Raw genomic sequence first — 51,388 nt, forward strand, 5'->3', positions numbered from 1 at the left:
GGGATGGAGCAGCCTGGTAGCTCGTCGGGCTCATAACCCGAAGGTCGTCGGTTCAAATCCGGCTCCCGCAACCAACTGAAATTATATAATAGGCACGCGAAAGCGTGTTTTTTTATGCCTGAAATTCAGGTTCAGAGCCCGAAGGTCGTCGGTTCGCCCTCAAAATTCACCCGTTAATTCTACGGGTAGGTTGGTTTGAGCGCAGCGAAACCCAACATAAACAGAGCTATCAGCTTTCAGCCGTCAGACGTCAGTTGATCAGAGCGATAGGCTTGACCTAGAACCTAGCACCTAGCACCTTTACCCCGCTAACTCGCTAACTCGCTAACTCGCTAACTCGCTAACTCGCTAACTCGCTAACTCGCTAACTCGCTAACTCGCATCTAAATCCAACCCCTTGATATCTATCTTGGTTATTCATCCCTAAATTGGGAAATGATTATGAATGTTAGCTGAACTGAACTACGCTTGATTAATAACTAATAATAAATGTGTAGATTTAGGGATGATCCGTTTTTTAATTGCGCTGTTAGCACTTCTGTTTTTACCTTCAGCTTTGTGTGCATTTCAAAACTACGATATTGATGATGGTCTATCGCAAAGTGTTGTCTTTGATATTGTTCAAGACCAGCAAGGTTTTATCTGGATTTCAACACAGGCAGGTTTAAACCGTTTTGATGGTAATGAGTTTACTGTATTCACTGCCTCTGATGAGACGAATAGTCTAGCGAATAACTATATTTACCCATTGGCAATAGACAACGAGTCAACGCTGTTTATAGGCACTCGAAATAGTGGTGTAAACCAACTCGCATTACATAATTATCAATTTTCTGAGCCGCTTTTAAAAGAGCGCCGCATTACCAGTTTATTGGTGGCGCAACAGCAAGTTTATATTGGCACTTACGACGGCAGCCTGTTTCGTTACGATAAGCGAACAGAGCAACTTGAAACCTTAATAACAGGGTTAAAAAAACCTATTTATGCGCTATCAAAAATCGCTGACATACTTTGGATAGGAACGCATGGTGCTGGGTTACTTCATTATGATCTTATTAATAAACAACAAATTAATACTGTTTTTTCTGGCTTTGCTGAGCCAGTAAACATTCATGCTAGTGTCTTTGCTATCAAACAGGCCGCTGATGGCAGTATTTGGTTGGCAAGTCAGGGCGGCGGTTTGTATAAGATTGAGCTAAGCACCAAAACAATAACGCAGTGGTTGACTTCTAATGATGATAATTCTGGGCTTAGTAGTAATGAGATTCGTGATATTGAGTTTGATAGCCAAGGCCGAGTTTGGCTAGCAACGCGAGGTGGCGGAATTAATGTTTACGACCCTATTGATGCAAGCTTCATTGTTTTAGCGCATGACCCGTTTGATAAATATAGTCTTGCTCATGACCGGGTATATAGTATCTACCGAGACAGTAGTGACATCATGTGGTTTGGTACTGCACATGGGATCAGTAAGCTCGACCCAGCATCATTGCAATTTAGTAAGTTAAAAAAGCCAACGTCACTTTCAAGTAACGATGCGTGGGCGTTATTTGAAGACTCAAAGCAACGTATTTGGTATGGCAGCTGGGGTGGCGGTATCGATATTCTTGATCAGCAATTAAATCGTTTAGATCGCATAACCACCGAAAGTTCACCGTATTCAATCAGTAGCAATGCAATTAAAGCCATCGCCGAAGATCGTAATGGCGATATATGGATTGGCAGTTGGCAGCAAGGGATTGATGTTTTGCATAACGATGGCAGCATCAGTCACTTTCGAGCAGGTGAAGGAGAGCATGGCTTAACTGAAAACAGTATATATGCCCTTTTAGTCGATGAGAAAAATAATGTTTGGGTCGGCACTAATGGAGGGGGGTTGTTTTGCTTTGATAGGCAGCGCGGCAAATTTATTAGTTTTGCGCAGCCTGTAGCGAATACACAACTTGTAATTCCAACGGCGCGGGTGACGAGTTTATACAAAAGCTCGCAAGCAGATCTGTGGATAGGCACAGATGGTGATGGGGCTTATCACTATAACGCTGCAACCGATACCCTCACTAATTATCGCAAAGGCGACTTGGCTTTATCTGATAATACAGTGCGAGCGTTTTTAAAAATTGATCAGCAAATGTGGCTCGCAACATCGAACGGCTTAAATATTATTGATTTGAGCAACCAGCAAGTTCTTCAGCTTAATGTCGCTCAAGGCCTTCCTAATCAAGTCGTTTATGCGTTGTTAAAAGACAATGAAGATAGGGTCTGGCTAAGTACTAACAACGGCCTCGCTAAAATAGACCCTGCAACCATGAGCATAAAAAATTATAAAGCTCGACATGGCTTACAAGGTAATGAATTTAATGCCGGTGCTTATTTAAAAACCCGTGATGGCCGTTTGATGTTTGGTGGCACTCAAGGGGTTAGTGTCATTAATCCTGCTGACCTTGAAGTTAATACTATTGGCGGGCAATTAGCACTCACTAGTTTGCAGTTTGATGATGAGGATGTGGTAAATCAGGGAGTCAGCCGTTTAGGCAGTTTATACCAAATAGAAAAAAGCCGTTCAGTGACTATTCCTGCGGGAATTAAACGGGTTCATTTTCAGATTGGTTACCTACACTACTCTGAGCCACAGACTAACCAGTACTCCTATCAGTTAGCAGGCTTTGAACAGCAATGGCGAAAAGCTACAGGGTCGTTTTTATCTGTTGACTACACTAATCTTCCTGCTGGTAAATATCAGTTGAAAGTTAATGCTAGTAGTGAAAATGGGGCAAATGCGCTCACCCCATTACTGTTAAACATAACGGTTCTTGCGCCTTGGTGGCAAACAAGTGAGTTTTATTTGCTAGCAGCTATGCTGATTTTGGCTATGGTGTGGTTATTCACAGTGCTTTGGACTCGCCGTATACGCAAACAAAAATATTATCTGGAGCAACTTGTTAGCGAACGCACTGACGAAATCGCAGAGCAAAAAATGCTAATCGAACAGCAAGCTGACGCTCTGAGTGACTCACTCGAAAATAAAGTGCGTTTTTTCACACATGCATCCCATGAATTACGTACTCCTTTGAGTTTGTTAATTGCGCCGTTGCAAAAGCTCATAGCAGATGAGCGAAATACTGAAAAGCGTGAGCAACTGAATTTGGTATTGCGTAATAGCCGGCGTTTAGAAAACTTGGTCGATAAGCTACTAACCTTGACTCGCTATGATGAGCGTCATGAAGAGATTATTAAAGTTGTATCATTATCGGCAATAGCCAGAGAGGTCGCGGGGCAGTTTGCTGTATTAGGTGAAAAGCCTATCGACTTTAAGGTTGATATTGAAGAGGCTGTATTTATTGAAAGCACCCGAGAAGGGGTGATCACGATTCTTACTAATCTATTAAGCAATGCTTTTAAATATACTCAGCAAGGCCAAGTCAGCTTAATCGTAAGCGCATCAGGTGAGTTTGCCTACATAGAAGTAACAGACACAGGTAAAGGCATCGCAGACGCTGAAAAAGACAAGGTGTTTGATACTTTCTACAGAGTAAGTAGTCATGCAAATGTAGAAGGCAGTGGCGTAGGTTTAGCTATCGTTAAACGTCTGGTCGATAAATACAAAGGCAATATTGTGTTGGCAAGTCGTTTAGGAGAAGGAACTAACTTTAAACTCGCATTTAAAACAGCACAATTTGCAGAGCAAGTTCCTGTTGATAGTACAAGCCTAAAATCAAAAGTGAGTCATGACAAAGCGAGTGTATTAATTATTGAAGATAATGACGAGCTACGTCATTACCTAAAAACAGAGTTACAGCACCGCTATCAAGTATTATTAGCTGAAGATGGTCAGATCGGTTTGCAAATAGCGCTGAGCCAAGTACCAGATTTAATTATTACTGATCTAATGATGCCAAAAGTCGATGGCTTTACTGTTTTAGATTCATTACATAATTCGCCCGTTACTTGTCATATTCCGGTGATTATTTTGACCGCCAAGGGAGACTATGAAACCCGAGTAAGTAGTTTGCAACAGCATGCGCTAGATGTGATCACAAAACCATTTGATAGAGAAGAGCTTTTTTTAAAGGTTGAGAATTGGATACATTGGGTCAATTTATATTCTCAACAGCAAACTATGGATGCGCCTGATCATGTTGAGACAAAGCAACCGGTTGTGGTTGATCCTCGTGACAAACAGCTGCTTGAAAAGCTTGAGTTGTATGTTGCTGAGCATTACCAGCAACAAGGTTTCTCTATGGTGAATTGTGCGAAAGAATTAGCGCTTAGTGAGCGTCAATTACAACGTAAGTTAAAAGTTCTATTAAACATTACTCCTAGTGAGTATTTGCGTAATTATCGACTGAGTAAAGCTGCTGAATTACTAAGACAAGGGCGACAAATAAGCTTAGTAATAGACGATGTGGGCTTTTCGTCACGCTCGTATTTTTCTAAATTTTTCAAAGCAAAATATGGTATGACGGCGAAAGAATACCAATGCCATTATGTATAACTCGTTGTTTGTTATTGAAATGTCGTATTTGAGTACATTTTTGTCGGCATTCAGCATACTTATTTCTTGTAACTAATCTACCCTTGAACCTTAACGTAAAATGAACCGCTTTGATGGGATCTCGGGTGTTCATATTTGACGGGCAAACATGACTGAATTCAGATTATGGTTAAGGACGACACTGAGATCCCGCCTTTATTCATGTTCAAAATAGGTTTTGCTTCCCTTGAGTTATGGCAACTGTGCATGCAGTTGCCTCTTTTTAGGGGAATACAACACACAATGTAAGGATTAGCATGATGAGCCCCCCTAATTTTCATTCCATAAAGTATCTAAAGCAATTATTACTAGCGACAAGTCTTGTCGCTTTAACCGCTTGTGGTGGAGGCGGTGGAGGTGGTGATGACGATGATGATACCCCTCCCGTCGCTACAAACAAAAATCCCACGGTATCTATTAGTAGTGATAGCAGCGTAACAGAAGGTGGTGAATTAGTCCTACAAGCGACAGCAACAGACAGTGATGGCACAATTGCAAGTTACGCATGGCAGCAAACATCAGGTCCAGATCTAACACTTACCGGCAGCGATACAAGTACACTTACGATCACCGCGCCTGAGATCGAAGATGATGCAGATGTCGTTGTTTCACTGACAGTCACCGATGATGATGGTGCAACCGCCACAGCAACAGTAACGATTGAGCTTAAACGTAAAGTGCTCAGCGTAACGATCACCGGTATTGTAACCGATGAGCCGATTATCAACTCAAGTATTGTGGTGCAGATTGGTGATGAACAATTTGAGATTACCGCTGATGCACAAGGCCGCTATAGCGTAAACATTGAGGTTGATGACTCAGATGCTGATGAACTGGTTAAGCTGGTGGCGTTGGGTAATAACTCCATTGATCCGGGCGTTGAATTTGTATCCCAACTGAAGTCTATCGCAACGCTTGTTTCACAAGCAGGAGCCGATGGCACATTAAGCAAAGATGAAAACTTTGGCGTAAACATTACTAATGTCAGTACTGCAGAGTTTGCACTTTTAAGCCGCGACGGTGCAAACATCGATTCTGAACAAGCATTAGATGAAGCTTTACTCGCTGTTGATGCTGACGAAAAACTGCTACTTGCAGCGTTAATTAAGATCATTGTAGATAATGATGACTATGAACTACCAGAGGGTGTCGATTCGACCCTTGATTTAATATCTAGCGCTGAACAAATTGATGATTTTATAAATACAGTTGAAAGCCAAGATCCAGGATTAATCGACTCTACAAAAGAAGAGATTAAAGATGATGATGAACTCGTTGATCAAACAATCAATAATCTGACCGGCAACTATTTATTAATGCAGCCACAATATTATCGAACTTCAGTTGGGCAGTTTGAGTTTAATAATGATGGTACCGGGTATGTCAGTTTACTGGATGTTGATACTGACTTTAGTTGGTCGCAACAAGAGCAAGACATCACAATTACTTTGGCTGAGCCAGCATTAATGAGTTGCTTTGTGGTTACTGATGGAAACGATGAACAGCTAGATGTTTGTGAGTACTTAGTTGAGTTAGACCTAACTATTCTTCTTGAAAACGATGCAAACAGAACGGTTGAGTTTTTCCGTAAAAGCGAAACACGCATAACCAGTTCAGATGTTGTATATAGAACTACAGAATCGAACTATAACGCCACCCTTATTGAACAACAGCAAACACTTGCTGTGACAGCTGATGAACTTATTGGTAATTGGGTTATTGATAACCTAAGCGAGTTTGGTGGATATAGTAGTGCAGTAAGTGTTGAGTTACTTTCTGGTGGAACAGGAACGCTCATTGATAACGATAACGCGCCTGTTAGTGTGACTTGGCAAGTTGATGGGAATCGACTGCTTATAAGCAATAATGCAGAAACTATTAGTTACGACATCGCTATTTGGCTCGTTAAAAATGTACAAGTGGGCTATCAATTTGCGGCATCACTCGAAGCTAAAGCGGACGATAGCTCACGTACAGTCACAGGTTTAATGGTGAGAGATAATCAGCTTTCATTTACTAAGCCAGACCTACTGGGTAAATGGACTGTTTACCAAGGCTATAACTCACCTCAAACAGACCTCCACTATGATGTGTATGATGATGGTTTAATGAACTTTAACCTGAATCAAAACTTTCGTTCTTGGCAAGTAAGCAGTGAGGGAGTGTTCTTAAGATATAACTATTTTACGAGCAATGGTGTTCAGCCAATTTGTCCTGAAGGGGAAGTTTGCCAAGTATACAGTGAGTTCTCGCAGCGATTATTAGCCACTAACAATGGTCAAAACTTTACCTATCGTAAATATCGCTTTTTTAACTATGATGGTTCGGAGCGTGTCGAAGATTATTCATCTCATCTGCGTAACTTCTCTGTGTCAGATGAGTATGGGGTAACCAAATTCGCACCCTATTGGTTAGAAGAAAACGCAAGTTTTGATAATAATGGCTACCCAATTACAACTAACTACATTGAACTTTATTCACCAAGAGAGTTAGGTGTAGAAACCATTAAAATAGCGACTATTTATGATGAGATGACGGCTGAGTATAGCCATCAAATCACCTTCACTTACCTTGGAGTGGTCAATCAATACAACTACAGTTTAGCGTCAGGGAAATTACTATTTGATAGCATGAAGGCTGAAGTGAGTGACTTTGATCGAAACTTCTTAACTATTTGCGTGTATGAGCAAGCAGGTAGTTGTACTGAAGATGCTAAACAAGCGTGGTACTTTGATAAGGCAATGGCTGAAGAGCAAGTTGTTGTAGAGCGTCCAGCAACGGATCATCCATTAGATGGGGCTTGGCAGCTTGCTGATGAGCCTGATGTCGCGGTAATTATTCGTGATGGAAAATGGTTACAAATACAAGGAATGGACGACCCTGATGATGATACCGCATTCCCTGGTTTTGAAATTGGTGACTTTACTTGGGATGAAACAACAGGCGCTTTTGATGTCACTATTACGAAAGATACCAATGGTAGTTTCGGTATAGATGATGCTGGCAGTATTGTTGCCAGTGTTGATGGAGATACGCTGACATTCGATATCGAAGGTGAGGGTATTATTACGCTAAGTAGAATCTACAGTGAATCAAACCCGCTAATAGGGGGTTATACATATGGCTCTTACGATGGAGATTTCTTCATTGCTGTATTTAAAGAGGATGGCACTTTCTTAGAGCTTGCTCATGATACTGAGTTTGATGAGTTAGGTATATCAGGTGGTTACTACACCTATGATGCAGAAACTCAAAAGGTAGTGGTTGATTTCTATGTAAAAACCTATGGTGACCCAATTGAATTAGCTGACCCTTACTTTATTGTGAAGCCACAAGGTAACTTTATACAGTTCAAAGACGGCGATGATTTTGGCCTCTTCGAACGCGTTACACGAGTTATTGATCAAGCAGCTTTCACTGAAGCAGATCTTATTGGCTCACATGTATTTACCTTTATGGCTGATGATGGCAGTGGTTTAGAAACCTCTAATGTCGTTATAAGTAATGATGGTACTGCAACATTTGAGTTAGATGGTGAAGTACGCTCAGCAGAGTGGGCATTAGATCTTGGGTCCTTGATGATGTATAGCGAACCAACAGCTACGCAAAATTATGGCTATGGTGTGACTATGACACCCGTAATAACCATTGAAGGTGGTTTTAGTGTAGCAACGCTAGGTTTCGAAGTACCTGAAACCTACGATGATAATGATGATCCCGAGTTACACACTTTTGTATCGGGCAGTTTAATTAAGCAGTAATTTTCTGAGCCCAGTAGCAGCAATGCTACTGGGCTTTTTTGAGGAGTTAGTTTATGAAAGCGTTATATTTCTCAGTATTACTTCTTACCCTTAGTGGGTGCCAAACGATGGATGCAATGCAAGAAGACATTAGTGATTTAAGTAATAGCTTGTTTTCAAGTGAAGATATGAGCGAAGAGTCACAAGATGCATTCTTAAAAGCACAAGAGGCATTTTATGAAGCCGACAATGTTCGTAAGAAACATGCGCAATTAAATGCTCAAGAACGAAGCTTATGGGTTGAGTTAGAAGATGATTACAACATCTTATTAGCTGCGCCAAGTAAAGCCACTGAGAAGGAATCTTACTTTTCAGACTCCACACTTGCAGACAGCGTTATGATGCAGAGTTTAAAGTTTATTGAGCTGGTCGAAAAAGGCGAGTAATAGAAACTTCGCTTAAAAGATTGAAAAGTTTATGTTACAACGGCACTAACATTACTTTTTAGTTACAAACATGACTGAACTTTACCATTGGTTTGATTTATTCGGCGTAGCCGTGTTTGCAGTTTCTGGAACGCTACTGGCGTACAACAAAAAAATGGATGGCTTTGGGGTTGTTGTGTTAGCCACAGTCACTGCTATTGGCGGTGGGACTGTGCGCGACGTTATTTTAGATGTTCCTGTATTTTGGCTACATGATCAAAGCTACTTTTGGGCTATTTTATTGTCTGTATTTGTCACCACTCGATTAATCAATAAGCAGCGTTCTATTTCACTTAATGCGCTGCAAGTGGCAGATGCTTTCGGTTTGGCATTTTTTGCGGTGATGGGCACACAAAAAGCCATGCTAGCAGGTATGCCAGATACCACCGCGATTATCATGGGTGTAATAACAGCCTGTTTTGGCGGTGTTATCCGCGATGTGCTGGCTGGAAATATGCCGATGCTATTAAAGGGCGAGCTCTATGCCATTGCTTGTATCGCTGGTGGCATTGTTTATACATTAAGTATCTCGTTGGGTTTAGTGACTGAAGTAGCTATGATATTAGCTATGCTTATGACCTTATTACTGCGTTTAGCTGCAATGAAATGGCAACTGACATTACACGTTTTTAAATATCCCGACTAAACTTAATTTAAGGATGAATGATAGGGACATCATGGATCGTGTCTTTAGCTAGAATATTTTCTCGTGCACAAGTGGGTGTGCAAGCTCCTGAAGTGATTGTAGAAGTACACTTAGGAAATGGCTTGCCCGCTTTTCATATCGTTGGCTTACCTGAAGCGTCAGTCAAAGAGTCAAAAGATAGAGTGCGTAGCGCACTCGAAAACTCTCAGTTTGGTTTTCCAGATCAACGAATAACCGTCAACCTTGCGCCTGCTGATTTACCTAAAGAAGGTGGTCGTTTTGATCTGGCTATTGCTGTGGGGATTTTAGTTGCCTCTGGGCAAATAAACTGCCCTGATATTCATCGTTATGAGTTTTACGGAGAGTTGGCTTTAAATGGTGAGGTAAGAGGGGTTAATGCTATCTTGCCTTCGGTGTTAGGAGCGAAAGAGCAGGGTCGCTGTTGTTTCTTACCCGCTGAAAACGACAATCTCGCAAGTCTTGTGTCGGGCGTTTCTCGAAAAGCCGTTTACTCCTTACAAGATGTTTGGAATGACTTATTAAATCAGCAACCTCTGCCACTTAATATTTGTTATCCAGAGCAGCAGTCGCAGCGTGACTTGCTACTCGATTTAAGTGATGTGAAAGGCCAACCTGGCGCCAAAAGGGTACTCGAAATAGCAGCCGCTGGTGGCCATAATTTATTGTTTATTGGCCCTCCAGGTACTGGCAAGTCAATGCTTGCCCAGCGTATGCCTACGATTATGCCAACCATGTCGGATGATGAAGCAATTAGTACTGCCGCGTTATATTCGATAATTGGTCAATCGGTTGATTTATCGAATTGGCGTGAACGCCCCTTCAGAAATCCACATCATACTTGCTCTGCTGTTGCCCTTGTTGGTGGCTCTTCGAATCCTAAACCGGGGGAAATTTCTCTTGCTCATAATGGCGTATTGTTTTTAGACGAGCTGCCCGAATTTGAGAGAAAGGTGCTCGATTCACTGCGTGAACCAATGGAAACGGGCGTGGTGACTATATCGCGAGCGGCACGACAAATGGAATTTCCATCGCAATTCCAGCTGATCGCCGCATTAAATCCAAGCCCTACAGGAAGCCATACAGATAAGCGTGCAACGCCAGATCAAGTATTGCGGTATTTATCTCGAGTATCTGGACCATTTATCGATAGGATTGATTTACAAATTGAGCTGCCGAGACTCACCAGTAGCCAATTACAGAGCACGCAAGTAGAAGAAAGCAGTGAACAAGTAAGAGCCAGAGTTGAAAGAGCTTATGCAATTCAACTTAACCGGCAAGGCAAAGTGAATGCGCGCTTGAATAATAAAGAAATGAGCATTCATTGTGAGTTGGCAGCTGCTGAGCTGCAGTTTTTAGCAAAAGCCAGCGAAAAGCTGGCTTTGTCACCACGCTCGTATCATCGTGTTATTAAAGTTGCACGCACAATTAGCGACTTGAAAGCACAGCCAGCAATTACCTTAAATGAATTAAAAGAGGCGTTGAATTATCGCGCCTTTGAACGGTTAATTAGCCAATTAACGCAGTATTAGTAAGCTTGCTAAATAGACAGCATGTAGCCTTTGCCGCGAACGGTAACGATACGTTTTTGGTCTTTTTCATCGCTTAATTTTTTACGTAAGCGGCCAATAAGCACATCAACGGTTCGATCGCTTGGGCTCCAATCTGGTTGACCTATTTCTTCGGAAATTTTTTCACGCGATGTCGCTTTACCCGCATTTGCAATAAGGCAAATAAGTACCTTGTGCTCTGCTTCGGTAAGACGAGACTCTTCACCATTAGGGGTCACTAATGTGCGGTTATCTGGGTGCAGTTTAAAATCGGCATATTCAATAAACTCTTCACTCTCATCATCTTGCTGAGAGCCTTTTATGCGCTTAAAAAGAGCGCGCATTCGAAGTTCAAGTTCAAGTAAGTCAACCGGCTTGCAAATATAGTCATCGGCACCTTGTGCAAGACCAGCAATACGGTCAGCTTGCGAGTCACGACTAGACAGCACAATAACGCCAATATCAGTCAGTGCATTAAGTTCTTTGGCAAGCAAAAGCCCATCGCGTTTTGGTAACACAATGTCGATAACGGCTAGAGAAACTGCTTCTTTAGTTGAAGCACGCGATTGCACAATGCTTAATGCATCGGCCCCCGTTGAATCTACCTCAATATTAAACTCAGTTTCTTTAAAATGATTTAGAATGCGTTTAACGAGTAGTTCGTCGTCTTCAACCAATAAAACTTGAATAGTCATTCGCTTTAATTTCACACTTGATTTGTTGTTATGTTAGCACTGTATGGCAAAGGCTGAGAAGTGTATTGGCGAGGTTTGTAACTATTTCTTACAATTTAATGGCTTAGCTATAGTTGAAAAGGGTGAAAGCTGAGCACTCGCACAGTACTCAGCCAAGTGATTAAACTACTTTTCAGGATAAAGGTATTGCCACCATTGTGGCTGATCTTTTAAGTTTTTATCGAAATAAGCCAACATGGTATTCCACCAGTCGAAGCGTTTATCACGAGCAAAAATTTGGTGATCTGCACCTTTGTACTCAATCAGGTCAACATCTTTACCTAATAACTTTAATGCGGTGTACATATTGTGGCTTTCACCAACCGGTACGTTGGTATCCGAATCACCATGAAGGAGTAATAACGGCGTTGTTACTTTGTCAGCATGAAACACCGGGCTGTGTTGGCTATAAAGTGTAGGATTGTTCCACGGGTAGCTATTTTTAGATGCCTCAGCTGAGTATAAGTAACCCCACCAACCTTGGCCCCAGTACGAGGTGATATTTGAAATCCCTGCATGGGCAATCGATGCACTGAACATATCTGTTTTAGTTGCGAGTAGCATGGTCATAAAGCCACCGTAAGAGGCCCCTAAATTACCTACACGCTTACTATCTACAAAGTTATATTTATCTAAAAAAGCTTTTGTGCCGTCGATGATGTCGTTGGCGGTGTATTCACCCCATGCGTTGACGTGTTTAGCCGAGAACTCTTGGCCAAAGCCGGTTGCGCCAGTAGGTTGTACAACGTAAACAACATAGCCATGCTCAGCCCATAGGTTAAATGGGTAGCGACCGGTAAAACCACGAGTTACTGGCGAAGTGCCACCATAATAATAAACCAATGCAGGGTATTGTTTATTGCTATCTAAATCATGCGGTAAATAAACGCGACCCTTAATTTCAATGCCATCTTTATTAGTAAAGTTAAACTCTTCCAATGAGGCTACATGCGTATTTTCATAGCCAATTGGCTTAGAGTCCCACATTACTTTAGCGCGGCTCTTACCTAAGCTTAGTTGTTTTAACTGCTGAGGTGTTGACGCTGTGGTGCCGGTAACCAAAATGCGCGGGGTGCGTTCGTGTGAATAGCTAACTTGCTCAACAACATCAAAGCCCGTATTCACTTTATTAAAACGCTTTTTGCTTAAGTCGAATTGATAAAGTTGTACAGTATCTTGCTCGGTAACTTTAATCAGTGCATCACCGTTTTTAAGTACGTTTAACTGGCCGATAGCCGGGTTAAACTCTTTACTTAAAGGGGTTGCTTTTTTACCGTCACGGCTGAGTAAATAAAGTTGACCATCATAGTTATTAGCAAGCATCCCTTCAGGAAGGTTACGACCTAAGCCGTTATTAAAATCTGGTCCGGCAGTGACATAAATTCCGTCGTCAGTATATTTAGCCTGATTAAATGTTTTGTATTGACCAAGTACCGTAAGAGCCGATGTAGTTAGGTTTAGCTCAACAAGTTCTGTTGCTGGCTGTGGTGATAGCTGCATTGCTTGTGCTGAGCGGCTCATTAAGACGTGACCGCTTTTAGCATCAAAATCTTCAAGTGAATGGCTAAGTGGGCCTTGGCTTAAGATTTTGCTAAGACCTGTTGATATATCGAGTAAATATACTTGCGATGTAGTACGAGCATAAGACCAGCGGTCTTGCAGGCCTTGGTAATGTTTAGTGAGCTTGCCATTGTCTGTTGGGGACTTTGACCAACTAAAAATTAAGCTGTTGTTATCAAAAAACTGAAAGCTATTCGCACCAGAGAGGTTTTTAGCAATGACGCTAAGTTGCATGGTTTTTAGGTTTAAACGCTTAAGCTCGCCATTTAATAGATACACTAAACTTTTGCTATCTGGGCTCCAAGTAATGTTACTTGGTTGGGCTGACTCAAAGCGATAAAGTGTATTGTTTTTTTCGTCTTTAAGTTCAGTAACATATTGCGCTTGATTAGCGGTTGCATCTTCGTAATGACGTTGGCTAGTAATGAAGTAATCACCATTTGGTGCCATTGAAATATAACTGACTGTTGGCGCATCAAATAATTGCTTAGCAGACAAACCGTGTTGTTGTTTAGCGCTAAATTGCACAGTATCTAGTTCTGACTTAGCCGTAAAATCAAGCTCAACCTCATTCCAGTTGGCTACTTGCTCAGTGATGATAACAAACTGATGATCGCCTTGGCTTAAAGCTAGCTCATAGCTTTTATTTTTTTCTGTTTGCTTTTCACCATCAATAAATAGCTGTGCGTTTTCAATGCCTTTAAGTGTTAATGAGCCTTGGCTAAAACGTTCGGTTGAGGCGGTAAATTTGAGTGCTTGCAAACCACCAAGTGTTAGCGCACTCACTTTGTCGAATGATTGCCAGTCAAGCTCATTACCAAAAACGCGTATGCTATCGCTGCTTTTTTGCAAGCTAGGTAATAGGTTAGCAATAATGGCATCGCGATGATCCGTTTGATATGGCTTAAGTTGCATATCTTCGCCAAGAGGGCCAATAAATTGCACCGCTGATTTATCAATGGCAGCGGCCATCGCTGTATTACTTAACGCACATAACGCTAATGCACTGAATGTTGTTTTTAGCTTGGCTGATTGGCTTAGCCAAGTAGTTGAAAGTGTCATAGTTTCGCCTGTTGAAGGTAATTTAAACCAATATAGCACGCTGCAAATTACCCAAAAAGTGCTCTGCGTTAGATTGCAGTCGGGTTTGAGCTTGTGGTTTTCAATTGCTATGGTGAGCAGGTTAACTTTTTAAGAGGGCTTACAGTGACATTGTTACTTGTTTATATGTTTGTTGCCATTGCGGTTTCGTTTTTGTGCTCAGTGATGGAAGCGGTACTGTTAAGTATTACGCCAAGTTATGTTGCCATGCTCAGAAAGCAACAACCACAATTGGCAAAACGTGTTGGTAAGCTTAAAGACAATATAGACCAACCGTTGGCGGCAATACTCACGTTAAATACCATAGCGCACACAGCAGGTGCCGCTGGCGTTGGCGCACAAGCTGCAGTAGTGTTTTCAGATGCTGCGGTTGGCGTTGCCTCTGCAATTATGACGCTATTGGTACTAGTGCTTTCTGAAATTATACCTAAAACATTAGGGGCTAATTATTGGCGAGGATTAACACCCATTGTTAGTGTGAGCCTAATTTGGTTGGTGTTTATTCTAAAACCTTTTGTATGGTTTGCAGATATTCTAACGCGCTTTTTGGGGCGTAATTACGATGAAGCCTACTATATTCGCCAAGAAATTGAAGCCATGGCTGATATTGGTACTGAGTCTGGAGCGCTTGGGCAAGATGAATCTGAAATCATACGCAGCTTGCTGCACTTTCGTCATGCCAAGCTCGATACTTTAATGACACCACGTACGGTGCTTTTTAAAGTACATAAAGACTTAACAGTAAACCAATACTTGGCGGAGCATGGTTCTTCATCGTTCTCTCGAGTATTGGTTTATGACAAAAATGGTGATGATATTATTGGTTTTGCACACAAAAATGACATTATGCTGGCATATCATCGTTTAGGTGAAGACTATAAAATTAGCAAGCTTGTTAAGCCTATTTACACCGTACCAGAAACCTTGCATGTGCCGACTTTACTCGAAACCTTACTGTCTGAGCGCACGCATATTTGTTTAGTAGTTGATGAATATGGTGATGTACAAGGTATTGTCACTCTTGAAGATTTAATTGAAGCATTAATGGGGCTTGAAATTGTTGATGAACATGATCAATCAGCCAATATGCAAAAAGTCGCCAAACAGCGTTGGCGACAACGTTTAGAATCGAGCAATACCATCGTCAGTGACGATAAGCGTAAACCTTAGCGGCGATGTCCTGCTGCGGTTTTTACCATTTGCCGCCATGAAAGTGACCAATTTAAAAAGTCTTCTTTAGCTTTCGGGCGGCACAGCAAAAAGCCCTGCATTAAAATAAACTCTTTGTAGCGGTCGAGGTATTCAAGCTCTTCAACTCGCTCAATCCCTTCGGCCACAATAGCGAGATCTTCTTGTATCGCTATATTCACCAAGCTACTAACAATCACCTGGGAAAACTGATCGGTTTCAATATTACTGATCAGGGTGCGATCGATCTTAATTTCGGTAAACGGCAGCGTTTTTAGCTGCTGAACATTGGTAAAGCCAGTCCCAAAGTCATCAAGTGAAATACCAAAACCGCGCATTCGTAAACGGTTGAGTGTTTCGAGTTGTGCAGTGCTGCGAAGAGCATACTGTTCGGTAATTTCTAAAATCACTTCACTGGGTGTTAGATTGTTAAGGTGCAGTATTAAAGCCAGTTTATCTGGGCAGCTTAAGTCCTCGAGTTGCGAAGGGGATAAGTTAAACGCCAGTTTTAAGTTGGGATCAAACTGCTCTTTGATTTCTGCAAAATCGTTAGTGGCTTTTTCAAATAATTGAAAAGTAATAAGGTTTATTAAATCTAGGTCTTCAGCGATACAAATGAAGCGCTCCGGTAAGATAATTTCCTCTTCTTGGCTTGTGTTGATACGGGCAAGCACCTCAATACTTTCAACCCGATTATCGTGGCGATTTATCTTAGGTTGATAAAACGGAATAATTTCATTATGACTGATGGCATGTAGTAACAGCGACTCAGAAATAGGGGTTTTTGTACGCTCAACATGAATAGCAAAGTGCTCAAGCTTTTGCAGTAGTAAATACACTTGATTAAGTTGCACGGGTTTAGTGACGTTACCAATTAAGTGAGCGTTATGCTTACGAGCAAGGTCTGCGGCAAGGTCTATAACTTTAGGATCCATCTCAGAAATAATGGCAATTGCACCTTGGTACTTCATGGCACCTAAGTGGCGAATAAGCTCCATACCATCCATATCTGGCATATTAAGGTCGGTAAAAATTGCATCAAAGAATCGAGGTGCTTTTTTAATTTTTTCTAAAGCTTCTTCTGCACTTAGGCAGGTTGTGATGTGCGGAACCTCAAGCTCATTCAAAATGGCATGCATAACAATCAGGATGGCTTTTGAGTCATCCACTACGAGAATGTGTCTATTTGACTTCACCATATTCACTCCATGAACAAGAACGCTATAGTTAAAAGTAGTAGATAAACGGTATTTCGTCATGTTTTTTGCTTGTTTTGTGGTGCGAAAAATATACCTCCTTGTACCTAAAGGAAATTCGTAATTTTGTAAGGCCTCAGTATAATAGCCGCACTTTTTATTCGTATTTATAAGAACTATGGTCAGACTTCAGCTGAGCCTCGCAGACGAAACCTTTATTTTGCATTTAAACGGCTCACAGTTAATTCAGCTTTTTCATCAACAACAAGCAATTGCCTTCGATAATCCAGAGTCAGAACTTTATGAGTTTGATTTTCAGGGGCAGCGTATTGGGCTTGATACTAGTAAAGTGCACGAAAAAAGCTTAGCAATCTTTGTTAACCAGCAGCAGGTGAGCCAACTTGCTTTACCTGAGTTGCAAGAAGCTGAACCAAAACGCGGCATTATTGGTTTGCTGGCACTGGGCTTTAAATTATTCAAAAGCGCAAAAGTCGTCAAAGCTGCACTCGCTGGTGCGTCAGTTGCCGGTTATGCGTGGCTATTTTCCATTGAATTTGCCTTGATGCTAATTGCTTGCTTGGTGGTGCATGAATATGGTCATGTGCGCGCGATGAAATATTTTGGCATTAAAACTAAAGGTATTTACCTTATTCCCTTTGTGGGTGGTTTGGCTGTTTCTGATGATAAAATTACCACGCGATGGCAAGATGTGGTGATCTCACTCATGGGGCCCGCTTTTGGCTTAATTACCTCAGTGCTGGGAGTAGTGCTTTACTACGCCACTGAAATGGAAATATTCGCCGGTGTGGCGGTACTCAGTGCACTGTTAAACCTATTTAACTTGTTACCTATTCTGCCCCTAGATGGCGGCCATGTACTTAAAAGCATCAGTTTTTCGATGCGTTCATGGATAGGCCTTAGTGTGTGTTTATTAGGCGTGTTATTTGGCTTGTGGTTAAGCTATACCTTCGGCTTGATGCTACTGGTGTTTTTCTTATTTGTAGGGGCGCTTGAGATTATTTTTGAGTGGCGCGGACGCCACTACTCACACCTCATCCCTCTTGATACTTATGGACAAGGTTTTTCAGCGGTAATGTACGCACTGGTTGTTGCAGGTCACGTTGCAGTGATGATGCATTTTGCTGATTCAGAAAGCCCAATCCTAAGTTTGCCAATGAAGATATTAGCAAGTTAGTTAATATTTAAGCACTAAGTTATATTCAGCTTGGTGCTTAAATTTAATTAATATATTTTAATTAATTTTCCACTTTATTTTAGTAATTAAATCTTTAATTTGTGCTGCGTTTCATATTTAGGAAAATTCTGATTTACAAAAATTAGAATGTACCGCTAATTTTAAATTCAAGAGATATAGCAAAAGGATTTTGTTATGAGCTTGTTTAGAAAGGAAGCGATTGCACAGCAAAGTGAACGTTTAACTGGCGTAATCACTTTAGCGCAACCATTATCGATTAAATTAACTGTTGTAACCCTAAGCTCTGTTGCAGCTGCGGTCATAGTATTTCTTTTTACAGCAGAATATTCCCGCAAAGAAACCGTACGTGGTTTTCTCATGCCTAGTAAAGGCGTCATTCAAAGTTTTGCTAATCAAGGCGGAACAATTGAAAAACTTCATGTAAAAGAAGGTGACTCTGTCATTAAAGGACAAGCACTTGCTTCAATTGTTGTTCAGCAAAATGATAGTCAAGGTTTAGATCTCAGTTCACAGTTAGTTGAACAATTAACAGAGCAAATTAAACTTTTGAATCATGAGGTTATGCAAACGAAAGTGTTGCAAAAACAAGAAATACTAAACCTTGAAGCACAGCAAACGCTTTTAAATGAAGAAAAGCTTGCACTACAAAGTCAATTAACACTCGCAGATGAAAAGCTTGACCTATTGCAAAGTCAACAAGCTAATTTCAACCAGCTTAATAAGAGTGGCTTTTTATCAAATATAGAGCGTGAGCAGCAACAACAAGCTTTACTCGATGTTAAGCAAGAAAAGAAAAACTTAGCTCGAATACTGATGCAGCAAAATAATCAACTGAGTCAATTAAGCTTTAATCTTGCTAACGTTCCACAACAATATGCACTTCGCATCAGTAACTTAAAACGAGAAATTTCAGATACACAAAACCAACTATCGCAGTTAAAAAGCAACTATAGCTACACAATTACGGCTAGCAATAATGGTGTTGTTACAGGCATCCAAGTAGTCGAAGGAGAGGTGTTAAGCCAAGCAAAGCTTTTACTGCATATTATACCTGAGGGTTCTGAGTTAGTTGCTGAATTACTATTACCAACGCGCTCCGCAGGGTTTGTAGAAATAGGCAACGAAACTAGGTTACGTTTTGATGCCTTTCCATATCAACGATTTGGTTTTATCAATAGCACTATTAGCCGTATTGATAAGGCACTTATTACACCAAACGAAGTGCGGTTACCTATTGCATTGCAAGAGCCAGTATATCGACTTAGGGCTACCTTAAGTCAGCAGCAAATGTCTGCGTATGGAAAGGCCTTTGAGTTAAAAAGCGGCATGTTGTTTGAGGCAGACATAATGTTAGAACAGCGCACATTAATTGAGTGGTTACTAGAGCCACTGTACAGCCTCAAAGGGCGTGTGAGTTAAGTCAATTAAATTTGAAAGTTTTGGTGGTTTGCTAAATGCAAATTACTAAAAAAGCGGCCAGCTTTAGTTAACTTTAGCGAGCAGCTAAAGCTAGCCTATTAACAACTTATTTTGCCTATATTTTTATATTGCAAAATAAATAATCAACATTTGCTGAGTATAGATATAAATAATCAGCTATACAAATTTGGAGCATCGATATGCGCGAATTAAATGTAAATGAAATTAAAGAAGTAAATGGTGCATTCTCTCTTGATGGCTGTTCTTTGCCAAGCTTTGGTGATATTGCTATTGGCTATGGTGTTGGCGGTGGAACAGGCATGACAATAGGAGCTGCGACAGGATATTCTTCAGCTGCAGCTGCTGGTGGTTTTATTGGTACTGCTTTAGCTGGTTCATTAATGGGAGGTTATTTCATAGGTGTAGGTATTAATCACTTATTTGGGCAATGTGAGGCGTAAGATAATTATTCTCACGCCATTCGCTTTAAATGGCGTGAGATTTTGAAAGGATTATAAAATAGTTTGATATTTTGTGAGGTTATATATGAGTTTGTTTTCTATTTTATTTAGTACTTTTTCAGCTTTTTATTTTTTTTATAAAAACCCTTATTTTTTGAATTGTTCAATTGTGTCGTCTATTGATAAATATAAAAAAGATGTTGGTATAGATGCTAAGTTTATAGATTTTATTTTGATTTTTTCTAGTATCATATTGTGCGCTATAGCTTCATATCTATCCTCAATTCCAAATTGAGTATATGTTTTGAACAAGAGCCTTCATTTTAATTTATTTAATTCAGTTCCTCAGATACACCAATCCGAAATAGCCGAATGTGGCCTTGCTTCAATGGCTATGGTGGCATGCTATCACGGCCACCAGCTTGATATGCCAGCCATGCGAAAGCGCTTTTCGGCGAATTTAAAGGGTATGAATTTACAGCAGCTAATTGAGCTGGGGGATAGCTTAGGATTAGCGAGTCGTGCGTTACAGTGTCCATTTGAAGAGGTACATAAACTTCAGACTCCTTGTATATTGCATTGGGATATGAATCACTTTGTAGTTTTGACTAAAGTTTCTGGGAAGGGGAAATCAGCTAAATTAGCGATTAATGATCCAGCCCTTGGGAAGCGGAATCTAAATAGCGAGGAATTTAGTAAGCACTTTACCGGTATTTGTTTGGAGCTCACGCCAACCAGTAAGTTTGAAGCTAAACAAGAACAGGCACGAATGAGGTTTAGTCAGCTTTGGAGTGCTGTTACTGGTCTAAAAACTGGCTTAATTAAATTAATTGTGCTGTCGCTGGTTTTACAGCTATTTGCTCTGATGACACCCTATTATATGCAGTGGGTCGTGGATGAAGTATTGGTGAGCTTTGATGAGTCTTTGCTCACAGTGCTTACGCTAGGCTTTGCATTCATTGCGATCATTTCAGTTATTACTAATGCAGTGCGGAGTTGGTTGATTTTAAGGCTTTCGAGTCTGCTAAACATGCAAATGGGGGTTAATCTATTACGTCATTTACTGCGCCTTCCTATGAACTACTTTGAATCCCGCCACATTGGCGATATTGTTTCCCGTTTTGGCTCACTAGCACAAATACGTGAGCGTATTACCACAGGGTTTGTAGAAACATTTGTTGATGGCGTTATGGCTATCACCGTATTGATTATGATGTTGATTTATTCACTTAAGTTGACAGCTGTTGTTGTAGGCGCAATTACCCTTTATACGCTTGTACGCTTAGTGTTGTATCGACCACTGCATCAAGCCACAGAAGAAATGATTCAAAACTCCGCTAAAGAGCAATCAAACTTTTTAGAAAACATTCGTGGTATGCAAACAATTAAATTGTTTGGTAATGAAGCGCAGCGCCAAGGTATTTGGCAAAACCGTTATGCTGAGGTAATAAATAGTGAAATACGTTTAGGGCGATTAAATATTAGTTTTGAGTCTTTTAATAAACTACTGTTTGGTCTTGAGAATGTAGTGGTTATTTACCTTGCTGCACTTTTGGTTATGAGTAATAGCTTATCTGTCGGTATGGTGTTGGCATTTATAGCCTATAAAAATCAGCTAACAAGTCGCTTTGCAAATTTCATCGAGCAAATTATTCAATTTAAAATGATGCGCTTACACCTTGACCGTATCGCTGATATTGCGCTTACTAAGCAAGAAGCGAATCGCGATGGTGACTTGACCTACAGAGGGAGTAGCGACAATAAAGTGAAAGGTCAGCTTAGCCTTGAAAATATCAGTTTTAGTTATAGCGATGATCAAGCACCTATTTTAAAAGATATAAATTTAACGCTAAATTCAGGCGAGTCTATTGCTATTACTGGCCCGTCTGGCGCGGGTAAAACGACGTTAATGAAAATCATGTTGGGTTTATTACAACCCACATCAGGCAAAGTGTTACTTGATGGCATGGATATTACCCAACTAGGCCTTAAAAATTACCGCAAACAAATAGCCGCAGTAATGCAAGATGACACGCTATTAGCTGGCTCAATCGCCGATAATATTAGCTTCTTTGACCCACAACCTAATTACTTAAAAATAGAACAGTGCGCTCGTCATGCAGCAATTCATAGTGATATTACTAAAATGACTATGGGTTATAACTCATTAGTGGGCGATATGGGTTCTAATTTATCCGGCGGACAACTTCAACGGTTATTACTTGCCAGAGCGCTGTACCAATCTCCCAGCGTCTTATTTTTGGATGAAGCAACTAGTCATTTAGATCAAGAGAACGAAGCAAAAATCAGTGAGCAAATTAAGCACCTAGAGATGACGCGAATAATGATTGCTCACAGGCAAGAGACTATCAATATGGCGGATAAAGTGTTTGAGTTACAAGGTGGAGCTTTAACAAGTACAGTAGCTCAAAATGAAACTGCGTAATCGAATGTGATTTTAGTAGCTTGTATTTTACAAGCTACTAAAGCAAAGGCTAGGCACGTTAAATTTTGTCGGAAACGGCCTAACCTATTAACAATCCGGCAAAAAATGCGAATACATGGAGAGTATATTATGCGTGAATTAACCACAATTGAAATTGAACTGGTTATTGGTGGAGTGTTATCGAATACAACAGTTAATGAAGGAGACTTTGAAAGGAAAGATAGGCCTGGGTTTGGCATGCCACACTTGCCTGTACCAACAGAAACTGATGATTGAGTTATTTTTTAGATAAGGAGTAATGTTCTCCTTATCTAAATATCATTTAAAGAATAGTAACCTGGTTAGTAACTATCACATGCTTAAGTGAGTAGCTTTTATTACGCGCTTATTTTTATGCTGAAATGACTAGATGAGTTTGCTCTACTATTAGCTATTGAAAGTTCTGTTTATGAAAAAATTTTTATTAATGTTCTTTATCACTTACATCATAACCAGAGTTGCTTTTTTTAGTTTTGATTTTTCTATTTCAAAAAGTAGCAGCTTGGTAGATTATTTTATCGATATATCTGCGTTTATTTTAGTGTACCTTGTTGTTTCTAAGATCGTTTGCTTTGTATTAAAAAGAGATAAAAGAAGCGATAGCAGTGATTCTAATTGTAAGTGATAGACTGTTGTTTTGGTAGAATGAAGCCCTCTTTTGGCGGTGATTGCAGACCGAATGAGAATTTTGGCTAGCTTTGACAAAAAACCGTTTTGAAGAGGGACTCTCGCTATGAGCTTTTGCCCCTCTCTAATAGGTGATGTTTATAAAGCTTTTTTAAGGGTAAAAACTCAGCATTAACGATATAAACACGCCGGTGATAATCAGCTGCACAAGACAAAAGCCCATGATGTCTTTTGCTTTTAAGCCGGCAATAGCAAGTACGGGGAGTGCCCAGAACGGCTGAATAAGGTTAGTCCAAGCATCGCCCCATGCGACAGCCATAGCAACCCGTGGCATATCCGCGCCAAGTGTTTGTGCGGCTGGAATGACAATCGGCGCTTGCACTGCCCATTGGCCGCCGCCTGACGGCACAAATATATTCACAAACCCTGCGCTTAAAAAGCTCCAAAAAGGCAGCGTTTCGGCTGTTGCAATGGCAATAAACCCTTCAGAGATTTGTTGAGCAAGTCCCGTTTTTACCATAATCGCCATGATCCCCGCATAAAATGGAAATTGAATCACAATGCCAGCGCCACTAGGGATTGCTTGCTGTAAGTTGCTAAGTAAATTATGCGGTGTTTGATGCAGTAAAATTGCGCTAAATAAGAAAATTGCGATCACGCTATTTAAGTTTAAGCCGCCTCCGTTAAGCACAAAGTAATAGAATAAATAGGCAAGACCAAAGGCACCTACCCCCATACCAAGCAAACGACTATGCTCTATTACTTCGGCGGGGCGGGTAGGTGTATCTGCTTGCTTTGATTCATCTTCAAGCTTTACAGGGTCAACATAAACACTGTCTTTTTCGCTCGGCAACATGTAGCGATTTACCAGCGGCATGATAATAAATAAGCCCACAACAATAGCGATATTAAATGCCGAAAAAATCGTGTTTTCGGTGCCTATTACCCCAATACTTTGCTCTGCAAAGTGGCCATCGGTTGCGATTGTTAGCGGCACTGAACCGGCTAAGCCGCCATGCCAAACAATAAAACCTGAATAGGCACTGGCCACTAACAAGCGGTAATCAACGCGGGTTTGTTTCGCAATTGCTTTGGCGAACAAAGCGCCAATCACTAAACCAAAGCCCCAATTTAGCCAGCTTGCCAATAAAGACACGAGCGTAACGAGTATGATCGCTTTAGCAGGGCTGTTGGCAAGAGTCGCGAGTTTGTTGAGTATACTGCGCATCACTGGGGTGCTCGCTAGCATGTAGCCCGTTAGCAGCACTAGCAGCATTTGCATGGCAAATTGTAATAGGTTCCAAAATCCATCACCCCAAGCCGCGAGCACTTGCGTGGGCGTTGACGGCGTAAAGAGGCTCGCAACGATAAAGCTCAGCAAGGTGAGTAATATAACAAATACAAACGGGTCGGGTAGATAACGCTCTACTAGTTTAGTGAATGGTTTGGCAACGCGATTTAGCATAGTTTTTATTGTTGTCGTCGAATCGATAATGCCAATAAATCATGATTAACGATGATTGGCAAATTGCGACGTCCTTGCTTTAGCTTATGCCTTTAAAAACTGATGCTAAATGCGCTTACTGTGAATCTTGCTCTAGCACGGCTTTTAAGCGGGCTTGAACTTCTTCTACTAACAGTATTGGCTGGAATTTTGATAAGAAGGCATTACAACCAACCTTCTCAACTAAAGCTTGGTTAAAGCTACCACTCAAAGATGTATTAAGCACAATATGTAGGTTCTTCATGCGGCTGTCGTTACGAATTTCGTGTGTTAAACGGTAGCCATCCATTGCTGGCATTTCAGCATCGGTGATCACCATGAGTAGCTCTTTCTCAACATCTTTGCCTTGATCAGCCCAGCCTTTTAGCATTTCGAGTGCTTCAAGTCCGTTACGAGCAGGTATGATTTCGATGCCAAGTTGCGACAAGGTATCGCTTACTTGCTTACGAGCCGTTGGGGAGTCATCGGCGTGAAGAATTTTGCGGCCTGCAAACTCGTTCACGATGCTTTTATCAAGAATGTCTTCAGATATTTGGACTTCGTACTCAACGATTTCGGCGAGCACCTTTTCTACGTCGATAATTTCAACCAGCTGCTCTTGGCCATCGCGTTTTACTTTCGTTAAGGCTGTTAGATAGTGATTTTTACCAATTGCCGTTGGCGGCGGCATGATATCTGACCATGTCATATTAATGATTTGATCAACTTTCCCAATTAAAAAGCCTTGCACGGTACGATTGTACTCGGTGATAACGAGGTTTGTATCTTCGATGTGTTTAGCTTCAGGCATGTTTATCGCTCTGCGCAAATCAATCACCGGAATTGATTCACCACGAATATTTACAACCCCAGAAACTTTAGGGTGGGCGTGGGGAATTTTGCTAATTTGCGGTAACTTCACCACTTCTTTAACTTTAAACACATTGAGAGCGAATAAGTGGCGACTGTGTAGGTAAAATAGTAAAAGCTCTAAGCGGTTTTCACCGACCAGTTGCGTACGCTTATCGACGGAAGCAAGAACACCTGACATATTTCACCCTAAACACCTAATACAGAGATAGTATAGTCTACTATCATTTTTCATCGACATGCATTAGTAATTTTCCATCAGTTGCCAAAATGCAAGCATTACAGTACCGTATCGATAATTTCCTCCACTATAAATCGCAAGGATCATGCATCATATATTTAATCGTTTAGTGGTACTTATTCGCAGTCACATTGATCAAGTAAGTTGGCAGGCTGTGGTATTTACTACGCTTTTGCATATGCTACTTATTTGGTGGCTGCTTATGCTTGCAGGAGAGCAAGCGCTCACACCACTTAGTACTTATTTTTATTATTATGTAGTAACTACATCTACAGTTGGCTATGGCGATTTTAGTGCAAGCACCGAGCTTGGCCGTTGGATTGTCGCATTATTGCAAATACCTTTTGGTTTAGCATTATTTGGCGTTCTGTTAGGAAAGACAGGGCAAACAGTAACTTATTTAATTAGGCGCGCTATGACGGGTGATAAAAGCTTCGCACATATAAACAATCACATTATTATCTTTGGTTGGCACGATACACGTACTAAAAAGATGGTTGACTATATATTGGCCGATCATAAACGCTTAGATCGTCGTATTTTATTGGCGGTTACTGAACAAATGGAACATCCGTTTTTAGCAAATCCTATGGTTGATTTTGCTCGTCTAAGTAGCTTTACTGACTTAGATGAGTTGAAAAGAATTGCCATTGATCGCGCCGACAAAATTATTATTGATGGCCAAGACGATGACCAAACGTTTACAACAGCCCTGCGCATTAGCAAGTTGGTCAATGAACAGTGCCACATTAGTGCACACTTTACTGATGAAACTAAAATCGAAATGCTACATGAGCATTGCCACAATGTAGAATGTAGCAGTGCTAAGTCAGCCGAGATCTTAGTGCGTTCAATGCAAGACCCAGGTTCAAGCCGCGTGCAGGAAGAGCTGTTATCGACACTACATGGGGATACTCAATTTAGTTTACCTATTCCAAAAGGCGTGCAAGCAATGGAATTTGGCAAGCTGTTTCATCACTTTAAATATAGTCATGATGCTATACTGCTGGGTGTCGCACATAATTTGAGTGCAAAAAATATGGACTTAAACCCGCCACTTGATTATGTAGTAAGTGAGGGAGATATTTTGCATTATATTGCTGCGGAGCGTGTTTTGAGTGACGAAGTTGATTGGTCTGCGTTGGTATAGTACCAATCCGCAATAATACTTTTAATTAAGCGAATTGGTATTTATGAACGAAGTTGTGTTTTTAATTATTGTACTCAGTGCCTACATTTTACCTGTGGTCATTGTGCTCAATAGTAAACGCACTCAAGGCCACGAAAAGAATGCTTGGTTAATAGGTATCATCTTCTTTTCGTGGTTAGCTTTGGTAATGTACTTAACAATCATCCCTAAACACGGGCGGGTCAAAAAGCACCGTAAAGTAAAACCTAAGGGTTAACTCTCCTCAAATTGACAGCTGCTGTGTCACTTCAACTGTTTTAGTTTATGATCTATCACAGGATCATCGGGTGAGAGTTGCTGCGCTACTTCTAAGACCTTAATAGCATCGTTTGGGTGCTCATCTTGATGCTTGATTGCAACATCAATCAGCGGTTGCACATCAATCGCATCTTTTTGCTCTTGCATATGCTCAGCTTTTTCTTCAGCTAAAATTGTATGGGCGGTGCTTAGTAAGGCTAAACGATGTGGCGAACTCTTGTTTGCCTTATTTAGACGACGATAATAATCTTCTTTAAAGCGCAGCGTTTTGGTTTGCTGGCGGAATTGGGCTATATCAACTTGCTGGTGGCTAATAAAATCAACAGCAACATCTTTATAAAAGCCAAACTTATTTAAATATGTTGCATGAACACTATGGCCCATACCAAACACGCGTAAGTGGGTTAGTTGTGGGTAACGTTTAGCATGAGCTCGGTCGATGCGATTCGTTGGGTCGTAAATAATATAACCCTTTGCATGGCCTAAATCTAAATCGTGGTAGTCACCGTTCCAATCAAATTTTTGCGCGATGTCGGTACTTGAACGGTCATCCCATGGCGCTTTTTCTTTATTTTTTGTGCTAACAGGGTGAAAGAGCAAGACTTTATCAAGCTTTAATAGATTGGCAAAGGCACCAACGGCAAAGCCTCCTCGACTCAAACCATAACCTAATCGCTCTTTGAACCCGCCAATCAGTGGTGCTAGCTGCTCAATGAAAAACAACAGATTACGGTGCCTAAACCAGTTGCTAATGCCTAAATGTTGAAAAGCGATAATATTCACATCCTGCTTTTTCGCGAGCTTATAAGCCCAAGGCGAAAAATCATCAGTAATATCATGTTCTTGATAATTTGTTCCAGCAGGAGAGAAGGTAATTAGCAGGGGCTTATTGGCATCAATGATATGATATTTCACATAAACGTCGCCGAGCAAATCACCGTCAGTCATAGGAACACGGCTTTGTTGCTCATCGCGTGGGAGATTGGTCCATTCCTCTAACCAATACAATAATTTCATACATCCCCCCTTAGTACCTCTAAAATAAAGGGGCGAAATTATAGCAAAAATAGCAGCTCATTAAAAATGGCCGCTACTTTATATGCTTAGCCCTCGCTCATTGCGATGATCTGTTGCCAGTCATGTTCAGTTACAGGCATTACTGATAATCGGCCGCCTTTTTTAAGGGCAATTTCGGTGATTGCATCATTGGCTTTAATCGCTTGCAGGCTAACAAGCTTTTTAAGGTGTGCTTGATATTGCACATCGACCACAAACCAGCGCGGGTTATCAGCAGTTGCTTTGGCATCGTAGTAATCGCTATTTAAATCAAACTGTGTTGGGTCGGCATAAGCTTCGCGAGTCACCGTAGCGATACCTGCAACACCCACTTGCTTACAACTTGAATGATAAATCATTACCAAGTCACCATGCTTGATACCATCGCGAAGAAAGTTGCGGGCTTGATAATTACGCACGCCATCCCACATAGAGGTTTGCTCAGGTGCGTTTTTTAGATCATCAATTGAAAATGCATCGGGTTCGGTTTTAAAAAGCCAATAAGCCATAATGAGGTGCTCTTACAAAGATTTACTTCCAATTAGTCTATAGTATCATTAAACGCTTGTCGGGATTGAGGATAAATAAATGAGCCAAGTATTAGATGACCTACTGTCATTAATGTCGTTAGAAGAGATTGAGCAAGGCTTGTATCGCGGGCAAAGCCAAGATTTAGGATTTAGAGCTGTATTCGGTGGCCAAGTAATGGGCCAAGCTCTATCTGCCGCAAAAGAAACATTACCACAAGGGCGTATTGTTCACTCTTTACACTCTTACTTTTTGCGCCCAGGTGATGCTGCAAAGCCGATTGTCTATGATGTAGAGAATATACGTGATGGTAAAAGTTTTAGTACTCGCCGTGTAAAAGCAATTCAATATGGTAAGCCGATTTTTTACATGACCGCTTCTTTCCAAGGTGAAGAAGAGGGCTTATCACATCAAGCGCAGATGCCTGATGTACCACAGCCTGAAGAATTAAAGTCATCGCTTGAATTTTACCAAGCAAATGCAGAGCTTATTCCTGAACCAATTCGAAATAAGTTCATCCGAGAAGTACCAATTGAAATGCGCCCTGTGACTTTTCATAATCCATTCAAACCACAAGTGATGGAGCCCGTTAAGCATATTTGGTTTAAAGCTAATGGCGAGATGCCTGACGATCAGCGTATTCATAATTACTTACTTGCGTACGCATCTGACTTTGAATTTTTACCAACTGCATTACAGCCGCACGGCGTATCGTTTATGCAGCCGAATATGCAGGTTGCAACGATTGACCATGCAATGTGGTTTCACCGCCCGTTTAGACTAGACGATTGGATTTTATATTCGATTGATAGCCCAAGTGCGAGCTCTGGTCGTGGTTTGGTGCGAGGTCAGTTCTTTGACCGTCAAGGCAATTTGGTTGCCTCAACGATCCAAGAAGGGGTTATGCGTCAGCGTTAATCTTTTACGTGCTGAGCTTGGCTTTGCACTATATCGTCAATTGACTGCCAGACCCGTGCTGGCAGCAATGCTTTAAGATATAAATACACTTCGCACAGCTCATTGCTACCCGTTAAGCCTTGCTCTGTTTCGGTAATTAGCTTTTGCTCTCGCAAGCTTGAAATAAAACCAATAAGTACTTTTTTGTCGAAGAACTCTGGGGTTTTAATGCCGTGCAAGGTGCCTAAGCGCTCTGCTAACACTTGGCTTTCATGTTCAAGTTCTTCACGCTCAATACCACTGCTAGTTTGAATAAAGCCAACCACGATAGCGTAGCGTTGCAGTGTTAAGCTTAGGGCGCGACCGAGCATTTCGAGTTTCGCTAAGCAATCGTTGCTGTTAGTGATCTTGATATTATCGCCATCAATTTCAATCAGGTCTTGATCAACGAAACTAGCGAGAACACGCGTAATGTAGTTTTCATCTAACTCATGCAAGAACCACTCTTTGGCAAACAGTGGGTAAAAACGTGCAATCAAGGCTTGGCAATCAGCCATGGTAGTTTGATGTGCTTTGAATAAATGCAGCGCCAATAAGCTAGGTACAGCAAATAAGTGCAACACGTTATTACGGTAGTAGTTGAATAGTGTTTTTTCTTTATCGTTAATCGCGATAATTTCGCCAAACTCATCACTGATCACATCAAACTTATTAAGTTTAAGTGCATGCTCTAGCAGCTGCTCGGCGCTTTCGTCTGGTGTGGTCACCTTTTCGCTGTAGCTTGCGCTTCGCTGTAAATGTAAATAAAACTCAAGCTGAGCAATCAGCTTAGGTTTACTTAACGCGTGTTTATCATTTACCAGTAATATCATCGCAAGTAGATTCACTGCATTGAGTGCAGCGGCGCTATTAATATTAACCATTACCTTATCAGCGAGGTTAGCGACTTGTGGCCCAAGCCATTGTGGTTTCTGAACATCAGTTGGGTGAATCGACTCTCGCCAATCAGGTTGTTGATCATTGAGATATTGGTTTATCGATATAGGGTCGCCAAAGTTTAAATAACCACGACCATAGTTTTTAAGGTTTTTAATTGCCTTAAAGATACCTAATACCGACTCACCTTTTTTATCGTTACCGGCAAGCTCTTTTAAGTAAGTATTAATTTCCATTACGTGCTCATAACCAATGTATACAGGCACAATCGAAATAGGGCGGTCTATGCCACGTAACATGGCTTGTAATGTCATGGCGAGCATACCTGTTTTTGGCGGTAACAAGCGACCAGTACGGCTACGACCACCTTCAGTGTAAAACTTTACTGAATAGCCTTTGATAAATAACTGGCTCAGGTACTCTTTAAATACTGACGAATACAATTTATTGCCCGCGAATGAGCGGCGAATAAAGAAAGCACCACTGCGACGGAAAATCCCCCCTGCCGGGAAGAAGTTTAAGTTGATACCGGCAGCGATATGTGGCGGAACTAAGCCTAAATGGTAAATAGAATAGGTCAGCAATAAGTAATCCATATGCGATCGGTGACATGGCATATAAATAATCTCGTGGCCTTTATCTGTAAGCTCATGCACCTGCTCAGAAAACTTAATATCAATCCCGTTATAAAGCTTATTCCACAGCCAAGTTAAAATACGGTCTGCAACACGAATGGTGGCATCGCTATAATTGGCGGCAATCTCATCAAGTAGCTTCAGCGCATTTTGGCGAGCTTGCTCTTGGCTGATGTTTTTTTCTTTCGCTTCTATTTGAATTGCTTTTTTTATTGTTGGTGAGGCAAGTAGCGAATTAAATAGCTGCTCACGTGATGGCATTTTCGGGCCTGTCGCTGCCAATTTTTGACGACGAAAGTGCACGCGGGCTACACGTAATAGTTTATGCGGTAGCTCATCAACCTCAGCTTTTTCATTGACCAATAAAGATAAATCGAGTGGCTGACTAAAGCGAATAAAGTTATCGCGCCCAGAAAATAGCAACACAAAGAACTTACGAAACCAGCTGGGTGTTAATGAATGAGACACCAAAGTACCTAAACCAGGCTTTTCTTTGCCTGGGTTTCGGCCCCATAAAATAGTCACCGGGATCACTTGGACGTTTTTCTCACCTGATTGCATCAGGTGGTCAATAATTTGTTTGCCTTGCTGCAGGGCATTGCTTGGTTTGCTTTTGTTACCAAATAGCGGTGGTGGGTTTTGAATACCGATAAAGCGATCAAGCTCTGCATTACCTAATAACTGCTCTTCGGTCGGGTTAGGTAAGCCGTATTTTTTACATACCCTTGCCAGTGCCGCTAAATCAGAGCGTGCATTTAGCCTAACAATATAAAAAGTAGGGTTGGCTGGGTTTAGATTGTATTGTTCAATCGGATTTTCTGGCAGCACCTTACTTTTTACAAACAAGCGGTTCATACCGGCAGAAATGAAATTTAAACAACGATTAATGATACGCATCAACTCACCAAAGTTATTAGTAGATATTAAATAGACCGAGTCTGGTCAAAAATAAGCGGCATAGAATAACAATTATTAACTGGACTGACCATTTAAAAGCGATTTTCTAGCCTCTTTACTCGCACAAGTATAATTTAAAGACGCTAATGTTATTGATAAAGTTCGAAAATTAAACAAAATTTAATTTAGACCTTTGAGATTTTCAAAATAGTTGTTGCATTTATCACCAATCTATCTATAATACGCAGGCTTTCAAAATTCCCTCGGGAACTTGGAAGGAAAGATTAAGCTTGGATTTCAAGCTAATAAACAGGAATTCCGATTTGGAATTCATCGTAGATATAAGAAAGCAGCCGACATCTTAGTTATTAAGATTGTTTCGGTCGTTTTTTTATGCTCTTTTTAAATGCTCTTTACATTGAGGTTTAAGAATGTCAAATCAACGCATTCGTATTCGCCTAAAAGCTTTTGACCACCGTTTGATTGACCAATCAACGGCGGAAATCGTGGAAACTGCGAAACGCACTGGCGCACAAGTACGTGGTCCAATCCCACTACCTACACGCTTTGAACGTTTTACTGTACTAACTTCACCGCACGTTAACAAAGACGCGCGTGATCAGTACGAAATCCGCACCCATAAACGTCTGATCGACATCGTAGAACCAACTGACAAGACTGTTGACGCTCTAATGCGTTTAGATCTTGCTGCTGGTGTTGATGTTCAAATCAGCCTGGGTTAATCGGAAGATTAGAGAGGTTTTAGGAAAATGGCATTAGGTCTAGTCGGTCGTAAAGTGGGTATGACACGTATCTTCACTGAAGATGGTGTATCTATCCCTGTGACAGTTATCGAAGCGACACCTAACCGCATTGCTCAGATCAAATCTGAAGCAACTGACGGTTATAACGCGCTTCAAGTAACCGCAGGCACTAAAAAAGCAAGCCGTGTAAACAAAGCTGCAGCGGGTCACTTCGCTAAAGCTGGTGTTGAAGCGGGTCGCGGTCTGTGGGAATTCCGCCTAAATGGTGGTGAAGGCGATTTTGAAGTAGGCGCTGAGCTTACTGTTGAATTATTCAACGAAATCAACAAAGTTGACGTAACCGGTACTTCTAAAGGTAAAGGTTTCCAAGGTGGTGTTAAGCGCTGGAACTTCAGCATGCAAGACGCTACTCACGGTAACTCTCTATCTCACCGTGCTCCTGGTTCAATCGGTCAAAACCAATCACCTGGTAAGGTGTTTAAAGGTAAGAAAATGGCCGGTCACATGGGTGCTGAGCGTGTAACGACTCAAAACTTAGAACTAGTTCGCGTTGACGCTGAGCGTAACCTGCTTTTAGTTAAAGGTGCAGTACCTGGCGCTATCGGCGGTGACGTTATCGTTAAACCAGCTGTTAAAGCATAAGTCCTGGAGATTTAGTGATGGAATTAGCAATTAAAGACGCTTCTGGCGCTCTTGAAGTTTCTGAAGCTACTTTTGGACGTGAGTTTAACGAAGCATTAGTACACCAAGTAGTTGTTGCTTACGCAGCAGGTGCTCGTCAAGGTACTCGTGCTCAGAAGACACGTTCTGAAGTAAGCGGTGGTGGTAAAAAACCATGGTCTCAAAAAGGTACTGGCCGTGCACGTGCTGGTACAATTCGTAGCCCAATTTGGCGTTCAGGTGGCGTTAGCTTCGCAGCTAAACCACAAGATCACAGCCAAAAAGTAAACCGTAAAATGTACCGCGGTGCGATCAAAAGCATCTTATCTGAATTAGTTCGTCAAGAGCGTTTAATCGTTGTTGAGCAGTTTGGTCTTGAAGCACCAAAAACTAAAGAACTAGTTGCTAAGCTTAAAGAACTTGAGCTTAAAGATGTTCTAATCGTGACTGAAGAAGTAGATGAGAATCTTTTCTTATCGGCACGTAACCTATACAAGGTTGACACGCGTGATGTAGCTGGTATCGATCCTGTAAGCCTAATCGCTTTCGATAAGGTACTTATTACAGCTGCTGCTGTTAAGCAACTTGAGGAGGCGCTAGCATGATCCGTGAAGAACGTCTTTTAAAAGTGATCCTTGCTCCACACATCTCTGAGAAAAGCACTATCGCTGCTGAAGAGAACAACACGATTGTTTTCAAAGTAGCTTCTGATGCAACTAAAGCTGAAATCAAAGCTGCAGCAGAAAAGCTTTTTGAAGTAGAAGTAACTGGTGTTCGCACACTAAACGTTAAGGGTAAAACAAAACGTACTGGCATGCGTTTCGGTCGTCGTTCAGACTGGAAGAAAGCTTACGTTACTCTTAAAGAAGGTAGCGAGCTAGACTTTGTCGGCGGCGCCGAGTAATAAGGGGAGTTAGAATTATGGCACTTCAAAAGTGTAAACCAACTTCTGCGGGTCGTCGTCACCTGGTTAAAGTGGTTAACCCAGATCTACATAAGGGTAAACCTTACGCACCACTACTAGAGAAAAACTCTAAGTCTGGTGGTCGTAATAACAAAGGTCGTATCACGGTTCGTCACATCGGTGGTGGTCATAAGCATCATTACCGTGTAATCGACTTTAAACGCACTAAAGATGGCATTCCAGCTGTTGTTGAGCGTCTAGAGTATGATCCAAACCGTAGCGCAAACATCGCTCTTGTATTATATGCAGACGGTGAGCGTCGTTACATTATTGCACCTAAAGGCTTAAAAGCTGGTGATTCAATCCAATCTGGTATTGATGCACCAATCAAAGCTGGTAACACGTTACCAATGCGTAACATGCCTGTAGGTTCGACTGTTCACAACGTAGAATTAAAACCAGGTAAAGGCGCGCAAATCGCACGTTCTGCTGGTGCATACGTTCAAATCCTTGCTCGTGAAGGTCAATACGTAACTCTACGTCTTCGTTCTGGCGAAGTTCGTAAAGTTCCAGCTGACTGTCGCGCAACACTTGGTGAAGTAGGCAATGCTGAGCATATGCTTCGTTCACTAGGTAAAGCTGGTGCAAATCGCTGGCGTGGTATCCGTCCGACAGTTCGTGGTGTTGCCATGAACCCGGTAGATCACCCGCACGGTGGTGGTGAAGGTCGTACATCTGGTGGTCGTCATCCTGTGTCTCCATGGGGTAAGCCGACTAAAGGTGCTAAGACACGTAAGAACAAGCGTACTGATAAATTTATCGTACGTCGTCGTACTAAATAATAGTTGAGGAATAGCCATGCCACGTTCTCTCAAGAAAGGTCCTTTTATTGACCTACACTTGCTGAAGAAGGTAGAGAAAGCGTTGGAAAGCGGTGACAAGAAGCCAATTAAAACTTGGAGCCGTCGTTCAATGATCATACCTAACATGATCGGATTGACCATCGCTGTCCATAATGGTCGTCAGCACGTTCCTGTGTTCATCACAGACGAAATGATCGGTCACAAACTAGGTGAATTTGCACCAACTCGCACTTACCGCGGTCACGCTGCGGATAAGAAAGCGAAGAAACGTTAAGAGGGGAATGATAAATGCAAGCATTAGCTAAACATAAATTCGCCTCTGGTTCGGCGCAAAAAGCACGTCTAGTTGCAGATCAGATCCGCGGACTTCCGGTTGATCGCGCTCTAGAAATCCTGGCGTACAGCCCTAAAAAAGCGGCTGTATTAGTTAAAAAAGTACTTGAGTCTGCTATTGCTAACGCAGAGCATAACGAAGGTGCTGACATTGATGAGCTTCGTGTAACTACGATCTTTGTGGACGATGGTCCAACAATGAAGCGTATTATGCCACGTGCTAAAGGACGCGCAGACCGCATCCTTAAGCGTACAAGCCACATCACTGTTGTGGTTTCAGATAGCTAGGAGTATAAGTAATGGGACAAAAAGTTCATCCTACTGGTATTCGCCTAGGTATCTCTAAACCTTGGGTTTCTACCTGGTACGCGAATTCAAAAGATTTCTCTGATCAGCTTTTTGGCGATCACAAAGTACGTACTTTCCTTACTAAGGAATTAAAAGCGGCTTCTGTGTCTAAAATCGTTATCGAGCGTCCAGCTAAATCTATCCGTGTAACAATTCACACAGCTCGTCCTGGTGTTGTTATCGGTAAAAAAGGCGAAGACGTTGAAAAACTACGTCAAGCAGTAACTAAGATTGCAGGTGTTCCGGCTCAGATTAATATCGCTGAAGTTCGTAAGCCTGAACTTGATGCACAACTAGTAGCTGACGGTATTGCGTCACAGCTAGAGCGTCGTGTTATGTTCCGTCGCGCTATGAAGCGTTCGGTACAAAATGCAATGCGCATTGGTGCAAAGGGTATCAAAGTTGAAGTTAGCGGTCGTCTTGGCGGTGCTGAGATCGCACGTTCAGAATGGTATCGTGAAGGTCGTGTACCTCTACATACTCTTCGTGCTGATATCGACTACGCAACTTCTGAAGCCTTAACCACTTATGGTATCATTGGTGTTAAAGTTTGGATCTTCAAAGGCGAAGTTATTGGTGGTTTACCACTAGTACAAGAGCAAGAGAAGCCAGCTAAACGCGCGCCAAAGAAAGCCAAAAAAAGTGCTAAGTAGAGGTAGCGAGTAATGTTACAGCCAAAACGTACAAAATTCCGTAAAATGCACAAAGGCCGCAACCGCGGTTTAGCGCAAAACGGTAACAAAGTAAGCTTCGGTACTTTCGGTTTGAAAGCTACTGGCCGTGGCCGTATGACTGCTCGTCAAATCGAAGCAGCTCGTCGTGCTATGACACGTCACGTAAAGCGTCAAGGTAAAATCTGGATTCGTGTATTCCCAGATAAGCCAATTACGAACAAACCATTAGAAGTTCGTATGGGTAAAGGTAAAGGTTCTGTTGAATATTGGGTTGCTGAAATTCAACCTGGTAAAGTACTTTACGAAATGGAAGGTGTTTCTGAAGAGCTTGCTCGTGAAGCATTTAACCTTGCAGCGCGTAAATTACCATTCACAACAACTTTCGTAACTCGGACGGTGATGTAATGAAAGCTAGCGAACTAAAAGACAAAAGCGTAGAAGAGCTAAATGCTGAACTTCTAGGACTTCTTCGTGAGCAGTTCAACCTGCGCATGCAAGCAAGCACTGGTCAGTTAGCTCAGACACACACGCTAAGAACAGTACGTCGCGATATCGCGCGTGTAAAAACAGTTATTAACCAGAAGGCAGGTCAATAATGAGCGATAAAATCCGTACTCTTCAAGGCCGTGTAATCAGCGACAAGATGGATAAATCTTTCACTGTTGCTATCGCACGTTACGTGAAGCATCCAGTATATGGAAAATTCATCAAACGTACGACTAAACTACACGTACATGACGAAAACAACACAGCTCAAACTGGTGACGTAGTTACTATTTCTGAGTGTGCTCCTATTTCTAAGACTAAGTCTTGGACTTTAGTAGACGTTGTTGAGCGTCCAAAGAAAGCTTAATTTTTAATTAAGTTTCCTTACTAAAAAGCCCCGGCATCTGCTGGGGCTTTTTGTTTTTAAAAATAGCTGGAAGCTTTCAGCTGTCAGACGTCAGATTAGATCGAGAAGGGGCTTTCATTTCAGTGTAAGAAAACAAAAATCATAGTTGCTATAGGTTAAACGGGATTTAGTTTGTCCTAGCACCTAGCACCTAGCACCTAGCACCTAGCACCTAGCACCTAGCACCTAGCACCTAGCACCTTCAATCATTTCCCCAACGCTTTATCTAGCTCTTCTCTTAACCGAGGGCCTTTTAGGTTTTCAGCCATGATTTCGGCAACTTTTGCATTACTGCTATTTTCAAGAGTGGTAATTCGTTCTGCTAAATCACTGGCATAACTATTGTTGCCGTCTCTTGTGGCACGGAAAAATTGGCTGATGAGGGCTGTGGCAGAAATATTGCGAACATAATCATTATCGTCAGTTTGTAACAGTTTTTGAAAATGCTCAGCGAGCTTAGGCGAGACGTTATTTTGGCGAGATAAATTCTCTAATGTACTGATACGAATCTTAGGGTCATTCGTGTATTCGCTAATGCTTATCATGGCATCGATTACTGCATTTGCTTGGCTGTCGTCCAAGTCGCGTCTGAGCATACCTAGGGTCATTTTTAGTTGCCCGTAGGCTGCTAAGCGCTCATTTTCGGACTTACTCAAATTGAGTAAGGTGGCAAGAGCTTCATTTATTGAGCTGTCGGCATATTGTGGGTCTGCTTTGATGCGTTCGCGGTAGTCATCAGGTAAATTACTTAGCCAGCCAAGCGCTGGATTTCTTTTCTCAATTTCGACTCGTCGCTCTTTTTCTTGCTGTTCCATTGCTTGTTTAACTAATGAGGCAAGTCGCTCAGGATCAATTGTTGGCGCTTGATTTTCAAGCTCGTGAATGCGTGTTTCGAGATCTAAAATATAGCCATGTAAGGCAACTAGATTTTCTCTGTCTTGCTCTGGAATGGTTAACTTTTTTAAGTTAGGTTTTGCTTGCTGAATAACTACAGGCTTGTCAGTCGAGTTTACTTTTGTATAGCTATAAATTGATAAGCCAAGTGCAATGCTTGCAAATGCCAGCGCAGTATTCCCTTGCCAAGTTGACATATCACATCATCCAAGTTGCTTTGTAATATCAGCAGATTAAAACAAGCTATTTGTATTATCAAATACTTATGATGATAAAAATAAAAAGCGCAGCTAGTTAGCTGCGCTTTTAAATAGAGTTTGTGTCGATTAATGGGCTTTTGCGTATGCTTCAGCTTGTTGCCATACACGTAGCATATTGCCACTTAAAATCTTTTTGATGTCTTTATCACTATAACCACGGTCCATTAGACCTTGCACAAGGTTAGGATAGCTAGAAACATCTTTTAAGCCAGTAGGTAGAGAGTCGCCTACACCATCGTAATCTGAGCCAATACCCACATAATCGATACCAATTAGCTCAACTACATGGTCAATGTGATCAAGTACTTGTTCTAAGCTTGCAAATGGAAACGGGTTTTTAGCGCGATAAGCAGCATCAAAATCTTTGCTTAGCTTAGTACCGTCTTTTTTCTTTTCAGCCTTTGCTGATTTAAGTTGATCGTACCAAGAGCCTGCTTTTGCAGTAACAAAGCTTGAACCGAAGTTAATTTGAATAACACCACCATTCTTTTTAAGAGCTAACAGCATGTCGTCATTCATATTACGCTCAAAGCCAGGGGTGTATTTACGCAGTGACGAGTGTGAAGCAATCACGGGTACCTTTGAAATTTCCATCACTTGGTAAAACGCATCATCAGAAATATGCGAAACGTCAACCAGCATACCAATGTTGTTCATTTCTTTTACTAGCTCTTTACCGAACGGGCTAAGGCCTTTCCACTTACGACGGATGTCATAAGATGAATCAGAAATGTGGTTGCTCTGTGAGTGAGCTAGCGTGATGTAACGTACGCCACGCTCATAAAAATGCTTAAGGTTTTTAATGTCGCCTTCGATAGGTGAGCCGTTTTCCATGCCCATAGCAATCGACATTTTGCCTTGTTTAAATTGCTCTTTAATATCGGCAGTTGAGTCTGCAATAGCGAATTTACTTGGTGCGCGTTGCACAATCGCTTCCATAGAGTCGATTAGCTGATTTGCTAATTGATAGCTTTTACCTTTGCCTTCAAATTCTAGGTTTGCAGGAATGTAAATTGACATGAAAGGAGCGTTCAAACCACCTTGCACAGCACGCGGATAATCAAAATCACCGTCGCTTGTAGCTTTGGTTACGTCAGCCCACTTGTTATGAATACGGTAAGGCACATCGATATGGGTATCGATTAAAATAGTGTCTTTTGCTAGTTTAATGGCTTTATCTGATGCAGTAACCTGATCTGCATTTGCTTGACCAATTAAGGCCAAAGAAACTGCGGCAACCAGTGAGCTTAGTTTTTTCATTTTTTAATGGCTCTTTAAGTTAAAAAGCCATTGTGAAGGGTTACAGTGTAACTTACAAGTTTAGTCGTTAAACGACGCTTGGTACTCCGGGTCAGCTTGTAGAGCAATGAATTCAGCTTTAGATATAATCGTAACTGACTCATGTAACTCAGAAAAAAACACCATGGCTTCACCATTTTTAAGCTGTTGATGAACCTGCGCTACTTTGCTTTCAATGCTAAATTCTTGTTCGCCGTAATCAGTGCCTTCACGTAAAACATAACTTTCGATTAAATTATACAGAGTCTCTTTATCGAGGCGTTCGTGGGGAATGATCATAACTGCTCTTTTTTAACTAATTGTTGAAAATACTCAGGAACAATTCGTTCAAGCCAATATTCGGGCTTAAAAGGGTTTTTACCGCTAATAAATCCGACATGGCCCCCTTGTTCTGAGATGCGCAGCGTAACATGTTCACTCACATCTAAGCTATCTGGCACGGCTTTTATTGATAACATCGGGTCATCTTTTGCGTGCACAATCAGCGTAGGTGTTGCAATGCTTTTTAAAAATGGTTTTGCACTCGCTTGCTGATAGTAATCTTCAGCACCGGCAAAGCCATGCAATGGTGCCGTGAGCATATTATCGAATTGCCATAAGTCATCAATCGCCATGAGCTTTTCTGGCGTTAGGCTAATTTGCTGTTCGATTTGTGGTAGCTTTCTTTGCATCGACTTTTTCATACGGTCGAGCAAATACTTTTGATAAATCTTGCCTAAGCTTTTGCGAATTACTTCGCAAGATGAAGATAAGTCAAATGGCGCAGACACAACGGCTGCGCCAGTTAAGTTTGATTTAGTACCTTGCTCACCTAAATACTTTGCCAGTACATTTCCACCTAACGAAAAGCCCACGGCAAATAACGGGCGTTTTGGAAACTTGCTCTTCAGGTGGCTGATGAAAAAGCGCAGGTCTTCTGTTTCGCCGCTGTGATAAGCACGTGCCAAACGGTTAACTTCGCGAGAGCAGTTTCGAAAATGCATTAATACCACAGCAAAGCCTTGCTGCTTAAGTTTTTTCATCATGCCTTTAGCATAAAAGCTGTTTATATTGCCTTCTAAACCATGCAATACAATAGCGAGGGGTGCTTGCTCGTTATGAGGTGTTGCCCAAGCCAGTTCTAAAAAGTCGCCATCTGGAGTATCGATTGTCGATAAGTCGTAGCGGGTATTATGAAAAGGGCGAAAAAAGCGCGGCATTATGGTTTGTAAATGGCGATTGCGCATCCACCACGCAGGCTTAAACTCAGGTAACATAGCTGACACTTTCGAAACAAAATAAGCGCCTATTGTAGCAAGTTTTTGCTTTTTGAGAACCGCTACAAGATTTTAGCTAGCTGCAAATAAAAAGCCCCTAAACAATAAATTGGATAGGGGCTTTGTGCGTCGTGCTTAATTCTTACTTAGGAACTTCTGCGTCGTGTATTTTCTTAATAAAGAAACCAACATAGAAAAGGCATAAAACGATAACAACTGCCAAAATGCCGAATGACATAAATAAAACTGGGTCGCTAAAAAAATCTCTGAAGAATACGTTCATGGTTGTGCCTCCTAATGTCTATGAGTTAATCATAGGCTGGCTTGAGGGCGGCTGATATGATCCAGATCAAGCTATTTTCCTGATGCTAAATAAGGCGATTTAATAGTTGATTTGGATCAAGTTTATTAGGGGAGTTCGGAGCTTTCAGACATGCGAGAGAGGGGAATTTCTACGCATATGACAAATGTCGCTTGCTTGAGGCTAATAGGGATTAGTCTCGCTAGGAGCTAGGAGCTAGGAGTTAGGAGCTAGGAGCTAGGAGCTAGGAGCTCCTATGCTAACTCACTTCTAACATGCTTTAAGTAGGCTTGTAGGCTTTCTTGCCATAGGACTAATGCGTCGGTTAGTGATTCCTTTAAAGGCTTGTTGTCGAGCAGTTTACGCTCGATTTTCTTAAGTTCTAAACCATAGCGGTTAAAGCCTAGTTGTAAAGCCGTGCTGGCTTGGCGGTGCAGTAGCTTGATGCACTGCTCTTTATCATCCTCGACGAGCTGTTGGCAGCGGATCAGTTTGTTTCTGGCTGACAATACAAACTCGTTGTAAATCGATGACACTTCATCTTCACTGAATGAGCTGACAAGAGTCGCTGCGGCTGTTTCATCATAGAGTGTATCGCGCAGCTCAACAGCAATGCTTGCTGCTTGATTACTTTGTGAATCACTAAGTGCTTGGCGTAGTTTTTGTTGCTTAATTGGTTTGCCAACAATGTCTTTGATGCCAAGTGCTAAGTATTCTTTTATTTCATCAGGGCTAAGGCTCGCGGTGAACGCTAACACCGGGGTTCGCTGGTTTAAATGGTCGATATTTTTTAGCTTTTTCAGCACTTCTTGGCCTGTTAAATCAGGCAAATTCATATCGAGTAATACCACATCAAAGTGATGTTTTTGCATTAGTTCAATGGCACTAGTACCATCTTTTGCAAGCTTAATCTTGTGCTCGTCATCGGCCATAAATTCAATGGCAATTTTTTGGTTTAAGTCGAGGTCTTCAACTAATAACACGTCTAGGCCAGTAACATAATCTTTTGATTGGTGGCGCTGCTCAACAAGACTAAGCTCGCCAATGGCAAGTGGAATATCAAAGCTGAAAGTACTGCCTTTATTAAGTTCACTCTCAATATTGAGCTTGCTGCCTAACTTTTCCAGTAAGCGGCTGGTGATTGCTAAGCCAAGGCCTGTACCACCTTTTTCTTTACCTGCGCTGCTTTGAACATAAGGTTCTGTTAGGTATGCAATTTCTTCATCTTCAATACCAGGTCCTGAGTCAATAACACTAATGCGAACAAGGTGATCTAATTGCCCTTCATTGAGCAGTTTTACTTGGATTTTGACTGCACCTTGGTCGGTAAATTTAATCGCATTACCTACTAAGTTAATAATAACTTGTCTGAGTTTTTGTTGGTCGCAGTAATAACATGCTTGATCGGGCAAGTTGTATATAAGTTCAAACTTTAAATGTTTTTGCTCTGCTAAAGGGCTGAGTAAAAGGCACAGGTTATTGAGCCAGGTTTTAAACTCGACATCTTCTTCGTAGAGCGCTTCATCACGCTGATCAAGGCTAGCGTAATCGAGTACTTTATCGACCAGTAAGTTTAGCGACTCAGCTGAGTTAATTATTGCTTCACAATAAGGTTTGTCACGTGGGTCACTCGACTGGTTCATGATTAGCTGTGCACTACCCAAAATGCCATTTAACGGCGTACGTATTTCATGGCTGATAGTTGATAGGAATAAACCACGAATTTCTAAGTCTTTATGAGCTTTTTCAGCTAACTGATTGAGGTTTTGTTCGCGGCGTTCATTACATAATAGTGCCATACCAGTTGCATAAAACATCGGCGCAATAACACCATTAATAAATAAAGTGATACTAAACCAATCCGCTGACAATAAGCTTGCCGTTGTGACATCTCCCATCATTAAGGTTCGGCCTGTAAATATAGCCAGAATAATGCTGAGAATTAAAATGTAGACAATACTGCCATTAGGGTAACTTTTACGGCCATTTCGAATAAATAATGCCAGTAAAAACAAGGCTTCAACTATATGCTGAAGATCAGAAACCAAAATTCGACTACGTAACTCTGCGCTATCAGTGGCAAGGTAAATCATGGTAATCGCGAGCGCCACCGTTATCGCAACAAAGGTTTTAAAGCCAACGCATTTGGCATTTAAAAATTGGCAAATCGCAAGTACATGAATAATGGAAGCACTAAAGAGTAGGGTGTTTGCGATAGCAACACTGGCAATATTATTGATATGACCATGCAATGCAAAACTCATTACCGATGCAAACATCACTAGAGGGTAGAAAATATAGAGTAAGGTGCCCGGAGTATTATTATTGGTTCGCCATGTAAGGTAATTAAGAAGAGTCATCACTGCCATCATGGCAGCACTGGCGTAATATAAAGTGGCTGAGTCGAGCATTGTATTTCCGGTGTTTTGCAATCAGTTTGAGCATAAAGTCAATTACAGTGTTTAGCAACCAGAAACAAAAACAGACGCGGCTGCGTCTGTTTTAACTTGTAGGATGTTTAGTTTAGCGAATTTCGTCTGGAATATTCTGCTGTGCCCAAGACAATAGCTCGATACGGTTACGACATTTAGTTTTTCTAAATGCACTATATAAGTGAGTTTTAACTGTATGTGGGCTGATGCTTAAGTCTTCAGCAATTTCTTTATTTTTCGAACCTTTACTCATTAGTGAGATAATTGCTTTTTCACGTTTAGTAAGTTTAACCGGTTCGATGTCACCATCTGTCAATTTGTGGAGTGCGTCTTTATTGAACTGCAACATACGATTTAGTGCATTACACATGATGTCGCGGCGATACCATAGTTGATCTTCAAGTAATAAACGAATGCCTTTCATTAACACATCAGCATTATCTGTTGTGTAAAACACACCACGAATACCACTTAATAGAGCACGGTTTGCAAGTTCAGGGTTTTCATCTAGGTTAAACAGCACGATATCGCATTTTAATCGTAAATTAACTAGCTGCTCTTTTAACTTGCCCCACGGATCTGTGCTTGACGTTTCAATAAATAACAAGCGTGTTCCTTCTGGTACTTCAGAGATATCAGTACCAGATGTCACTGCTAGTCCTTGTGTTTTTAACAATGGCTCTAATACGTTAATGCCAATAGTGTTAATTGGCTCTGGATCTAATAATAAAAAGGCTGAACTACTCATATATATACACTCTTGAATAAAGTTGACAGTTAAATCCTATCACGCAATCCACCCCTTTCGTATTAGAAATTTCTGAGAGTTGTGCAGGAAAAGTACAGTTTGTGTCTGTTTTGTGTCAAAAATTACAGTTAGTTAACTAATCGCAATATGTTAACTAACTGATATATATTTATTATAGCCAAAAATAATATGTTTGTGCTACTTTTTACATTTGTTTACATGTTAAAGTATTAGATTGCTGTTTTTTTCTTGTCCTGATATGGAGGCCAGCCCATTTCTTTACCTGCTAACATGTGTAGGTGTATATGGTACACAGTTTGTCCGCCGTGGTCATTACAGTTCATTACGACGCGAAATCCGTCTTCACTAAAGCCAAATTGTTTAGCGAGTTTTGCAGCAACTACATATAAGTGACCGACTAAAGCGGCGTTTTCTTCCGTAACATCATTAATCGTCGCTATTGGCGTTTTTGGGATGATCAGCACATGAAAAGGGGCTTGTGGGTTAATATCTTTAAAAGCTAAAGATAGATCGTCCTCATAAACAATATCAGCTGGGATCTCTCGGTTAATAATCTTTGTAAAAATAGTCTCTTGGCTCATACTTAGCTCTCTTATAAATGTGGTTAAATGACCGCCCACTAATGACAAACTTTATTTGCAGTGTCAAACTGAAACTGCCGCAAGTTGAACAACCAAGGAGTGAACATGCGTAAATTAGTATTACTGAGTAGTGCGTTAATGCTATTTAATAGTTTCAGCAGTGTAGCTGAGACTATTCACTTTCCCGAAGAGTTTGTACCCTTACAAGTTGGAGAGCGCCTAATTGAACAGTCGTTTTTCAGTCGTGTTGACGATGTTGAGCTTGCCCCTGGTACTTACCAAGTGAAGATGAAATATACCGATCTTTACGAGCAAGGTTATGATGACCATCAAGTTGTTGAGTCAGAGCCATTTTGGGTTGAGCTTACGGTAGAGAGTGGCAAAGACTATGACCTAGTGTTTAATCGTGCCAGTAATGCTGTTGCGGCAGAAGTGTTTGCTGAATCACCGCAAGTAAGCTTAAAAGCCAAGGGCAGTGAACTTGCTGTGCCGCTATCGATAGTGAGCTATCGTGCAGCTAGCGCGCCTGCACAAGCTGTAGCCAGTACCCCAGTTGCAGCTACAAGTACAAGCAACAAGCCTGCGACAGCAGTCCCTGTCACATTGCCTGCAAAAGTACCCGGCGGACAAGCGGGTTTGAAAAATATGCCAAGTGCGGCTGCGATGCTTGAGTTTTGGTGGCAACAAGCAAGCCCTGAAGAGCGCCGTGCGTTCTTACAAAAAGTAAGTAACTAATAAAATAATTAAAAAAGGCGCTGATTGCAGCGCCTTTTTTGTGTTTGATGACTTACTTTGCAAATAAGTCGTCAACAGTACCTTGTGCAAGTGGGTGGTAACCCGGACGTGCTTTTAAGTACACATCATGCGCCCAGTCTTTTTTACCGTTTTTAATAAGTGCTTTATAGAGTGGCACAATTAATTTACGACGACCGATGCCTGATAGGTGTTCATCAAGCGCTGGGTAAATTGGTTGATAACCATTACCTACCGCTAGCATAAACCATGCGAAAGCACGCTCTGCATTAGTTGACTGTGTTAGGTTGAATTGATTATCAAGTTCAGCCATTTTTTCGATGCTTAAATCGCGAGGTAGGTTATTCAAAAAGTGTAGCCACTCGTGAACTGACCAATCCGCTGTTGGTAACTGGGCTGCACTGATCTCACCGTTTAACCATGTTTTGGTCACAGCATCAACTTTATCGAAGGCATCAGACGTTGGGTTAGGAGCATCGCTTGGTAAACCAGGCTCAAAGATCCACTCATTAACTTTATCCATGCTCACAACGCCTGGATATTTTTCGATCAAGTTAGCTTTTAAGTAAGTAACAAATTGCGCTGTTGTAAGAGACTTAAACGCAAATTGGTCAAAGTAACCCTTTACGAATGGGTCAAACTTATCACGGCCAAATTTGTTTTCTAGATAGATTAAGAAAAGCTGACCTTTAGTGTAAGGCACTGAGCTAAATGCATCATCAGGATCGCGGCCATTAAGTTTTAAGTTAAGACGCGTATCTGGTGCTGGTAGAGTTTTAAGTAATGCACGTAAGCCTGCTGCATCAAGCGCTTGTTCCATAACTGCACGGTCACGGCCAAACACTTCTTCCATAATGCGGTTTTCAACGTAAGACGTGAAACCTTCGTTTAGCCATAAGTCTTCCCAAGTCGCATTAGTTACTAAGTTACCAGACCAAGAGTGAGCAAGCTCGTGAGCAATTAGGTTTACTAAGCTTTTATCGCCAGCAACAACCGTTGGTGTGATGAATGATAAACGAGGGTTTTCCATGCCACCAAATGGGAAGCTTGGCGGTAGCATTAATAAGTCATAACGACCCCATGCGTATTCGCCGTACATCGCGTTAGTTTTATCGATCATCGCTTGCGTGTCGTTAAACTCAGCAACTGATGCATCTAAAATTGTTGGCTCAGCAAAGATACCCGTTTGCTTAGACATGGCTTTAAATTCTAAATTACCTGCACCAATTGCGATTAAGTATGGCGAAATTGGTTGTGGCATATTAAAGAGATAATCGCCGTCCTTATAAAGTGCATCTTTGTTATCAGCACTCATTACCGCACGAATGTCTTTAGGAGTGTGAATACGTGCCGAGTAGGTTACGCGCATTGCTGGCGTATCTTGTACTGGGATCCAACTACGAGCATGAATTGCTTGTGATTGGCTGTACATAAATGGGTGTGATTTACTGGCTGTTTGCTCTGGCGTTAACCACTGTAAACCTGAAGCTTCTGGGCGGCTGTTGTAGTAAATACGTGCTTTAACCGCTTGGCTTTTAAATTTAATTGTTAATTTTGAGCCCTTCACGTCATCACGTGCAGCAAGGGTGAAGTCAGCTTTGTGCCAGCTGCCTTTTTGATCTTGATACATTACTTTGTCGATATCTAAATCGCGTGTATCAAGTACCAGTGTTTTGCTTGTTGCATTGTGCCAATCTAGCGTGTGCTCAACAAAACCTTCTAGTTGTTTGTCATCAAAATCAACATCTAAATCTAGTAGTAGGTGAGTGGTTGTTACGTCATCTAAGTTTGCGTAAGTGTGCTGGCTGATTGCATCTGCAGTTGCTTGAGAGCAAGCACCGGCCATAGCAAGACTTAAAAGTAATGGTTTAAACTTCATAATAACCCTGGAACGGAAATGAAAAAGAGCCCGTTTTATAACATGATTAGTGCAGTGGGTTGAGTGATTTTTACAATCTAATGCGTATTTTGCGACGATAGGTTACACTAATGCGATTAGTTACCGGTAACCTTTGAGGCGTTTTGTGGCTCAGTCCCTGCAATCTTTTCATACCTTCTCTTTGCCAAGCCAATGTCAGCATTTTTATCAAATTGATGAAGTGAATCAGCTTTTAAGCACAGACTTTTCTGGGCCATTTTGTATTTTAGGTGAAGGCAGTAATACGGTGTTTTTATCTGACTACCAAGGTTCTGTGATCCACATGAATACGAAGGGCATAGATATAGAGCAGCAAAGCGATGGCTTTTTATTGCACATTGCAGCCGGAGAAAACTGGCACCAATTAGTTGCTATGACTATTGCTAATGACATGCCTGGGCTTGAAAACCTTGCTTTAATACCTGGGACTGTTGGTGCTGCACCAGTGCAAAATATAGGTGCTTACGGTGTAGAGCTTGAAAAGTTTGTGAGTTATGTCGAATACTTTGATATTGCCACCAAAACCATAAAGCGCTTAACTAAAGGCGAATGCCAATTTGGCTATCGTGACTCTATCTTCAAGCATGCACTGAAGAACAAAGCTGTAATCACCCAAGTAGGGTTGCTGTTACCTAAAAAATGGCAGCCAGTTCTGAGTTATGGACCATTGCAACAGCTTTCAGAACCCTCTCCACAGCAGGTATTTGAGCAAATCATCACAACCAGAAATAGCAAACTACCAAACCCCAGAGAACTGGCAAATGCAGGCAGTTTTTTCAAAAACCCGGTGATCAGTAATGAGCAACTTGCGTTACTTTTAAAACAGTACCCAGAACTACCTCACTACTATGTGGATGCTGAGCATCATAAAGTTGCGGCGGGGTGGTTGATTGAGCAAGCAGGGTTAAAAGGCTTTAAGATCGCCGGTATTGAAGTGCATCAGCAGCAAGCTTTAGTGCTAGTAAATCATGGTAACAGTACAGGTGATGACTTAATTGCCATGGTAAAGCATGTACAACAACAGGTTTGGCATAAATATCAGATTGCTTTACAGCATGAAGTACGTTTGATCAATGCTGATGATGAATGCCACATTGAATTGGGAGCTTCATCATGAAAGCGCCAGATGGAAATAAGCTCGCTATTTTACAAGCTCTAAATACCGGTGGTTTTATTTCTGGTCAGCAATTGGGTGAGCAGCTCGGTATTAGCCGCGCAGCAGTGGGTAAACATATTCACTCTTTGCAGGAAATGGGGCTCGATATATTTAAGGTTACGGGTAAAGGGTATTGCCTTAATAATAGTGCAGGCTTACTGAACAAAGATAAAATCGGTCAGCATTATAATGAATTAGGTGGCAGCACCGCGAATGTTGAAGTGCAGCCTATTATTGACTCAACCAACAGTGAGTTAATGCGCCGTTTGCAAACAGAAGTATCTCTGCCATCTGGAAGCGTATTAGTTGCAGAAATGCAGCAAGCGGGAAGAGGGCGCCGTGGGCGCGTTTGGCAATCTCCATTTGGCGCAAACTTATACTTTAGTTACTTTTGGCGTTTGGATGATGGTTTGCAAGCTGCTATGGGGGTATCTATTGCTGTTGGGCTTGCTGTTTACGATACGCTTAAAGCCTTATATCAATTAGATGTAGAGCTTAAGTGGCCAAATGATATCTACTTAAACCGTGAAAAATTAGCGGGCGTATTAGTTGAACTTGACGGCCAACCACAAGGTCCTTGTCAGCTTGTAATAGGTATAGGTATCAATTTACATATGCCAGAAAGTGTTAGCCAGCACATAGATCAAGCATGGACTGACTTAAGTCAGCATGTGCAGGGGTTAGATAAAAACAAGCTGGTGGCCTATTTATGCTTTTATTTAGAAAAACGCTTAGCCCAGTATCAGCAATCGGGTTTAAACGATATGTATCTACAATGGAATCAATTAAATGCATTTGCAGGCGAGTGTGTTGAGCTAAATACGGGTCATCGTAGCTGGCGTGGTATTTGCGAAGGAATTGATAATCAAGGTGGCGTACGTATTCGTCAAGACGGCGAAGTGAAAAGTTATTATGGCGGTGAAATTTCATTACGTAAGGCTGAGCTATGAAACTATTAGTGGATGTTGGCAATACCGCAATTAAAGCCGTTTTGTTTGATGGTAAGGATTACCAAAGCTGTGAACTCAGCAATTTACCTTGGTCACAAATAACAGAGCTGGTCTATGCCTGCGTAGGTAGCACAGCGCTACTTAAACCGTTATTAGCACAGGCGCAGCAACATGCTGTTCCTTACTTTGAAGCAGACGTCACAGCAAAACTTGCTACGTTAACCTGTGCTTATCAGCAGTTTCAAAACCTAGGAATTGATCGCTGGCTCGCGGTGATCGCTGCGTATGTAGAATATCCCGAGCAAAACTGCATTATTATCGATGCCGGTACAGCAACGACAATTGATGTGCTTAATAAAGAAGGCGCGCATCTAGGAGGCTGGATCTTACCTGGCCTTGATTTAATGACCTCATCACTTACCCAAAATACGCAACGCGTGTTTGATGATGAGCAAACCCCATTTACGACTGAGTTAGGGCGTAATACGCCAAATGGCCTAAAAAATGGCGCTATGGTTGCTACTCTTGGTGCAATCGAGCAAGCAAAACAACATCTTAACCAGCAGGGTTGTCAGTTATTATTTGCTGGTGGTTATGGCAAATTGTTAGCAGATACATATATAGATGCTAAGTTTGACAGCTTGCTCGTGTTTAAAGGACTGAATTATTGGCGTGAATTAGCTATAAAGCAGTAAAAATACGGGTTTTTGCCTGAATAGTGAGCGTTTAACACATAAATTCACATTTTTTTTAATTTTATGGTTGCATCACAATAAACCTTACCTTAGAATCTCGCCCCGTACTAAAGCAGTGCCGACTTAGCTCAGTTGGTAGAGCAACTGACTTGTAATCAGTAGGTCATCCGTTCAACTCGGATAGTCGGCACCACTTTCCTTTTACCGGAAGTGACTTAGTAAAGAATTTTCGTGGAGGGGTTCCCGAGCGGCCAAAGGGATCAGACTGTAAATCTGACGGCTCAGCCTTCGCTGGTTCGAATCCAGCTCCCTCCACCACTTTATTCTTGACGGTTAGAGGTAGTTTAAGAACAGGTTCCTATGCGGGCATCGTATAATGGCTATTACCTCAGCCTTCCAAGCTGATGATGCGGGTTCGATTCCCGCTGCCCGCTCCAGACTTCTGGTGTTGCTGATATAGCTCAGTTGGTAGAGCGCACCCTTGGTAAGGGTGAGGTCGGCAGTTCAAATCTGCCTATCAGCACCAGTATCGAGAACTCATCTTAATTTCTTCCTTTATCTGTCAGAAAAAACTATTTGAAATTTGAAAAAATTAAATTAATCTACCCTCGGTGGATTATTTTCATATGTAATCTAGATACACAAAACTGATAGGTTCCGTCATGGCAAAAGAAAAGTTTGAACGCGTAAAACCGCACGTAAACGTTGGTACAATCGGCCACGTTGACCACGGTAAAAC

46 protein-coding genes, 4 tRNA genes and 1 pseudogene are annotated in these 51,388 nt (G+C 41.5%); 34 read left to right on the top strand and 17 right to left on the bottom strand.

Translation table 11 applies throughout. The annotated features are described in order from the left end of the window. Nucleotides 1-505 precede the first annotated feature (505 nt). The 5 genes from EXT43_RS19975 (at nt 506) to EXT43_RS19995 (ending at nt 10,952) form a co-directional block, all read left to right on the top strand. The gene (locus EXT43_RS19975) at nt 506-4,492 is read left to right on the top strand and encodes a two-component regulator propeller domain-containing protein (protein ID WP_130167770.1); all 3,987 of its coding nucleotides are present in this window, start codon (nt 506-508) and stop codon (nt 4,490-4,492) included. A 296-nt stretch (nt 4,493-4,788) separates the two neighbouring features. Then, nucleotides 4,789-8,292, top strand: a complete 3,504-nt coding sequence (locus EXT43_RS19980; protein WP_130167771.1) for a hypothetical protein — start codon at nt 4,789-4,791, stop codon at nt 8,290-8,292. A 53-nt stretch (nt 8,293-8,345) separates the two neighbouring features. Beyond that, the gene (locus tag EXT43_RS19985) at nt 8,346-8,717 is read left to right on the top strand and encodes a hypothetical protein (protein ID WP_062564682.1); all 372 of its coding nucleotides are present in this window, start codon (nt 8,346-8,348) and stop codon (nt 8,715-8,717) included. Nucleotides 8,718-8,787: 70 nt separating this feature from the next. Then, a complete protein-coding gene (locus EXT43_RS19990) occupies nt 8,788-9,402 on the top strand; it encodes a trimeric intracellular cation channel family protein (protein ID WP_130167772.1) in 615 nt (204 codons plus the stop codon). A 38-nt stretch (nt 9,403-9,440) separates the two neighbouring features. Then, nucleotides 9,441-10,952 carry a YifB family Mg chelatase-like AAA ATPase gene (locus tag EXT43_RS19995; RefSeq protein ID WP_130167788.1) on the top strand — a complete coding sequence of 504 codons (1,512 nt, stop codon included), beginning with the start codon at nt 9,441-9,443 and terminating at the stop codon, nt 10,950-10,952. An 8-nt stretch (nt 10,953-10,960) separates the two neighbouring features. On the opposite strand, the gene EXT43_RS20000 is transcribed toward EXT43_RS19995, so the two are convergent. Together EXT43_RS20000 and EXT43_RS20005 are read right to left on the bottom strand one after the other, a co-directional pair. Continuing rightward, nucleotides 10,961-11,665 (bottom strand): response regulator transcription factor, encoded by a 705-nt coding sequence (locus tag EXT43_RS20000; RefSeq protein WP_062564684.1) that lies wholly within the window; start codon nt 11,663-11,665, stop codon nt 10,961-10,963. Between the two features lie 165 nt (nt 11,666-11,830). Next, nucleotides 11,831-14,326 carry a S9 family peptidase gene (locus EXT43_RS20005; protein WP_130167773.1) on the bottom strand — a complete coding sequence of 832 codons (2,496 nt, stop codon included), beginning with the start codon at nt 14,324-14,326 and terminating at the stop codon, nt 11,831-11,833. 144 nt (nt 14,327-14,470) lie between these two features. On the opposite strand from EXT43_RS20005, the gene EXT43_RS20010 reads away from it, so the two are divergent. Beyond that, complete coding sequence (locus EXT43_RS20010; RefSeq protein WP_130167774.1) at nt 14,471-15,535, top strand: hemolysin family protein; 1,065 nt, start codon at nt 14,471-14,473, stop codon at nt 15,533-15,535. Here EXT43_RS20010 and EXT43_RS20015 read toward each other — a convergent pair. Further along, nucleotides 15,532-16,752: an EAL domain-containing response regulator gene (locus tag EXT43_RS20015; protein ID WP_062564686.1), complete on the bottom strand. Its 1,221-nt coding sequence runs from the start codon at nt 16,750-16,752 to the stop codon at nt 15,532-15,534. The genes EXT43_RS20010 and EXT43_RS20015 overlap by 4 nt on opposite strands. Nucleotides 16,753-16,927: 175 nt before the next feature. Between EXT43_RS20015 and EXT43_RS20020 the strand changes: the two genes are divergently transcribed. The 5 genes from EXT43_RS20020 to EXT43_RS20745 all read left to right on the top strand — a co-directional run bounded on the left by EXT43_RS20020 (nt 16,928) and on the right by EXT43_RS20745 (nt 22,567). Beyond that, nucleotides 16,928-17,944, top strand: a complete 1,017-nt coding sequence (locus EXT43_RS20020) for a site-2 protease family protein (RefSeq protein WP_058583707.1) — start codon at nt 16,928-16,930, stop codon at nt 17,942-17,944. Nucleotides 17,945-18,139: 195 nt separating this feature from the next. Next, the gene (locus EXT43_RS20025) at nt 18,140-19,384 is read left to right on the top strand and encodes an HlyD family efflux transporter periplasmic adaptor subunit (RefSeq protein WP_130167775.1); all 1,245 of its coding nucleotides are present in this window, start codon (nt 18,140-18,142) and stop codon (nt 19,382-19,384) included. 200 nt (nt 19,385-19,584) lie between these two features. Next, on the top strand, nt 19,585-19,845 hold the full coding sequence (locus EXT43_RS20030) for a hypothetical protein (RefSeq protein WP_130167776.1): 261 nt from the start codon (nt 19,585-19,587) through the stop codon (nt 19,843-19,845). A gap of 304 nt (nt 19,846-20,149) precedes the next feature. Beyond that, nucleotides 20,150-22,291 carry a peptidase domain-containing ABC transporter gene (locus EXT43_RS20035; RefSeq protein ID WP_130167777.1) on the top strand — a complete coding sequence of 714 codons (2,142 nt, stop codon included), beginning with the start codon at nt 20,150-20,152 and terminating at the stop codon, nt 22,289-22,291. Nucleotides 22,292-22,420: 129 nt separating this feature from the next. Further along, nucleotides 22,421-22,567, top strand: coding sequence for a hypothetical protein (locus tag EXT43_RS20745; RefSeq protein ID WP_161805755.1), 147 nt, complete (start codon nt 22,421-22,423; stop codon nt 22,565-22,567). A 541-nt stretch (nt 22,568-23,108) separates the two neighbouring features. Here EXT43_RS20745 and EXT43_RS20040 read toward each other — a convergent pair. Beyond that, a complete protein-coding gene (locus tag EXT43_RS20040) occupies nt 23,109-24,422 on the bottom strand; it encodes a short-chain fatty acid transporter (protein ID WP_130167778.1) in 1,314 nt (437 codons plus the stop codon). A 115-nt stretch (nt 24,423-24,537) separates the two neighbouring features. After that, nucleotides 24,538-25,491 (bottom strand): chemotaxis protein CheV, encoded by a 954-nt coding sequence (locus tag EXT43_RS20045; RefSeq protein ID WP_062564690.1) that lies wholly within the window; start codon nt 25,489-25,491, stop codon nt 24,538-24,540. A gap of 145 nt (nt 25,492-25,636) precedes the next feature. On the opposite strand from EXT43_RS20045, the gene EXT43_RS20050 reads away from it, so the two are divergent. Next, entirely contained in the window at nt 25,637-26,701 is a 1,065-nt protein-coding gene (locus EXT43_RS20050) for a potassium channel family protein (protein WP_054563927.1), read from the top strand. Nucleotides 26,702-26,744: 43 nt separating this feature from the next. Continuing rightward, nucleotides 26,745-26,957, top strand: a complete 213-nt coding sequence (locus EXT43_RS20055) for a hypothetical protein (protein WP_054563926.1) — start codon at nt 26,745-26,747, stop codon at nt 26,955-26,957. A gap of 26 nt (nt 26,958-26,983) precedes the next feature. Here the strand turns inward: EXT43_RS20055 and EXT43_RS20060 are convergent, their stop codons facing one another. Further along, nucleotides 26,984-28,015, bottom strand: coding sequence for a cytosolic protein (locus tag EXT43_RS20060; RefSeq protein ID WP_130167779.1), 1,032 nt, complete (start codon nt 28,013-28,015; stop codon nt 26,984-26,986). Between the two features lie 86 nt (nt 28,016-28,101). Further along, nucleotides 28,102-28,563: an EVE domain-containing protein gene (locus EXT43_RS20065; RefSeq protein WP_130167780.1), complete on the bottom strand. Its 462-nt coding sequence runs from the start codon at nt 28,561-28,563 to the stop codon at nt 28,102-28,104. 79 nt (nt 28,564-28,642) lie between these two features. Here EXT43_RS20065 and tesB point away from each other — a divergent pair, with 79 nt between their 5' ends. Then, nucleotides 28,643-29,500, top strand: a complete 858-nt coding sequence (gene tesB, locus EXT43_RS20070; protein WP_054552365.1) for an acyl-CoA thioesterase II — start codon at nt 28,643-28,645, stop codon at nt 29,498-29,500. On the opposite strand, the gene plsB is transcribed toward tesB, so the two are convergent. Next, the gene (gene plsB / locus EXT43_RS20075; RefSeq protein ID WP_062564692.1) at nt 29,497-31,947 is read right to left on the bottom strand and encodes a glycerol-3-phosphate 1-O-acyltransferase PlsB; all 2,451 of its coding nucleotides are present in this window, start codon (nt 31,945-31,947) and stop codon (nt 29,497-29,499) included. The two genes, tesB and plsB, sit on opposite strands and share 4 nt — an antisense overlap. Nucleotides 31,948-32,378: 431 nt before the next feature. Between plsB and rpsJ the strand changes: the two genes are divergently transcribed. From rpsJ to rpsQ, 11 genes are read left to right on the top strand one after another with little or no spacing between them, the layout of a single operon-like run. Then, nucleotides 32,379-32,690 carry a 30S ribosomal protein S10 gene (gene rpsJ, locus EXT43_RS20080; protein WP_002957900.1) on the top strand — a complete coding sequence of 104 codons (312 nt, stop codon included), beginning with the start codon at nt 32,379-32,381 and terminating at the stop codon, nt 32,688-32,690. A 27-nt stretch (nt 32,691-32,717) separates the two neighbouring features. Then, nucleotides 32,718-33,353: a 50S ribosomal protein L3 gene (gene rplC, locus EXT43_RS20085; protein WP_036974218.1), complete on the top strand. Its 636-nt coding sequence runs from the start codon at nt 32,718-32,720 to the stop codon at nt 33,351-33,353. A gap of 17 nt (nt 33,354-33,370) precedes the next feature. Further along, the gene (gene rplD, locus EXT43_RS20090) at nt 33,371-33,976 is read left to right on the top strand and encodes a 50S ribosomal protein L4 (RefSeq protein ID WP_062568199.1); all 606 of its coding nucleotides are present in this window, start codon (nt 33,371-33,373) and stop codon (nt 33,974-33,976) included. Beyond that, the gene (rplW, locus tag EXT43_RS20095; protein ID WP_054552368.1) at nt 33,973-34,275 is read left to right on the top strand and encodes a 50S ribosomal protein L23; all 303 of its coding nucleotides are present in this window, start codon (nt 33,973-33,975) and stop codon (nt 34,273-34,275) included. Before rplD ends, rplW begins: the two co-directional genes overlap by 4 nt. Before the next feature lie 17 nt (nt 34,276-34,292). After that, a complete protein-coding gene (gene rplB, locus EXT43_RS20100; RefSeq protein WP_054552369.1) occupies nt 34,293-35,117 on the top strand; it encodes a 50S ribosomal protein L2 in 825 nt (274 codons plus the stop codon). A gap of 16 nt (nt 35,118-35,133) precedes the next feature. Further along, nucleotides 35,134-35,412, top strand: a complete 279-nt coding sequence (rpsS, locus tag EXT43_RS20105; RefSeq protein ID WP_010376377.1) for a 30S ribosomal protein S19 — start codon at nt 35,134-35,136, stop codon at nt 35,410-35,412. A gap of 14 nt (nt 35,413-35,426) precedes the next feature. Next, complete coding sequence (gene rplV, locus EXT43_RS20110; RefSeq protein WP_004588690.1) at nt 35,427-35,759, top strand: 50S ribosomal protein L22; 333 nt, start codon at nt 35,427-35,429, stop codon at nt 35,757-35,759. Between the two features lie 11 nt (nt 35,760-35,770). After that, nucleotides 35,771-36,472, top strand: coding sequence for a 30S ribosomal protein S3 (gene rpsC / locus EXT43_RS20115; protein ID WP_054552370.1), 702 nt, complete (start codon nt 35,771-35,773; stop codon nt 36,470-36,472). A 12-nt stretch (nt 36,473-36,484) separates the two neighbouring features. Next, entirely contained in the window at nt 36,485-36,898 is a 414-nt protein-coding gene (gene rplP, locus EXT43_RS20120; protein WP_036974208.1) for a 50S ribosomal protein L16, read from the top strand. After that, on the top strand, nt 36,898-37,089 hold the full coding sequence (gene rpmC / locus EXT43_RS20125) for a 50S ribosomal protein L29 (protein ID WP_054552371.1): 192 nt from the start codon (nt 36,898-36,900) through the stop codon (nt 37,087-37,089). The genes rplP and rpmC overlap by 1 nt, the downstream gene beginning before the upstream one ends. Next, nucleotides 37,089-37,346, top strand: coding sequence for a 30S ribosomal protein S17 (rpsQ, locus tag EXT43_RS20130; protein WP_054552372.1), 258 nt, complete (start codon nt 37,089-37,091; stop codon nt 37,344-37,346). The genes rpmC and rpsQ overlap by 1 nt, the downstream gene beginning before the upstream one ends. A 245-nt stretch (nt 37,347-37,591) precedes the next feature. Here rpsQ and EXT43_RS20135 read toward each other — a convergent pair whose 3' ends face one another. The 8 genes from EXT43_RS20135 to EXT43_RS20170 form a co-directional block, all read right to left on the bottom strand. Further along, complete coding sequence (locus EXT43_RS20135) at nt 37,592-38,476, bottom strand: hypothetical protein (protein ID WP_130167781.1); 885 nt, start codon at nt 38,474-38,476, stop codon at nt 37,592-37,594. A gap of 129 nt (nt 38,477-38,605) precedes the next feature. Further along, nucleotides 38,606-39,799: a dipeptidase gene (locus EXT43_RS20140; protein ID WP_054563921.1), complete on the bottom strand. Its 1,194-nt coding sequence runs from the start codon at nt 39,797-39,799 to the stop codon at nt 38,606-38,608. A gap of 60 nt (nt 39,800-39,859) precedes the next feature. After that, nucleotides 39,860-40,117: a YheU family protein gene (locus tag EXT43_RS20145; protein WP_054554495.1), complete on the bottom strand. Its 258-nt coding sequence runs from the start codon at nt 40,115-40,117 to the stop codon at nt 39,860-39,862. Further along, on the bottom strand, nt 40,114-41,094 hold the full coding sequence (locus EXT43_RS20150; RefSeq protein ID WP_130167782.1) for a hydrolase: 981 nt from the start codon (nt 41,092-41,094) through the stop codon (nt 40,114-40,116). The genes EXT43_RS20145 and EXT43_RS20150 overlap by 4 nt, the downstream gene beginning before the upstream one ends. 142 nt (nt 41,095-41,236) lie before the next feature. Continuing rightward, on the bottom strand, nt 41,237-41,377 hold the full coding sequence (locus EXT43_RS20155) for a DUF3149 domain-containing protein (protein WP_119852677.1): 141 nt from the start codon (nt 41,375-41,377) through the stop codon (nt 41,237-41,239). Nucleotides 41,378-41,649: 272 nt separating this feature from the next. Continuing rightward, the gene (locus EXT43_RS20160) at nt 41,650-43,806 is read right to left on the bottom strand and encodes an ATP-binding protein (protein WP_058583721.1); all 2,157 of its coding nucleotides are present in this window, start codon (nt 43,804-43,806) and stop codon (nt 41,650-41,652) included. 112 nt (nt 43,807-43,918) lie between these two features. Beyond that, nucleotides 43,919-44,575, bottom strand: a complete 657-nt coding sequence (locus EXT43_RS20165) for a response regulator transcription factor (RefSeq protein ID WP_054563917.1) — start codon at nt 44,573-44,575, stop codon at nt 43,919-43,921. Nucleotides 44,576-44,805: 230 nt separating this feature from the next. Continuing rightward, nucleotides 44,806-45,177 (bottom strand): histidine triad nucleotide-binding protein, encoded by a 372-nt coding sequence (locus EXT43_RS20170; RefSeq protein WP_062564697.1) that lies wholly within the window; start codon nt 45,175-45,177, stop codon nt 44,806-44,808. Nucleotides 45,178-45,282: 105 nt separating this feature from the next. On the opposite strand from EXT43_RS20170, the gene EXT43_RS20175 reads away from it, so the two are divergent. Beyond that, nucleotides 45,283-45,912: a DUF2057 domain-containing protein gene (locus EXT43_RS20175; protein ID WP_130167783.1), complete on the top strand. Its 630-nt coding sequence runs from the start codon at nt 45,283-45,285 to the stop codon at nt 45,910-45,912. 52 nt (nt 45,913-45,964) lie between these two features. On the opposite strand, the gene EXT43_RS20180 is transcribed toward EXT43_RS20175, so the two are convergent. Further along, complete coding sequence (locus EXT43_RS20180; RefSeq protein WP_130167784.1) at nt 45,965-47,809, bottom strand: M1 family metallopeptidase; 1,845 nt, start codon at nt 47,807-47,809, stop codon at nt 45,965-45,967. Between the two features lie 145 nt (nt 47,810-47,954). On the opposite strand from EXT43_RS20180, the gene murB reads away from it, so the two are divergent. The 8 genes and pseudogenes from murB to EXT43_RS20220 form a co-directional block, all read left to right on the top strand. Beyond that, the gene (gene murB / locus EXT43_RS20185; protein ID WP_130167785.1) at nt 47,955-48,965 is read left to right on the top strand and encodes a UDP-N-acetylmuramate dehydrogenase; all 1,011 of its coding nucleotides are present in this window, start codon (nt 47,955-47,957) and stop codon (nt 48,963-48,965) included. Next, nucleotides 48,962-49,954 carry a bifunctional biotin--[acetyl-CoA-carboxylase] ligase/biotin operon repressor BirA gene (gene birA, locus EXT43_RS20190; RefSeq protein ID WP_130167786.1) on the top strand — a complete coding sequence of 331 codons (993 nt, stop codon included), beginning with the start codon at nt 48,962-48,964 and terminating at the stop codon, nt 49,952-49,954. Before murB ends, birA begins: the two co-directional genes overlap by 4 nt. Next, a complete protein-coding gene (locus tag EXT43_RS20195) occupies nt 49,951-50,649 on the top strand; it encodes a type III pantothenate kinase (protein ID WP_130167787.1) in 699 nt (232 codons plus the stop codon). The genes birA and EXT43_RS20195 overlap by 4 nt, the downstream gene beginning before the upstream one ends. Before the next feature lie 117 nt (nt 50,650-50,766). Beyond that, nucleotides 50,767-50,842: transfer RNA gene (locus tag EXT43_RS20200), tRNA-Thr, on the top strand. A gap of 40 nt (nt 50,843-50,882) precedes the next feature. Beyond that, nucleotides 50,883-50,967 (top strand) — tRNA-Tyr (locus EXT43_RS20205). Nucleotides 50,968-51,011: 44 nt separating this feature from the next. Beyond that, a tRNA-Gly gene (locus EXT43_RS20210) sits at nt 51,012-51,086 on the top strand. 13 nt (nt 51,087-51,099) lie between these two features. Further along, nucleotides 51,100-51,175: transfer RNA gene (locus tag EXT43_RS20215), tRNA-Thr, on the top strand. Nucleotides 51,176-51,311: 136 nt separating this feature from the next. Further along, nucleotides 51,312-51,388, top strand: a pseudogene (locus tag EXT43_RS20220) (elongation factor Tu); the annotation flags it as partial.

It is taken from the genome of Pseudoalteromonas sp. CO109Y, from assembly GCF_004208935.1.
Lineage (GTDB): Bacteria > Pseudomonadota > Gammaproteobacteria > Enterobacterales > Alteromonadaceae > Pseudoalteromonas > Pseudoalteromonas shioyasakiensis.

Excerpts from the sequence above, each read along its gene's own strand:
- EXT43_RS20060 (WP_130167779.1), bottom strand. The coding sequence starts at position 28,015 with ATGAAATTATTGTATTGGTTAGAGGAATGGACCAATCTCCCACGCGAT.
- EXT43_RS20040 (WP_130167778.1), bottom strand. The coding sequence starts at position 24,422 with ATGCTAAATCGCGTTGCCAAACCATTCACTAAACTAGTAGAGCGTTAT.
- EXT43_RS20055 (WP_054563926.1), top strand. The coding sequence starts at position 26,745 with ATGAACGAAGTTGTGTTTTTAATTATTGTACTCAGTGCCTACATTTTA.
- rpsC (WP_054552370.1), top strand. The coding sequence starts at position 35,771 with ATGGGACAAAAAGTTCATCCTACTGGTATTCGCCTAGGTATCTCTAAA.
- EXT43_RS20170 (WP_062564697.1), bottom strand. The coding sequence starts at position 45,177 with ATGAGCCAAGAGACTATTTTTACAAAGATTATTAACCGAGAGATCCCA.
- rpsJ (WP_002957900.1), top strand. The coding sequence starts at position 32,379 with ATGTCAAATCAACGCATTCGTATTCGCCTAAAAGCTTTTGACCACCGT.
- EXT43_RS20025 (WP_130167775.1), top strand. The coding sequence starts at position 18,140 with ATGAGCTTGTTTAGAAAGGAAGCGATTGCACAGCAAAGTGAACGTTTA.
- rpmC (WP_054552371.1), top strand. The coding sequence starts at position 36,898 with ATGAAAGCTAGCGAACTAAAAGACAAAAGCGTAGAAGAGCTAAATGCT.
- EXT43_RS20145 (WP_054554495.1), bottom strand. The coding sequence starts at position 40,117 with ATGATCATTCCCCACGAACGCCTCGATAAAGAGACTCTGTATAATTTA.
- EXT43_RS20020 (WP_058583707.1), top strand. The coding sequence starts at position 16,928 with ATGGTCAGACTTCAGCTGAGCCTCGCAGACGAAACCTTTATTTTGCAT.
- EXT43_RS20135 (WP_130167781.1), bottom strand. The coding sequence starts at position 38,476 with ATGTCAACTTGGCAAGGGAATACTGCGCTGGCATTTGCAAGCATTGCA.
- EXT43_RS20045 (WP_062564690.1), bottom strand. The coding sequence starts at position 25,491 with ATGTCAGGTGTTCTTGCTTCCGTCGATAAGCGTACGCAACTGGTCGGT.
- EXT43_RS20000 (WP_062564684.1), bottom strand. The coding sequence starts at position 11,665 with ATGACTATTCAAGTTTTATTGGTTGAAGACGACGAACTACTCGTTAAA.
- rpsS (WP_010376377.1), top strand. The coding sequence starts at position 35,134 with ATGCCACGTTCTCTCAAGAAAGGTCCTTTTATTGACCTACACTTGCTG.
- EXT43_RS20195 (WP_130167787.1), top strand. The coding sequence starts at position 49,951 with ATGAAACTATTAGTGGATGTTGGCAATACCGCAATTAAAGCCGTTTTG.
- EXT43_RS20030 (WP_130167776.1), top strand. The coding sequence starts at position 19,585 with ATGCGCGAATTAAATGTAAATGAAATTAAAGAAGTAAATGGTGCATTC.
- rplP (WP_036974208.1), top strand. The coding sequence starts at position 36,485 with ATGTTACAGCCAAAACGTACAAAATTCCGTAAAATGCACAAAGGCCGC.
- EXT43_RS20180 (WP_130167784.1), bottom strand. The coding sequence starts at position 47,809 with ATGAAGTTTAAACCATTACTTTTAAGTCTTGCTATGGCCGGTGCTTGC.
- EXT43_RS20015 (WP_062564686.1), bottom strand. The coding sequence starts at position 16,752 with ATGGTGAAGTCAAATAGACACATTCTCGTAGTGGATGACTCAAAAGCC.
- EXT43_RS20140 (WP_054563921.1), bottom strand. The coding sequence starts at position 39,799 with ATGAAAAAACTAAGCTCACTGGTTGCCGCAGTTTCTTTGGCCTTAATT.
- EXT43_RS20155 (WP_119852677.1), bottom strand. The coding sequence starts at position 41,377 with ATGAACGTATTCTTCAGAGATTTTTTTAGCGACCCAGTTTTATTTATG.
- rplB (WP_054552369.1), top strand. The coding sequence starts at position 34,293 with ATGGCACTTCAAAAGTGTAAACCAACTTCTGCGGGTCGTCGTCACCTG.
- plsB (WP_062564692.1), bottom strand. The coding sequence starts at position 31,947 with ATGCGTATCATTAATCGTTGTTTAAATTTCATTTCTGCCGGTATGAAC.
- EXT43_RS19985 (WP_062564682.1), top strand. The coding sequence starts at position 8,346 with ATGAAAGCGTTATATTTCTCAGTATTACTTCTTACCCTTAGTGGGTGC.
- EXT43_RS19990 (WP_130167772.1), top strand. The coding sequence starts at position 8,788 with ATGACTGAACTTTACCATTGGTTTGATTTATTCGGCGTAGCCGTGTTT.
- EXT43_RS19980 (WP_130167771.1), top strand. The coding sequence starts at position 4,789 with ATGATGAGCCCCCCTAATTTTCATTCCATAAAGTATCTAAAGCAATTA.
- rplC (WP_036974218.1), top strand. The coding sequence starts at position 32,718 with ATGGCATTAGGTCTAGTCGGTCGTAAAGTGGGTATGACACGTATCTTC.
- EXT43_RS19975 (WP_130167770.1), top strand. The coding sequence starts at position 506 with ATGATCCGTTTTTTAATTGCGCTGTTAGCACTTCTGTTTTTACCTTCA.
- EXT43_RS20050 (WP_054563927.1), top strand. The coding sequence starts at position 25,637 with ATGCATCATATATTTAATCGTTTAGTGGTACTTATTCGCAGTCACATT.
- rplV (WP_004588690.1), top strand. The coding sequence starts at position 35,427 with ATGCAAGCATTAGCTAAACATAAATTCGCCTCTGGTTCGGCGCAAAAA.
- EXT43_RS20150 (WP_130167782.1), bottom strand. The coding sequence starts at position 41,094 with ATGTTACCTGAGTTTAAGCCTGCGTGGTGGATGCGCAATCGCCATTTA.
- EXT43_RS20175 (WP_130167783.1), top strand. The coding sequence starts at position 45,283 with ATGCGTAAATTAGTATTACTGAGTAGTGCGTTAATGCTATTTAATAGT.
- rpsQ (WP_054552372.1), top strand. The coding sequence starts at position 37,089 with ATGAGCGATAAAATCCGTACTCTTCAAGGCCGTGTAATCAGCGACAAG.
- EXT43_RS20745 (WP_161805755.1), top strand. The coding sequence starts at position 22,421 with ATGCGTGAATTAACCACAATTGAAATTGAACTGGTTATTGGTGGAGTG.
- EXT43_RS20165 (WP_054563917.1), bottom strand. The coding sequence starts at position 44,575 with ATGAGTAGTTCAGCCTTTTTATTATTAGATCCAGAGCCAATTAACACT.
- rplD (WP_062568199.1), top strand. The coding sequence starts at position 33,371 with ATGGAATTAGCAATTAAAGACGCTTCTGGCGCTCTTGAAGTTTCTGAA.
- birA (WP_130167786.1), top strand. The coding sequence starts at position 48,962 with ATGAAAGCGCCAGATGGAAATAAGCTCGCTATTTTACAAGCTCTAAAT.
- EXT43_RS20005 (WP_130167773.1), bottom strand. The coding sequence starts at position 14,326 with ATGACACTTTCAACTACTTGGCTAAGCCAATCAGCCAAGCTAAAAACA.
- EXT43_RS20065 (WP_130167780.1), bottom strand. The coding sequence starts at position 28,563 with ATGGCTTATTGGCTTTTTAAAACCGAACCCGATGCATTTTCAATTGAT.
- tesB (WP_054552365.1), top strand. The coding sequence starts at position 28,643 with ATGAGCCAAGTATTAGATGACCTACTGTCATTAATGTCGTTAGAAGAG.
- rplW (WP_054552368.1), top strand. The coding sequence starts at position 33,973 with ATGATCCGTGAAGAACGTCTTTTAAAAGTGATCCTTGCTCCACACATC.
- EXT43_RS20160 (WP_058583721.1), bottom strand. The coding sequence starts at position 43,806 with ATGCTCGACTCAGCCACTTTATATTACGCCAGTGCTGCCATGATGGCA.